Origin of the sequence: Tropicimonas aquimaris (assembly GCF_042676185.1) — a bacterium.
Classification (GTDB): domain Bacteria; phylum Pseudomonadota; class Alphaproteobacteria; order Rhodobacterales; family Rhodobacteraceae; genus Tropicimonas; species Tropicimonas aquimaris.
Genome location: NZ_JBHTJT010000046.1, coordinates 1 through 57277, shown reverse-complemented (window position 1 = coordinate 57277; position 57277 = coordinate 1). Strand labels below are relative to the sequence as shown.

General features: G+C 66.4%; 48 protein-coding genes (1 of these 48 cut by a window edge). 22 read left to right on the top strand and 26 right to left on the bottom strand.

The window, feature by feature from the left end; all coding sequences use genetic code 11:
- From ACFQ2S_RS18650 to dctP, 7 genes are all read right to left on the bottom strand, one after another.
- Positions 1-416 carry the beginning of a ferredoxin reductase family protein gene (locus ACFQ2S_RS18650; protein WP_386076798.1) on the bottom strand. Its footprint begins 940 nt before the window's first position, so 416 of the gene's 1356 nt are visible here — the first part of the coding sequence; its start codon is at positions 414-416; its stop codon lies beyond the left edge, outside the window.
- A 14-nt stretch (positions 417-430) separates the two neighbouring features.
- Positions 431-646 (bottom strand): 4Fe-4S dicluster domain-containing protein, encoded by a 216-nt coding sequence (locus ACFQ2S_RS18645; protein WP_386076796.1) that lies wholly within the window; start codon positions 644-646, stop codon positions 431-433.
- A 14-nt stretch (positions 647-660) separates the two neighbouring features.
- Complete coding sequence (locus ACFQ2S_RS18640) at positions 661-2547, bottom strand: FAD-binding protein (protein ID WP_386076794.1); 1887 nt, start codon at positions 2545-2547, stop codon at positions 661-663.
- A 207-nt stretch (positions 2548-2754) separates the two neighbouring features.
- Positions 2755-3921: a helix-turn-helix domain-containing protein gene (locus ACFQ2S_RS18635; RefSeq protein WP_386076792.1), complete on the bottom strand. Its 1167-nt coding sequence runs from the start codon at positions 3919-3921 to the stop codon at positions 2755-2757.
- A gap of 109 nt (positions 3922-4030) precedes the next feature.
- Complete coding sequence (locus ACFQ2S_RS18630; RefSeq protein ID WP_386076791.1) at positions 4031-4900, bottom strand: DMT family transporter; 870 nt, start codon at positions 4898-4900, stop codon at positions 4031-4033.
- A 106-nt stretch (positions 4901-5006) separates the two neighbouring features.
- A complete protein-coding gene (locus ACFQ2S_RS18625; RefSeq protein ID WP_386076789.1) occupies positions 5007-6935 on the bottom strand; it encodes a TRAP transporter large permease in 1929 nt (642 codons plus the stop codon).
- Between the two features lie 97 nt (positions 6936-7032).
- The gene (gene dctP, locus ACFQ2S_RS18620) at positions 7033-8028 is read right to left on the bottom strand and encodes a TRAP transporter substrate-binding protein DctP (protein WP_386076787.1); all 996 of its coding nucleotides are present in this window, start codon (positions 8026-8028) and stop codon (positions 7033-7035) included.
- Between the two features lie 235 nt (positions 8029-8263).
- Here dctP and ACFQ2S_RS18615 point away from each other — a divergent pair, with 235 nt between their 5' ends.
- The 3 genes from ACFQ2S_RS18615 (at position 8264) to ACFQ2S_RS18605 (ending at position 12582) form a co-directional block, all read left to right on the top strand.
- The gene (locus ACFQ2S_RS18615) at positions 8264-9451 is read left to right on the top strand and encodes a glycoside hydrolase family 88 protein (protein WP_386076786.1); all 1188 of its coding nucleotides are present in this window, start codon (positions 8264-8266) and stop codon (positions 9449-9451) included.
- A 107-nt stretch (positions 9452-9558) separates the two neighbouring features.
- Entirely contained in the window at positions 9559-10590 is a 1032-nt protein-coding gene (locus ACFQ2S_RS18610; RefSeq protein ID WP_386076784.1) for a LacI family DNA-binding transcriptional regulator, read from the top strand.
- A 159-nt stretch (positions 10591-10749) separates the two neighbouring features.
- The gene (locus tag ACFQ2S_RS18605) at positions 10750-12582 is read left to right on the top strand and encodes a DUF2264 domain-containing protein (protein ID WP_386076783.1); all 1833 of its coding nucleotides are present in this window, start codon (positions 10750-10752) and stop codon (positions 12580-12582) included.
- A gap of 24 nt (positions 12583-12606) precedes the next feature.
- On the opposite strand, the gene ACFQ2S_RS18600 is transcribed toward ACFQ2S_RS18605, so the two are convergent.
- The 6 genes from ACFQ2S_RS18600 to ACFQ2S_RS18575 form a co-directional block, all read right to left on the bottom strand.
- On the bottom strand, positions 12607-13290 hold the full coding sequence (locus tag ACFQ2S_RS18600; RefSeq protein WP_386076781.1) for a cysteine hydrolase family protein: 684 nt from the start codon (positions 13288-13290) through the stop codon (positions 12607-12609).
- A 2-nt stretch (positions 13291-13292) separates the two neighbouring features.
- Positions 13293-14072, bottom strand: coding sequence for a 3-oxoacyl-ACP reductase FabG (fabG, locus tag ACFQ2S_RS18595; protein ID WP_386076780.1), 780 nt, complete (start codon positions 14070-14072; stop codon positions 13293-13295).
- A 25-nt stretch (positions 14073-14097) separates the two neighbouring features.
- Positions 14098-14898 (bottom strand): ABC transporter permease, encoded by an 801-nt coding sequence (locus tag ACFQ2S_RS18590; protein WP_386076778.1) that lies wholly within the window; start codon positions 14896-14898, stop codon positions 14098-14100.
- Entirely contained in the window at positions 14895-15749 is an 855-nt protein-coding gene (locus ACFQ2S_RS18585; protein WP_386076776.1) for an ABC transporter permease, read from the bottom strand. The genes ACFQ2S_RS18590 and ACFQ2S_RS18585 overlap by 4 nt, the downstream gene beginning before the upstream one ends.
- A complete protein-coding gene (locus ACFQ2S_RS18580) occupies positions 15736-16809 on the bottom strand; it encodes an ABC transporter ATP-binding protein (protein WP_386076774.1) in 1074 nt (357 codons plus the stop codon). Before ACFQ2S_RS18580 ends, ACFQ2S_RS18585 begins: the two co-directional genes overlap by 14 nt.
- Positions 16810-16882: 73 nt before the next feature.
- A complete protein-coding gene (locus tag ACFQ2S_RS18575; protein ID WP_386076773.1) occupies positions 16883-18016 on the bottom strand; it encodes an ABC transporter substrate-binding protein in 1134 nt (377 codons plus the stop codon).
- Positions 18017-18251: 235 nt separating this feature from the next.
- Between ACFQ2S_RS18575 and ACFQ2S_RS18570 the strand changes: the two genes are divergently transcribed.
- Positions 18252-19244, top strand: coding sequence for a phosphotransferase enzyme family protein (locus tag ACFQ2S_RS18570; RefSeq protein ID WP_386076771.1), 993 nt, complete (start codon positions 18252-18254; stop codon positions 19242-19244).
- A complete protein-coding gene (locus ACFQ2S_RS18565) occupies positions 19241-20563 on the top strand; it encodes an aspartate aminotransferase family protein (RefSeq protein ID WP_386076769.1) in 1323 nt (440 codons plus the stop codon). Before ACFQ2S_RS18570 ends, ACFQ2S_RS18565 begins: the two co-directional genes overlap by 4 nt.
- Here ACFQ2S_RS18565 and ACFQ2S_RS18560 read toward each other — a convergent pair whose 3' ends face one another.
- Complete coding sequence (locus ACFQ2S_RS18560) at positions 20564-21352, bottom strand: DeoR/GlpR family DNA-binding transcription regulator (protein ID WP_386076768.1); 789 nt, start codon at positions 21350-21352, stop codon at positions 20564-20566. It abuts the gene before it with no gap.
- A 258-nt stretch (positions 21353-21610) separates the two neighbouring features.
- Between ACFQ2S_RS18560 and ACFQ2S_RS18555 the strand changes: the two genes are divergently transcribed.
- The gene (locus ACFQ2S_RS18555) at positions 21611-22783 is read left to right on the top strand and encodes an osmoprotectant NAGGN system M42 family peptidase (RefSeq protein WP_386076766.1); all 1173 of its coding nucleotides are present in this window, start codon (positions 21611-21613) and stop codon (positions 22781-22783) included.
- Between the two features lie 20 nt (positions 22784-22803).
- Here the strand turns inward: ACFQ2S_RS18555 and ACFQ2S_RS18550 are convergent, their stop codons facing one another.
- The 5 genes from ACFQ2S_RS18550 to ACFQ2S_RS18530 are packed head-to-tail and all read right to left on the bottom strand — an operon-like array spanning position 22804 to position 28987.
- Positions 22804-23595, bottom strand: a complete 792-nt coding sequence (locus tag ACFQ2S_RS18550) for a FadR/GntR family transcriptional regulator (protein WP_386076764.1) — start codon at positions 23593-23595, stop codon at positions 22804-22806.
- Positions 23552-24523, bottom strand: coding sequence for an ABC transporter ATP-binding protein (locus ACFQ2S_RS18545; RefSeq protein WP_386076762.1), 972 nt, complete (start codon positions 24521-24523; stop codon positions 23552-23554). The genes ACFQ2S_RS18550 and ACFQ2S_RS18545 overlap by 44 nt, the downstream gene beginning before the upstream one ends.
- Complete coding sequence (locus ACFQ2S_RS18540; RefSeq protein ID WP_386076760.1) at positions 24520-26412, bottom strand: dipeptide/oligopeptide/nickel ABC transporter permease/ATP-binding protein; 1893 nt, start codon at positions 26410-26412, stop codon at positions 24520-24522. The genes ACFQ2S_RS18545 and ACFQ2S_RS18540 overlap by 4 nt, the downstream gene beginning before the upstream one ends.
- A complete protein-coding gene (locus ACFQ2S_RS18535; RefSeq protein WP_386076759.1) occupies positions 26409-27356 on the bottom strand; it encodes an ABC transporter permease in 948 nt (315 codons plus the stop codon). The genes ACFQ2S_RS18540 and ACFQ2S_RS18535 overlap by 4 nt, the downstream gene beginning before the upstream one ends.
- A gap of 56 nt (positions 27357-27412) precedes the next feature.
- The gene (locus tag ACFQ2S_RS18530; RefSeq protein ID WP_386076757.1) at positions 27413-28987 is read right to left on the bottom strand and encodes an ABC transporter substrate-binding protein; all 1575 of its coding nucleotides are present in this window, start codon (positions 28985-28987) and stop codon (positions 27413-27415) included.
- Positions 28988-29079: 92 nt separating this feature from the next.
- Between ACFQ2S_RS18530 and ACFQ2S_RS18525 the strand changes: the two genes are divergently transcribed.
- The 9 genes from ACFQ2S_RS18525 (at position 29080) to ACFQ2S_RS18485 (ending at position 39305) form a co-directional block, all read left to right on the top strand.
- Complete coding sequence (locus ACFQ2S_RS18525; protein ID WP_386076756.1) at positions 29080-29736, top strand: DUF1028 domain-containing protein; 657 nt, start codon at positions 29080-29082, stop codon at positions 29734-29736.
- A complete protein-coding gene (locus ACFQ2S_RS18520; protein WP_386076754.1) occupies positions 29733-30962 on the top strand; it encodes an allantoate amidohydrolase in 1230 nt (409 codons plus the stop codon). Before ACFQ2S_RS18525 ends, ACFQ2S_RS18520 begins: the two co-directional genes overlap by 4 nt.
- Positions 30959-31912: an acetamidase/formamidase family protein gene (locus ACFQ2S_RS18515; RefSeq protein ID WP_386076753.1), complete on the top strand. Its 954-nt coding sequence runs from the start codon at positions 30959-30961 to the stop codon at positions 31910-31912. Before ACFQ2S_RS18520 ends, ACFQ2S_RS18515 begins: the two co-directional genes overlap by 4 nt.
- A 60-nt stretch (positions 31913-31972) precedes the next feature.
- The gene (locus tag ACFQ2S_RS18510) at positions 31973-33757 is read left to right on the top strand and encodes an N-acetylglutaminylglutamine amidotransferase (RefSeq protein WP_386076751.1); all 1785 of its coding nucleotides are present in this window, start codon (positions 31973-31975) and stop codon (positions 33755-33757) included.
- Entirely contained in the window at positions 33754-35454 is a 1701-nt protein-coding gene (ngg, locus tag ACFQ2S_RS18505) for an N-acetylglutaminylglutamine synthetase (protein ID WP_386076749.1), read from the top strand. Before ACFQ2S_RS18510 ends, ngg begins: the two co-directional genes overlap by 4 nt.
- A 126-nt stretch (positions 35455-35580) precedes the next feature.
- A complete protein-coding gene (locus tag ACFQ2S_RS18500) occupies positions 35581-36555 on the top strand; it encodes an NAD(P)/FAD-dependent oxidoreductase (protein WP_386076747.1) in 975 nt (324 codons plus the stop codon).
- Positions 36556-36578: 23 nt separating this feature from the next.
- Positions 36579-38135 (top strand): FAD-binding domain-containing protein, encoded by a 1557-nt coding sequence (locus tag ACFQ2S_RS18495; protein WP_386076746.1) that lies wholly within the window; start codon positions 36579-36581, stop codon positions 38133-38135.
- Complete coding sequence (locus tag ACFQ2S_RS18490; protein ID WP_386076744.1) at positions 38132-38278, top strand: DUF2256 domain-containing protein; 147 nt, start codon at positions 38132-38134, stop codon at positions 38276-38278. The genes ACFQ2S_RS18495 and ACFQ2S_RS18490 overlap by 4 nt, the downstream gene beginning before the upstream one ends.
- A gap of 214 nt (positions 38279-38492) precedes the next feature.
- Positions 38493-39305, top strand: a complete 813-nt coding sequence (locus tag ACFQ2S_RS18485; RefSeq protein WP_386076742.1) for a transporter — start codon at positions 38493-38495, stop codon at positions 39303-39305.
- Positions 39306-39339: 34 nt separating this feature from the next.
- Here ACFQ2S_RS18485 and ACFQ2S_RS18480 read toward each other — a convergent pair whose 3' ends face one another.
- Positions 39340-44163 carry an NAD-glutamate dehydrogenase gene (locus ACFQ2S_RS18480; protein WP_386076741.1) on the bottom strand — a complete coding sequence of 1608 codons (4824 nt, stop codon included), beginning with the start codon at positions 44161-44163 and terminating at the stop codon, positions 39340-39342.
- A 223-nt stretch (positions 44164-44386) separates the two neighbouring features.
- Positions 44387-45661, bottom strand: coding sequence for a histidinol dehydrogenase (gene hisD, locus ACFQ2S_RS18475; protein ID WP_386076739.1), 1275 nt, complete (start codon positions 45659-45661; stop codon positions 44387-44389).
- 424 nt (positions 45662-46085) lie between these two features.
- On the opposite strand from hisD, the gene ACFQ2S_RS18470 reads away from it, so the two are divergent.
- The gene (locus tag ACFQ2S_RS18470; protein WP_386076737.1) at positions 46086-47687 is read left to right on the top strand and encodes an MFS transporter; all 1602 of its coding nucleotides are present in this window, start codon (positions 46086-46088) and stop codon (positions 47685-47687) included.
- Positions 47688-47742: 55 nt separating this feature from the next.
- Here the strand turns inward: ACFQ2S_RS18470 and ACFQ2S_RS18465 are convergent, their stop codons facing one another.
- Positions 47743-49524, bottom strand: coding sequence for an ABC transporter ATP-binding protein (locus ACFQ2S_RS18465; RefSeq protein WP_386076736.1), 1782 nt, complete (start codon positions 49522-49524; stop codon positions 47743-47745).
- A 277-nt stretch (positions 49525-49801) separates the two neighbouring features.
- Between ACFQ2S_RS18465 and ACFQ2S_RS18460 the strand changes: the two genes are divergently transcribed.
- From ACFQ2S_RS18460 to ACFQ2S_RS18450, 3 genes are read left to right on the top strand one after another with little or no spacing between them, the layout of a single operon-like run.
- Positions 49802-51004, top strand: a complete 1203-nt coding sequence (locus ACFQ2S_RS18460) for a glycosyltransferase family 2 protein (protein WP_386076734.1) — start codon at positions 49802-49804, stop codon at positions 51002-51004.
- Positions 51005-51009: 5 nt separating this feature from the next.
- Positions 51010-51918: a glycosyltransferase family 2 protein gene (locus ACFQ2S_RS18455; protein ID WP_386076733.1), complete on the top strand. Its 909-nt coding sequence runs from the start codon at positions 51010-51012 to the stop codon at positions 51916-51918.
- Positions 51915-53024, top strand: coding sequence for an acyltransferase family protein (locus ACFQ2S_RS18450; RefSeq protein WP_386076731.1), 1110 nt, complete (start codon positions 51915-51917; stop codon positions 53022-53024). Before ACFQ2S_RS18455 ends, ACFQ2S_RS18450 begins: the two co-directional genes overlap by 4 nt.
- Before the next feature lie 292 nt (positions 53025-53316).
- On the opposite strand, the gene ACFQ2S_RS18445 is transcribed toward ACFQ2S_RS18450, so the two are convergent.
- From ACFQ2S_RS18445 to ACFQ2S_RS18430, 4 genes are all read right to left on the bottom strand, one after another.
- Positions 53317-54348 (bottom strand): tyrosine-type recombinase/integrase, encoded by a 1032-nt coding sequence (locus ACFQ2S_RS18445; RefSeq protein WP_386076729.1) that lies wholly within the window; start codon positions 54346-54348, stop codon positions 53317-53319.
- A 164-nt stretch (positions 54349-54512) separates the two neighbouring features.
- Positions 54513-54734 (bottom strand): hypothetical protein, encoded by a 222-nt coding sequence (locus ACFQ2S_RS18440; protein ID WP_386076728.1) that lies wholly within the window; start codon positions 54732-54734, stop codon positions 54513-54515.
- A gap of 1 nt (position 54735) precedes the next feature.
- Positions 54736-54945, bottom strand: coding sequence for a hypothetical protein (locus ACFQ2S_RS18435; RefSeq protein WP_386076727.1), 210 nt, complete (start codon positions 54943-54945; stop codon positions 54736-54738).
- Positions 54942-55091 (bottom strand): Arc family DNA-binding protein, encoded by a 150-nt coding sequence (locus ACFQ2S_RS18430; protein ID WP_386076726.1) that lies wholly within the window; start codon positions 55089-55091, stop codon positions 54942-54944. Before ACFQ2S_RS18430 ends, ACFQ2S_RS18435 begins: the two co-directional genes overlap by 4 nt.
- 127 nt (positions 55092-55218) lie before the next feature.
- Between ACFQ2S_RS18430 and ACFQ2S_RS18425 the strand changes: the two genes are divergently transcribed.
- From ACFQ2S_RS18425 to ACFQ2S_RS18415, 3 genes are all read left to right on the top strand, one after another.
- Positions 55219-55485, top strand: coding sequence for an Arc family DNA-binding protein (locus ACFQ2S_RS18425; protein WP_386076725.1), 267 nt, complete (start codon positions 55219-55221; stop codon positions 55483-55485).
- 512 nt (positions 55486-55997) lie between these two features.
- Complete coding sequence (locus tag ACFQ2S_RS18420; RefSeq protein WP_386077038.1) at positions 55998-56285, top strand: DUF3987 domain-containing protein; 288 nt, start codon at positions 55998-56000, stop codon at positions 56283-56285.
- 122 nt (positions 56286-56407) lie between these two features.
- Entirely contained in the window at positions 56408-57232 is an 825-nt protein-coding gene (locus ACFQ2S_RS18415; RefSeq protein ID WP_386076724.1) for a hypothetical protein, read from the top strand.
- Positions 57233-57277 lie beyond the last annotated feature (45 nt).

The following is a 57277-nucleotide window of genomic DNA, read 5'->3' as shown; positions in this document are numbered from 1 at the left end:
ATCAACGCCATCGCGTAGACGCCCGTGGCGGTCTCGGGCGCGGTGAAGGTCAGCCAGATGTCCGAGGCCGCAAGCTGCGGCGCCACGATGAAGCGCGGCAACACGATCAGGAACGGGTGCAGGACGAACAGCGCCGCGATCCATTGTCCGGCCTTGCGGTGCAGCAGCATGGACTGGTCCAGCCCCGCGCGGCGCACGAACCAGCCGATCCGGCCCGCCAGCACGAATTGCAGTAACATGGCCGCCAGCCCCGCGACGGAGAGCGCGGTGACAAGCTCGGTGTAGACGTTGCGGATCTCCAGACCCTGGCTGAGCGCGAGGCCGTAGGGCAGCAGCACCAGCGCAGCGAGCCACACCAGCAGGCGGGGGAGGGTGACGGCGCCAGAGCGGGGCGTGGCGATGGAAATGTCAGTCATGTCGATATGCTCCCTCAGGCCCAGGAAACCAGGGGCGGGATAAATTTGTCGGGTGTGAGCGTGATGGCGTCCACCGGGCAGGCGAGCCGGCAGAGGTGGCAGATCTGGCAGGCCTCCTGGTGCGCGATGAAGGCCAGGCCCGTGTCCGGGTCCATCCTGAGCACGTCGGTCGGGCAGGCCTTCACGCCGTTCTCGCACCCGGTGCAGCCGTGGATACGTTCGATTGGCATCTCTGGTGTCTCCCTCAGCCGGCCTGACCCGTGGCGCGGAATGCGTCCTCGCCGGGATAGGATCGGGGGTAGTTATCGCGGTAGCTGGCGGATGCGTCGGGCTTCCACTCTTCGGGCAGCATATGCTTGGCGGTCTGCATGGTGCCGTCCGAGCCCTTGCGCATCAGCACCCAGCAATGCCAGTCGTCGTCGTTGCGGGCCGGGTAGTCCTCGCGGAAGTGCGTGCCGCGGCTTTCGGTGCGGAAGAGGCCCGCGCGCAGCTTCATCTCGGCATTGAGCAGCATGTTGGCCGTCTCGTGGGCCAGCCGAAGCTCGTGCCCGGAGTTTGCGATCAGGTTCGGCACCACATGACGGCGCAGGTACTCGATCGACGACAGCGCACCCGCCAGCCGGCGTTCCTCCTTGATGTAGAGGATGTGGAAGGGCGTCATCGCGCCCTGCAGCACCTGCGTGACCCAGTCGGGCGAATAGCCCTGCTGGCGTTCGCGCGGTGCCCACATGGCGGCGATCTTCGTGTCGATCTCCGATTGCGGAACCTCGGAGGTCGACATCGCGGCCACGGCCTCGCTGGCAAAGCGGGCCGCGCGCCGCCCCTGGATGGCGGAGCCGTAGGAGGAGAAACCTCGCCCCGGATAGGACGCGCCGCAGAGCATCGAGCCGAGTGCGTCGCCCGCGGCGTAGAGCCCTTCGACCCCGTCGGCCTTGCAGGTGTAGTCCGCGCAGAAGACCCCTTCGGACTTGTGCACGCCCATCCCGGCAGTAGAGCCGCCGACGGAATAGCCCTTGTCCAGCCCGCTGCCGGGGGGCGGCCCTTCCGGCGGCAGGCCGAAATCGAGGATCAGGTCCTTCCGCGCGAGGAACCCCTTGCCCTTGTAGACCAGGTTCTGTTCGGCGGATTTGGCCATGGCTTCGAATTCGGGGGGCATGCCGCCGATTTCGCCCGGACCACCCGCCGCGCCGCCCGGCGGGCCGCCACGGCGGGAGACGCCGCTCTCCGCGGCCTGAAGCGCGCTGTCGATGGTCAGACCGCCGGATTCCCGGCCCGGCGGACCCACCATGATGAAGGCGCCGGTCACATCCTGCGCCCAGCTCCAGTTCTGGTACGAGGCCGCGGAATAGGTCGAGAAGGTGCCGTGGGTGTCGTGGAATTCCTTGCCGGTGATCGCCGCACCGGCCTCGTATGCCATCGCGTCGCCGTCGAAGGTCTGGCCCCAGTTGGGGAAGCCCGGGCTCTTGTAGGCGCCCGCGCCGGTGCACAGGATCGTGGCCTTTGCCGTCACGGTCACCGCGCAGCATTCCTGAGACGTATCGTCGAAGGTGAAACCCACCGCGCCGGCGACACGGCCGGCCGCATCCTTGAGCAGGCTTGTCACCATCACCCGCTCGACGATCTCGACGCCATTCTCCTCCAGAACCCGGCGGAACACCCTTGAGCGTTCGAAGGGCTTGCACCGGCTCGCGCCCCAAGCGTCGAGCGTGTCGAGGATCGAGAGCGACTCGTCCATGAAGATGTCGAACCAGCCGCGGTCGTTGATCCATTCGCAATTGGTGGACATGTTCTCCATCCACTCGTCGCGGTCATAGATCGCCGGGTCAAAGGGCCGGCTGTCGGAGGCCCAGGGCGAGAGGCCGGACCAGCCGACCGACCCCTTGTCGAGCATCAGGACGCGCTGGCCCTTCTGGCTGGCCTCGACGGCGGCGAAGGTGCCGGCAAATCCGCTGCCGATCACCAGCACGTCGGTGTCGTAGCTCTCCTTCACCGACTGGCCCATCGGACGGGCGCCGAGGTTGCGGATGACTACGGGTGCGGCGAGGGCGGTGGCGCCGACCGCGCCGATGGTCAGCAGGTCGCGCCGCGAAAGGGTCGAGAAGGGCGTGCGCCCCGGGGGATTCCTGGTCATGTGGTGTTCCTTGGGCTGGGACACGGGCCGCATGGGGCCCGCCGCGCGTCGTGGCTCGCGGGAAGCTCAAGGGTCAGATACGCAACGCTGGAGCGCAGGTCGTTCGGCCCGCTGATCCCGAACCGTAGTCGGGGCCGGACGCAGGTTCGAATTTGGTGGTTGTGCAGAAAAAGTCTTTGGATTCAGGTGTCTGATCGAGCCGCTGAATCAGGACGCCCGCTCTCGATATTGCGAGGGCGTCATGCCGGTCAGGCGCTTGAATGCCGTGTTGAAGGTCGACTTGGAGTTGAACCCGCAGTCGTAGGCGATCTCCAGCAGCGTCCGGTCGGCGGCTTCGGGGGCACGCAACGCCTGCTTCACCGTTTCGATCCGGTATTCATTGACGAAGAGGTAGAAGTTCTTGCCGTAGCGTTCGCTGATGACCTGCGTCAGGTGGTGGCGCGGCACGGCCATGCGCTTGGCGAGTTTCTCGATGGTCAGTTCGGCGTCCAGATAAGGTTGCTCGCCATGCATGTAACTTTCCAGCCGCTGAGCGATCTTCTCCGCACGCTCCTCGGTCAGGCCGGACCGGCTGTAGCGGGCATGGGATCCGTCGTCGGGCGTGTTTACGCGCGGTTCGGTCGGCTCGGGCATGAAGGCGGTTTGCTGTGCGGCGGTCCGTTTCGGGTGGGTTAACTGTGCCGAGGCGGCCTCGGAATGGCGGTCGAACACCTGTATCTGCCGCAGGCCAAAGAAGCTCAGCACGAGGATGAAGGCGACGAGCGCGGCGATGTGGATGTCGAGCAGGGTAGGCATCGACAGGGCCGAGCCGAGGAAGAGCAGCAGGAACACGCAGAACACGCCGAGCGTGATCCAGTAGAGCCAGACCAGCGTGATCCGGCTCGACAACTCGGAGAAGTGATCGACAACTTCCTTCCCGTGCTGGTGCAGGCGCCGGACCACCCCCCCGGTATAGACGAGGAGCAGCAGGAGGTTCACCGCACCGATGATCCGCACGGTGGCGCCGAAGGCCGCGGCGTCCGGGTTCGGCAGCGCGGGCTTCCAGCCGGAAATCAGCTGCACCACGCTCACCGCGCTGAAGGGCAGGAAATGCAGGAGGTGCGCTCGCTTCAGCCGCCCGATATCGCCCGTGAGGGTCTCGACATAGAGCCAAAGGAACGGCCCGTAGGTGAGCGGGTAGATCAGGTTGGATTGCAAAACCGGGATCGATATGCCTTCCAGCCGCCGGCCGGCAATCCCGGACAGCAGCGGCAGCGCCATGAAAACCATCCAGACGGCGAGAACCTTGTCGTTCAGCGTCCGGTCGCGCTTGGTGGCGAGGAAGATCGCGGTGAAGGACGCGTGCACGGCCCCGATGTAGATGAGTTCTTCCATCCTGTTCAGCCGCCGGCTTGAAAGGTAACGCGCCCGGTGATCCCACAGATCCCCCTGTGCCGCAATCGGCATTCCCCCGCACCCTCGCGGCCCGGCAGCAATTCGAGCGTCACCGGGCGTTGACCGAGCGCTCGCGCATGAAGGTATAGAGGCCGCTGCCCACGATGATCAGCGCGCCAAGCAGCATGATCGGCTGCGGCACTTCGCCAAAGAACAGGAAGCCGTAAAGAATGCCGAAGACCAGCGAGACATAGCGGAACGGAGAGATCACCGCGATCTCGCCGAAGCGCATGGCCAGCACCATGGCCAGGTAGCCGACGAGCAGGAAGCAGGCGCCGGCAAAGATCAGGCCGAGCTGTGTTGGCGTCACCGGCGTCCAGGTGCCTTGGATCAGCAAGATCGCGCCGCTCAGAACCAGCAGCGCCGCCGACCCAAGGGCAGCGAGCACGGAAGCGGGGACGCTCGCGCCCAACATGCGGGTCACGATGTCTCTGACGCAGATGCAGGCCACGGCCAGCAAAACGAAGGCAGAGCCCGGCCCGAAGGCCTCCGACCCCGGCCGGGCGATCAGCAGGACACCGGCAAAGCCCGTGGCGATGGCGATCAGGCGGCGCGGCCCGATCGGCTGGGCGAGAAAGACCGCGGCGGCCAGTGTCACGGCGAGCGGCTGTAGCTGGAAGATCGCGGTGCCGGTGCCGAGCGGCATCATTGTCAGGGCGATCATGTAGAAACAGACGATGCCGCATTCGCCGAGCGTGCGCAGGGTGATCAGCCGGGTCTCGCGCGGGGACGGGCGCGCGCGAAATGCGCCGTCGTGCAGCGCGAGCGCCACGAGTCCGATGGTCATGAAGATGTGGCGAATGAAGATGACCTGAAACAGTGGCATCTCCTGCGCGAGGCTCTTCACCACCGTATCCGAGGTCAGCATGGTGGCCATCGCGAGAACCATGAACAGGATACCGCGGGTATTTTCGTTCATCTTGAGCGCTTTCCGAGCTGGCGCCGGCCAAGCCGGTCGGCTGCGTTATGCGGTCGCCCGGCGGGATCGGCAACGGTCGATCGGTCGCTTTCCGAAAGCGCGGCGCTCACATCAGCCCGAGCATGCGCGGCAGCGCCAGCGAGATCGCCGGCACGAAGGTGACCAGCAGGAGACCCACGACCTGCACTGCGAAGATCGGCAGCAGGGGGCGGATGACGCTGGTGATCTTCTCGCCGGTGATGGAGCAGGAGACGAAGAGCACCGTGCCCACCGGTGGCGTAACGATGCCGAGCGCGAGGTTGTAGACGAGGATGATGCCGAAATGCACCGGGTCGATCCCCATCTCGGTCACCACCGGGTAGAGGATCGGGGTGAAGATCAGCATCGCAGGCGACATGTCCATGAAGACGCCGACGATCAGCAGGACGAGGTTGATCAGGAGCAGCAGCAGGATCTTGTTCTGCGTGATGGTTGTCAGCAGCTCGCCCACCGTGGCGGGGATCGAGGCAAAGGTCATCGACCAGCTCATCATCGCAGAGCAGGCGATCAGGAACAGGATCACGCCCGAGACCGCGGCGGTTTCCGCAAGGACGTCGAGCAGAGCCCGCGGTGACAGGCTGCGATAGAGCAGCGCAAGGACGAAGCTGTAGAGCACCGCGATGCCCGAGCCTTCGATCGCCGTGAAGGCCCCGCCGAGGATGCCGCCGATGACGATCAGAACGAGCAGCAGGCTGGGTGCCGCGCGCAGGAAGACGCGCAACACCTCGGCCGCGCTGTGCCGGGCATTCTCGCTCTCGTAACCGAGCCGACGAGCGTGCCACCAGGCCACCAGCATGACAGCGCCGCCCATGATGATGCCGGGCAGGTAGCCTGCGATGAACAGCGCGATGATCGAGGCGGAGCCGCCGGTGATCAGCGAATAGACGATGAGCGCGCCGGAGGGCGGGATCAGCATGCCCGCCGGGGCGGAGGCTGCGTTGACGGCGGTGCTGACCGCCATGTCGTAACTCTTTTCGCGCGCGACCGGCGTGATGATCCCGCCGATTGCCGTGGATGCCGCGATGCCGGAGCCGGAGAGCGTGCCGAAGAGCATGTTGGCCAGCACGTTGGACTGCCACAGGCTTCCCGGGATCCGCCCGCCGAGGATCATGGCGAGGTCGATCAGCCGCCGCGCGAGGCCGGTCCGGTTCATTATGTTGCCGGCGAGGATGAAGAAGGGCAGGGCGAGAAAGCCGAAGCTGTCGATCCCGTTGAAGACGGTCTCGCCCACGGTGGGAAAGACCAGGTCGGGCGGCAGTTGCAACGAGAGGGTGAAGACCCCGGCAAAGGCCAGTCCGATGGCGATGGGCGCGCCGATCAGCAGGAAGACCGTGAAGGTGACAAAGAGCACGACCAGAGAGCTGAACTCCAGCCGCTCCGCGATCATCGTCTGCGCCCAGCCGCTCGCCAGAAGCGCCGCCAGCGCGACGCTCAGAGCGGCAATGACCGCGGCGGCGGAAAGCAGTGCCGCGAGGTGCGCCTCGCCGCTGCGCAGTTTTCGTGCGATGAGCGCGACCTGGGAGACCTCCATCAGTACGCCGCAGATCAGCACGACCAGCTGCAAAGTGCCCATCGGGATCTGCAGGATCGGCGTCTTCATGAAGGTGTTGTTGAAATAGCTCTGCCAGCCGCCCCAGATCAGGATCGCGCCGAACACCATGATCAGCAGCGCATTGAGCACGCCGAACCAGTTCGCAGCCCGCTCCGGCAGGAGGTCGAGCACGAGCGTGAGGCTCAGGTGCTGCCCGCGCATGAAGCAGTATCCGGCGGCGAGGAAGCCCATCCAGATGAGCGAGAAGCGCAGCACCTCCTCGGTGACAACGCTGGGGGAGTTGAACAGGTAGCGGGAGAAGACCTGGTAGCAGATCGCCGTCGCCATGACCGCGAGCAGCGCCGCGACGACGACGGACAATGTCCGGCCGAGCACGGCATATGCACCGCCGATATGCCGGATGACGCCGCTTTCAGTGTGGACGCCAAGTTCGCTGCTTTCCATGGTCTCCCCCTTCAACCGGGGTGCGGCCTCAGGTCGCCTCCCCGAATGCGGCACCGGGCGACTCCTGCCGCCCGATGCCAGATCTGGCCAGATGGCTTCAGAACTCGCGGTTCTCGATTTCGAAGATCGTTTCGATCAGCGGCTTCTTGGCCTCGTCGGCGCGCGCGGCCTCGTACATTGGGCCGACGGCCTCGATGAAGGGGGCGGTGTCCACCTTGATGACCTCGACGCCCATCTCGTCGACCGCCTGCTGGAGCTGCTTGGCCTCGGTCGCGTCGGCAAAGGCGATGGATTCGAGGCTGACCTTCTCGAATTCCTCGACCACGGCGGCGAGATCCTCGTCGGAGAGGTCTTCGCGGAAGCGGACGGAGGTCACCACGAAGTCGGTGAGCCGGGTCTGATTGGTTTCCAGCGCGTATTTCGCGACCTCGCCGAAATTGGCGACATAAAGGCCGGCAAGCCCGCCTTCGGCACCATCGACGATGCCCTGCTGCAGGCCGGAATAGAGCTCGCCGAAGGGCAGCGGCGTCGGCACTGCGCCAAAGAGGTTCAGCATCTCGATGTAGGTCGGGCTCGACATCGTGCGCAGCTTCATGCCCTTGATGTCGTCGATGCTCTCGACCGGCTTGGTGGTGTAGATGCTGCGGAAGCCTGAGGAGAGGAAGCCGAGCGGCCAGAAATTGTGCTGTTCCGCGGCGGCGAAGAGCGCGCCACGCACCTCCGGGTTGGTCATCACGGCGCCGTATTCCTCTGAAGTGCGGAAGACGTAGGGCAGGTTCACCACGCCGAAGGCGGGGATCACGTTCTCAAGGGCGGCGGAGTTGATCAGGCCCGCATCCACCACGCCCCGCTGGATCTGCTGGAAATACTGCAGCTGGTCGCCAAGCTGTCCGTTCATGAACAGCTCGAACTCGACGCGCCCCTCGGTGCGCTCGGCCACGGCGTCGGCGAACTGCTTGATCAGCTGGCCGGCGGTGCTGTCATCGGAGACGTTGGTGGCCAGCCGATAGCTCTTGGCGGCGGCAGGCACCGCCATGGCCGAGATCATCAGCGCGGCAATCAATGGTTTCTTCGCAATCTTCAGGATGTCCATGGGTTCCTCCATCTGCTTCGTGGGCCCGTGCGGTTCCTCCGCCCATCGGAAGGCTTTCGTTCTTGCGAAACTTTCGGCGTTGGCTGTGGCCGCGGCTGGTCGATCCAGGTCTGGAATCAGGCTTCACTTCACGAGCTGCCGAAAACTAGGCCGAAAACGAAGTTATCGTCAATAAATATTTCGTAATTGACGAAAGTTTCGTGTTATGCGAAAGATGGCGTCAGAGGAGGCCGTCATGGACAGCAAGTCATCAAGCTATTTCGCGTCGGACGAGATTGCCGCGGGGAATGCCGCCTATGCGGACGCTCTGGGCAGGGTGGTTAAACGGACGCGGGAACTGCTGCAGGTGGCCGGTCTGCGCAACCCGCGGATCGGTGAGGCGACGGGCGGCACCCGGTGGGTCTGGTGCGACGGCTACGACTGGGTCATGGGCTTCTTTTCCGGCCAGCTGTGGCTGAGCTTCCAGCTCAGTGGCGATCCGGTGTTCTCCGGTGCGGCCCGTGCGCGGCGCGCGCAGTTCCAGTGGGTTCTGGACAATCGCCGGGCCCAGGACCACGACCTCGGATTCCTGTTTTCCCTGCATTCAATCGCGGACTGGCGGATGACCGGTGACCCCGCCGCGCGCGAGATGGCGCTCGCGGCGGCGCGCATCCTGATGTCCCGTTTCCGCGAGGAGGGCGGCTACATCCAGGCCTGGTCGCCGTCCGACCCCGAAGATCGCACCCGGTCGAAATTCGCCAACGGCCGGATGATCGCCGACACGATGCAGAACCTCGCCCTGCTGCACTGGGCGCATCGGGAGACCGGGCGGCAGGATTTCCGGGAAGTGGCTGACGGCCACGCCGCCACCACCGCCCGCTACCTCCTGCGGGAGGACGGCACGAGTTTTCACACATACATCTTCGATCCGGCGACGGGAGAGCCGATGCGGGGCGAAACGCACCAGGGATATGCAGACGAGTCCTGCTGGTCCCGGGGGCAGGCCTGGCTGCTGCACGGTTTCGCCCAATGCCATGCGGCGACAGGCGCGGCGGAATGGCTGGACGCCGCGCGCAAGGTGGCGCACCGGACCGAGGCCTTGATGGGCGAGAGCGCCGTGCCGGTCTGGGACTTCGCGCTGCCGGCAGACGGCACCCACCCGGTGGACAGCTCCGCTGGCGCCGTCATGGCGGCAGGCCTGCTGCTGCTCGCCAGCCTGACCGAGGGCGAGGAGGCCGCGCGATGGCGCGCCTTCGGCGAGCGCTGCCTCGACGGCCTGCTGGCGAGTTGCGACCTGACCGGGGATCCGACGGCGCAGGGGCTGCTCGCGCATGGGGCGGCCTTCGTCCATTCCGGGCGCAGCGACACGATGCTGCCCTATGGCGATTACTATTTCATGGAGGCGCTGATGCGCGCCCAGGGCCATGCAGACTTCTTCTGGTGAGCCCAGGCCGGGCGGCCACCCCGGAGCTTGCGGCCGCGGCGGCGGGCGGGTTAAGTTTCGCGAGGCCCGAAACCCTTTCACCGACCTGACCAGTGGAGCCAGCGCCCGTGGATGCAGAAACCCCGGAAGAACCGACGCTGAAAGACATCGCCCGCGAGGCGGGCGTCTCGGTCGCGGCGGTCTCCAAGGTGCTGAACAACCGCGAGGGCGTCGGCGCGGAGACGCGGGAGCGGATCTCCCGCATCGCCCGGGATCTCGGCTATCGCGGTCGGGGCGGGCGCGGCGCGGCGCGGGGGCTTGCGCGGGCGACGCTGGTCACGCTCGACCGTTACGTGATGAACGATGCGTTCTACGGCGCCATCATCGCGGGGATCCTCTCGCATGGGAAGGCGGCGGATATCGACATAAGCGTCTCGGTGGTCGCCGGGACGGAGCCGCGCTGCCTGCAGCAGCGGTTCCGGGACGAACCGCCGACGGCGCTGGTGCTTGTCGGGATCGACCAGCTGGAGCTCGTGTCGGAGGCGGTGGCATTCGGCTGCCCTGCGGTCATCGTCAACGGAATGGACCGGACGATGCGGCTGCCCAGCGTCTCGCCGGATTATCACTTCGGGGCCTGGACGGCGACGCGGCACCTGCTCTCGCTCGGCCATCGCGACATCGTCCATGTGACCCATCCCTACCGCGAATCCATCGTCCGGCGCGTGGACGGCTTCCGCAATGCGCTGGAGGAGGCGGGCATCGGCTTCAGTGCCGAGCGCAACCTGCTCGACCTCGGGTCGCCGGAGATGATGACGCTGGCGGCCGGAGGGGCGATCGGCGCCTACCTGGACCGTCGCGACCGGCTGCCCGATGCGCTGTTCTGCGTGAACGATATCGTGGCGCTCGGCGCGATCCAGGAATTGCAGGCGCGGGGCCTGTCGGTGCCCGGCGATATCTCGATCATGGGGTTCGACGGTCTGCCGATCGGCGCCCATTCGACACCGGCGCTGACCTCGATGGAGACCGACCGCGAGGCGCTTGGCCGGATCGCGATCCAGCTTCTGGCCGAGCGCGCCGAGTTCCCGCAGCGGGCGGTGCAGCGCGTCACGGTCGGGGTGCACCTCGAAGATCGTCAATCGACCGGGCCGCGCCGGGGCTGAGGCCAAGGCGCGCCATTCCGTATCGCCAATTCCGTTTGGACGACGCCTATGCCGCCGCGTGCGGTGCAGGCTGCGTTCACGCCCGGCGGGTGCCCCCTCCCGCACCCGCCGGCCCCGTTTGCCGCCCGCGGCAAAAGCGTCGAGACGACTGAACCGGCCATGCCCCATCCATTTTCCCCGACAAATTCGCCGACCGACCGCGCCGCCCTCGCCGACTGGGCCGGGAACCTGATCCGCCCCGCGGCGGCGCTGGTGCCAGAGGGCGGCGCCCGTCTCCGGCTCGGTGTCTGGGGGGCGGATTACGATGCCGTACCCGCCGAGATGGAGGCCTTCGTCCGGCCGCTCTGGGGGCTCGCTCCGCTTGTCGCGGGCGGCTTCGATGCGCCCGAGGCCACGACGTTTGTCCGCGGCATTGCCGCCGGCACCGACCCGGCGCATCCGGACTACTGGGGCGAAGTCGGGCCGAGCGATCAGCGCATGGTCGAGATGGCGGGGATCGCAATGGCTTGGCTCCTCGCGCCGCAGGCGTTCTGGGAGCCGCTGGACCGCGAGGCGCAGGTCCGCGCCGCGGCATGGATGCGCCAGATCAACGACCAGCCACCCTCGGACAACAACTGGCTGTATTTTCGCGTCTTGGTCAATCTCGCGCTTGCCCGGCTGGGTGAGGATTGGTCCCGACCTTCGGTCGAGGCGGCGCTGGACCGTCTGGACGCGTTCTACCTGGGCGAAGGCTGGTATCGGGACGGGGAAAAGAGGCAGATCGATTATTACGTGCCGATGGCCTTCCATTTCTACGGGCTGGTCCTTGCGCAGCTGGGGGGCGATCAGTTCCCCGAGCGGGCGCGTGTTCTGCGGTCGCGGGCGCGCGCCTTTGCCGAGAGCTTCCAGGTTTTCTTCGCGTCCGACGGCGCGGCCATCCCCTTCGGCCGGTCCATGACCTACCGCATGGCGCAGTCGGCCTTCTGGGCGGCCTGCGCCTTTGCGGGCGAGGAGGCGCTGCCCTGGCCCCGGATCAAGGGGCTGCTGATGCGCAACCTGCGCTGGTGGTCCTGCCAGCCGATCACCGACCGCGATGGCGTGCTCTCCATCGGCTATGCCTATCCCAACCCGCTGATGTCCGAAGGCTACAACGGGATCGGCGCACCGAACTGGGCGCTCAAGGCGTTTCTCGTCCTGGCGCTCGACCGCGACCACCCGTTCTGGCGCGCCGAGGAGGAACCGCCGGAGCATCTGCCCGAAGTGCAGACAGCCGTGCCGGCCGCGGGGTTCCTGCTGCGGCGGGAGCGCGGACAGGCGATCCTGCTCACTGGCGGGCAGGACGCGCGCGCCTTCCGTGGCTGCGACGCGAAATACGGCGGTTTCGCCTATTCCTCCGCCTTCGGTTTCTCCGTGCCCAGCGATGCGACCGCGCCCGAGCGGCCGGAGATGTCGGCGATGGATTCGGGGCTGGCGGTCAGCCGGGATGGCCTCGCCTGGCTCCGGCGGGGCAGGGTCACCGACGCGGGGCTTCAGGACGGGATGGCATGGGGGCGATGGGCGCCCGACGGCTGGCTCGAGGTCGAGACCTGGTGCGACTTCGCGGGCGAGGGATGGCATCTGCGCCTCCACCGCATCCGCAGCGCCGATCCGCTGGAGATTGCAGAGTCCGGCTTCGCGATCGACCGGACCGGCATGGCGGAACCGGTGGAACCCAATGAAAGCGGGTCGGTCTTCCTGCGCAATGCCTCGCTTGTCTCGGGACTCCGTGATCTGAACGGGACGCGGAAGGCAGAGGTCATACGCGCCGCCCCCAACACCAACATCCTGCACCCCCGAACCGCTATTCCGCGCCTTGTGGGCAGGCTACCGGCCGGCGAAAGCCTGCTCGTCACCGGCGCGCTCGGGTGTCCGGTTGGAGCGTGGAGCGGGGCTGAGCCGCAGATTTCCGAGGCGTTCCTGCAACTCTGCTCCCGTATGGGAGCCGACCCGCGGCAGGTGCCTTCGGCAAGCTGAACCCGCGCAAGGGTTGAGGACGGTCTAGGACACCGCGGCGCCGATGGGCAGGCCGCGAAGCTCGGCGCTGCTCATGACATGGCAATGGATCATGTTGATCACCCGCAGCTCGTGCTCGTGCAGTTCCATGGTGGCCGCCGCGCAGCAATCCTCGATCACCAGCACCTCGAAGCTCTCGTCGGCGAGGCTGCGGACGGTGGAGGACACGCATTGATCGGTGAAGATGCCGGCGCAGATCACCCGTTCGATGCCCATGTTGTGCAGGATCATCCGCAGGTTGGTGCCGGTCAGCGCGGAATCGGTCGTCTTGGTTACGACAATCTCGTCGCCCTGCGGCCCGACCTGTTCGACGATCTGGCTGTCCTCGCGATCCTTGGGCAGCAGCAGGTAGTTGAACCCCGGTTTCTTCTGCGAGAGCGACCGGTCCCGGCCGTCTTCCCGCAGGCAGGCGATCCGGGCATGCATCACCTCGATCCCCTCGCTGCGGGCCCAATCCTGAAGCGCGCGGGTGTTTGGAATGACCGTCTGGTTCATGCGCTCGAGAAAAGACGCCCAGCGGGCGGCCTCCTCGGGATCTTCCGGCGTCTCCAGGTAGGTGTTCTGGATGTCGATGACCAGCAACGCGGTTTTCGCCGCGTCGAGCGCGATGTCCTCGGGCTCCTCTGCCCCTGCGTAGTAGAAGGAGCGCCAGTCGGTCTTCCAGCCCATGCTCAGATCTCCGCGATCGCTTCGAGGCTTTCGGGCAGGATTTGCCCGCCATCCACGACGATCTGCTGGCCGGTGATGTAGGCAGCCTCGTCCGAGGCGAAGAAGAGCGCGGCATTGCCGATATCCTCGACCGCGCCGAGGCGCTTCAGTGGGATCGACGCGGACATGGTGGCAAGGTAGTCCTCGCCCAGGTCCTGCAGCCCCTCGGTATAGATATTGCCCGGCATGACGGCGTTGATTGTCGTGTTGTAGCGCGACAGTTCCATCGCCGCCGTCTTGAGAAAACCGAGCTGGCCGGCCTTCGAGGCGCCGTAATGCGACCAGCCGGGAAAGCCCGTCACCGGCCCGGTGATCGAGGAAGTCACGATCACGCGCCCCTTGCCGGCGGCTTCGAACTCAGGGATGCAGGCCTTGACGCAGAGGAAGGTCGACTTGAGGTTCGTCGCCATGACGCCGTCCCAATCCTCGGGCGACATCTCGACCATCTTCATCTGCGGAAAAATCCCGGCATTGGCGCAGAGGATATCCACCGCGCCGAACGCCTCCTTCGTCGCCGCCACGAGGCCCTGCACATCGTCCCAGTCGGCCACGTCGCAGAGGTGATAGGCGGCGGAGCCGCCGGCAGCCTCGATCTCGGCCACGGTCGCCTGCGCAGCCTCTTCTCCGCGCGCAGCAATCATGACCTTGGCCCCTTGGGCGGCGAATACCCTGGCGATGCCCTTGCCGATGCCCTTGGAGCCACCCGTGACGATGACGGCCTTTCCGGCGATGGAGGTGAGCATGATGAATCCTTTCCGATGGGGAGTGTCAGGTGGCCGGGCGGAGTTTCCGGATCGCCCAGGCCAGCAGGAGTGCGAGGATCACGAGGATCGCCGAGGTCGCAACGGTGAGCATTCCGACCGTCGGCACCAGCGGCGAGTATCCGGAGACCATCTTGGCGAAGAGCCATTCGGGCAGCGTGCTGTCGGCGCCGGTGGAGAAGAGCGAGAGCGGGAAATTGCCCCAGCTCAGCAGGAAGGCGAAGAGCCCGGCGGAAGTCACGCCCGGCATCAAGAGCGGGATGGTCACCTCGCGCAGCGTCTGCCACTGGTTGGCGCCCATGTCCCGCGCGGCCTCTTCCAGCGCGGCATCGAAGGAGAAGGCGCGGATCGAGACCACGAGCGTCGCGATGGGCGCAATCCAGACCAGGTGCGCCACGATTGCCGTCTTCCAGCTCGGGATGATGCCGAGCGCGTTGAACCACATCAAGAGCGCCAGCCCGAGAACTGTCTGCGGGAAGAAGATCGGCAGCAGGATCAGCTTCTGGTACGTCTTGCGGAAGCGCCAGTTATAACGGGCAAAGGCGAGCGCGCCGAAGAAGCCGATGATCATCGACAGGATCGTGACGACGCCGGCCACCTTGAGCGACACGACCAGCAGGTCGCGCACGGTGTCGGAGGTCAGGGCCTCTTCGTACCAGCCGTATGCGTATTTCCGGATCGGGAAGGAGAGGTAGCGCGCCTTGGAGATCGAGGCGAGCCCGACCGAGACCAGCGGCAGGTAGAGAAAGCCGAGGATCAGCAGGCCGTAAAGGACGAGCAGGAAGGTGGTGAAGCGGGAGGTCTTCATGATTTTCCGCCCATCATCTTGTCGAGGTCGGCCTTGGAGATCGCCCAGATGGCGACGGTTCCGATGATGGCGATCAGCACCATTGCCAGCGCCGCGCCAAGCGGCCAGTTCTGGCCATAGGTAAAGGCCGTCTGCACCTCGTCGGCGATGGTGATGATCGCACGCCCGCCGAGCAGCTTGGATTCGGCCATGGCGCCCGCCGCCAGCACGAAGGTCAGGAGCGAGCCGACCATGATCCCCGGCATCGCCAGCGGGAGGTCGATCTCCCTGAGGATCTGCCAGCGGGTTGCGCCGAGGTCGTAGGCCGCCTGCCGCGCGTCGTCCGGCACCATCGAGATGCCCTGCGCCAGCGGGAATAGCATGAAGGGCAGGTAGACGTAGACGAGACCGAAGACGATGATCGGCCCGTTGTAGAGCGGCGCGTCGAAACCGGTGCCGGTCCAGTGCCGCCAGTAGCCCTCGATCAGCCCGCCCTTCATCAGCGTCAGAACCCAGCCGAACAGGCGGATGTTCTCGGAGACGAAGAGCGTCATCACCACGCCGATGGTCAGCACCAGCGTGAAGCGCTTGAAGACCTTGGCCATGCCAAAAGCCAGCGGCCAGCAGACGACGAGCAGGATCAGCGTCGCCGCCAGCGCCATGAAGAGCGACCAGGCGACCGATTTCCAGTACCCCTGCGCGAGCACCGTGCGATAGGCGGAGAAATCTGGCGCCTGGGAGAGGTTGAACACCTTCTCCGGCATGGTGGAGAAGGCCGCCACCAGCAAGATGGGGGCCAGGAAGGTCATGAGAAGAAAGAGCGAGAGCGGGGCCGAATAGAGCAGCCCCAGCCGGGCGTCACGCCGCTGCATCCCGAGCCTCCTCGATCAGGTGCGCGGCGCTCAGGTCGCAACCGACGCGCAGGGGCGCGCCGATGCCGCCTGCGACGCTGTTCTCGCGCAGAACCTCGACGATCATCTCCTGCCCGGTGGCGAGCATCATGCGGTACTGCATCCGGGAGCCGAGGAGGTATTCGGCCACGATCTCGCCCTCGAAGGTCAAATCCGCGGCATGTCCCTCCGGCAAGGTCCGCAGGCTTTCCGGGCGGATCGTCAGCGTGCCGGAGCGGCCAGCCAGCGCGGCCGCGGTCTCCGGCGTCATCAGCAGGCCCTCTGCCTGCCCGTTGCGGAGGTCGAAGAAGTTCACCTCGCCCATGAACTCGGCGACGAATTTCGACACCGGCCGGGCGTAGATCTCCTCCGCCGGGGCGATCTGCTCGAAGCGGCCGACCTTCATGATGGCGATGCGGTCGGACATGACCATCGCCTCCTCGAGGGAATGGGTGATGTAGATGAAGGTCTTGCCGGTGCGGCGGTGCAGATCCTTCAGCTCCTTTTCCAGTGTCTTGCGCAGCCGGTAGTCGAGCGCCGACAGCGGCTCGTCGAAGAACAGGATCTCGGGGTCGAAGGCGAGGGCACGGGCCAGCGCGACGCGCTGCTTTTCCCCGCCCGAGCATTGCTGGATGCGCTTGTCATAATAATCCCGGGGCAGGCGCAGCGTATCGAGCAGTTCCAGCGCGCGGGCCTTGCGCTCGGCCGGCGGCACTTTGCGCAGCTTGAGCGGGAACTCGATGTTCTGCCCGACCGTGCGGTGCGGGAACAGGGCCAGAGACTGGAACACCATGCAGGTCGGCCGCTTGTTGGCCGGCACCACGTCGATCCGGGTGTTGCGCAGCCAGACCGCGCCGTCGCTCAGCTCGTCCATGCCGACGAGGATTCGGATGAGGGTTGTCTTGCCGGAGCCGGACGGGCCGACGATGGCGAGAAACTCCCCTTCGGCAACGTTCAGGTCGACGCCATGCAGCGCGGTGAAGTCGTCGAACCGCTTGGTCAGGGCATTGATGCGGAGGATCGGTTGGGAGGCGTCGGTCATGTGCGATGTGTGATCCGGAAGTAGCGCCGCCCCCGGCGAACCGGCGGCGGGCGCATGGGGATGGTGCTGTGGATTAGCCGCGGCGGGCGGCGGTGTAGATTTCCATCAGCTTGTCGTAGTCGGCGACGCTGTCGTACTCGACCGAGCGCGCATTCTCCTCTTCGAGGCTGTCCCACTGGATCGCGTCGAGTTCGTCCTCGTCGTAGAGCGCGAAGACCTCCGGATCGCCCATCTGTGCGACCGGGTTGTAGGTGCCTTCGGCAAAGCCCACGGCCTTGGCGATCTCCGGCTTCTGGACGAACTCCAGGAAGTCGGAAGTCAGCGGGCTCGGGTTCGGGTTGTTGACGAGCGAGGTCAGTTCGGCCCAGACCACGCCGCCCTTGCCATCGATCGGCCCGGTCTTGGGCGTGATGCCGCGGATCTGGGTCATGCCGTCGAGACGCGCTGGCGAGGCCGTGTAGGTGCCGCCGGTGAAATAGGCGTCGATCTCGCCGTTGATCAGGGCAGTGTTCATGGCGACCAGGTCGTCGGTCATCATCTTGGCACCGGCGAAGATCGTCTTGGCGGTGTCCTCGAAGGTGGTGAAGCCGGCCTCGTCCAGCGGCTGGAACGGGTTCAGGTCGCCCGTCAGGCACATGTGGATGAGGTTCCAGTTGTCATAGGTCAGGATGCCGAAGCGCCCGGCCATGTCCGGCTCCAGGAACAGCTTCCAGCCCATGTCCTCGGCCATCTCGCGGCTGATCTTGTCGGTGTTCACGACAAAGGAAAACGGGCCGTAGCGCTGCGGCATGCCGATCAGCTCGGCATCCTCGGCGAAGGCGAGCGGGTAGGGAGGCGTGCCGTATTCCGGCGTCATCTTCTCGAAGAAAGGCAGGAAGCGCTCCTTGTCGAGCGGCTTGATCAGACCCTCGGGGTAGAGCATGCCGCGCGCCCAGGGCTGGTTGAGGTTGATCAGGTCCCAGACATTCACCTCGCCGGCGCGCAGCTTGTTGATCATGTCGGGGTCCGAGGTGCCGGATTCGGCGCGGACCGTGGCAGAGGAGAACATGTCGCGGAAGGGGCCGAGCACGTCATCGGTGTTGTAGCCCTCCCAGCAGAGGATGTTCAGCTCGCCGCTTCGGTCGGCGAGCGACATCGACGGGCGCAGCAGCGACGCGGCGCCTGCGGCACCGAGAGCGGCGGTAAGGGACCGGCGGGTGAGGTTCATCGGGCTCTCCAATTCTGTCGGATGCGCGGGCCGGCAGCCTGCGCGTTCAGTGGCGCCATGCGGCGGATCGGGCCGCGCGGCATGCGGAACTGCATGTGGTTCGTCCGGCGAACGTGCCGTCGCCTTGGCAGGACGCTCCCAAAGAATTTCTGCACTTGCAACACAAATGTTGCAAGTGGCAGAAAAAATGTTTTACAGACCAATCATGCGATCCCGAAGCGAGGAAATTTTCACCATGCTCTATCAAGATGATTTCATCGCGGGCTTGCAGGAGAGCCTTAAGGGCCTTCTTTGCAAGTGGAATCTTTCGGATGAGTCGGATCTGCGGCTGCTCACGGTCTCCGAAAATGCGACCTTCATCGCCCGGGATCCTGCGCGGCAGAATCCCGTAATTCTGCGACTTCACAGACAAAACTACCACAAAGTGGAAGAAATCCGCTCCGAGCTCGCGTGGATTTCTGCGCTGCGGCAATCGGGGGCGGTGGACACGCCAGCGCTGGTGCCGGCCGAGGACGGTGCGCTGGTCGTCTCGTTCGAGGATGGCGCGGACATCCGCCACGTCGTCGCCTTCGAATTCATGGAAGGCACGGAGCCGGATGCCGACGCGGCCTTGGTCGACGGGTTCCGCCTGCTGGGAGAGATCTCGGCGCGGCTGCACCGCCATGTGGAAAGCTGGGACGCGCCCGAGGGGTTCGCGCGCAAGACCTGGGATTTCGACAGCGCCTTCGGCGATGCCCCGCTCTGGGGAGACTGGCGCGCCGCTCTCGGCCTTACGCCCGAGGGCGAGGCTCTGCTGGAGCAGGCGCTGGAGCGTCTGAAGGCGCGCCTGGCCAGCTACGGAAAGGGGCGCGACCGGTTTGGCCTCGTTCACGCGGATCTGCGACTCGCCAACCTGCTCCGGAGCGACACCGGCCTCGGCGTGATCGACTTCGACGATTGCGGGTATTCCTGGTTCGTCTACGACTTCGCGGCGGCCATCTCCTTTCACGAACTCAATCCGATCGTGCCGGACCTCACCGCCGCCTGGCTCGAAGGCTACCGGACGGTTCGGGAGCTCTCGGCGGAGGACGTCGCGATGATTCCCGACTTCATCATTTTCCGCCGCCTGCTGCTGACCGCTTGGATCGCCAGCCATTCCGAGACCGAGACGGCCCGCGATGCCGGGCTGGCCGACTATACCGACGGCACCCTGACGATCGCGCGCGCCTATCTGGAGGGGCGGGCATGAGTGCCCCAACGGCTCAGGGGCAGGCCCGGCAGATCCTCGACATGAACGCCTATCGGCCCGGCAACGGCCAGAGCCGCCCGGTCGAACGGCGGCTCGCCAACCTCGGCGCCGCCTCGGTGCTGTTCTACCGGCAGCCGATCGAGATGGTCGGGGCGGAAGGCGCGTGGATGATCGCGAAGGACGGCACGCGTTATCTCGACTTCTACAACAACGTGCCCAGCGTCGGGCATTCCCATCCGAAGGTCGTCGAGGCGGTGAGCCGGCAGATCGCGCAGCTCAACACCAACACGCGCTACATCGTGTCGGTGGTCGATGACTACCTCGAGGCGCTCAAGGCCCTTCTGCCGCCGGAACTGTCCAATGTGATGATGACCTGTTCGGGCAGCGAGGCGAACGACCTCGCCATTCGCGTCGCGCGGGCGGCAACCGGGGGCACCGGGATCATCGTTACGGAGACGGCCTATCACGGCAACACGGCGCTGGTGACCGAGGTGTCTCCTTCCGCGCTCAAGCGTGGCAGCCTCCCGGAGAAGGTCATCGCGATTCCACCACCCGGCGCGGCGCATTTCGGCGAGGACATCGCCGGCGGCTTCCGCGCCAGTGTCGAGGCCGCGCTGGCCGAGTTCGGACGCCGCGGGATCCGGCCCGCCGCGTTCCTCGCGGATTCCATTTTCTCCTCCGACGGCATCCTCGCGGACCCTCCGGGCTTCCTGGCGCCCGCGGTGGAGGCGGTCCGGGCCGCAGGCGGGCTCTTCATCGCTGACGAGGTGCAGCCGGGTTTCGGCCGCACCGGCGACGCCTTCTGGGGCTACGCACGCCACGGGGTGACGCCGGATATCGTCACCATGGGGAAGCCGATGGGCAACGGTTTCCCGATGGCGGCGATGGTTGCCAGGCCCGATCACCTGGAGCAGTTCTGCGCGGACGTGGGGTATTTCAACACGTTCGGGGGCAACCCGGTGGCCGCTGCCGCCGGCCACGCGGTGCTGGACGTGATCTGCGAGGAAGGCCTGCAGGAGAATGCGCGCGAGACCGGCGCGCACCTGCTGGCCGGGCTGCGGCAGGTCGCTGCGGGTGATGCGCGGGTCACGGATGTCCGTGGGGCGGGGCTGTTCATCGGGGTCGATCTGGCCGACGAGGCGGGCCGCCCCGACCCGGCCTTCACGGTGCAGGTGATCGACGCGATGCGGGCCCACAACGTGCTGATCGGCGCGGCCGGACGATATGGCGCGACGCTCAAGGTCCGCCCGCCGCTCTGCCTGACCCGAGAGGAAGCCGAGCGCTTCATCGAGGCGTTCCGCGCCGCGCTCGCCGGATGATCAGGCCTTGGCGGCCACCATCACCCTGACCTCGTTGCGGTCGAGCGCGCGGGCAAGCGGGCCGTCGGGCGTCCTGTCCGTCACCAGGCACTCGATCTGGCTCCATTCGGCGTAGCGCGCGGTCGACATGCGGTCGAACTTCGAATGGTCGGCAACGATCATGCTGCGGCTGGATTGCCGGAGCATGGTCGCATAGACCTCCGCCGCCTCGATCAGCGCGTCGCTGGGGCCGTCGGGCGACAGGGCGGAGGCGCCAAGAATCGCCCAGTCGGCAGTGTAGTCTTGAAGGAACCGGATCGCCTGCGCCCCGTGCATCGCGCCTTCCGCGGCATGGTACTCGCCCGGCACCATGATGGTGCGGATCGTCGGGTTCTGGGCCAGCGCTGTCGCCACGGCAAAGCTGTGGGCGATGACGGTGACGTTGCGCAGCTCGAAAGCGAGCCGTTTGGCAAGGATCGCGGTCGTTGCACCGGAGCCGATCAGGAAGGTCTTGCCTTTCGCCAGCTCGACGAAGGCCCGCCGGGCGATCGCCTCCCGCTCGCGCACCAGCTGCCGTTCGCGCTGCGACAGCACCGGCTCGTTGCCCGCGCGCAGCATCGCGCCGCCGTAGGTGCGGCTTATCAGGCCCTGTTCCGCAAGCTCCTCGAGATCGCGCCGGATCGTCTCGGTCGTCACGTCGAGCCGGCTCGCGAGCGCCTTGACCCGCATCGTCGGTTCATCGGCGAGGATGGCCAGGATCTCGTTCCGCCGCCGGCCTTTCTTCGAGAGATTTCCTGCACCTGTCGGCAATGAACCTGTCTCCCGCTCCTATCCCCAAGACCTCCGCGGCTCGCCCGCATCCCTGAAGCTATTGCGCACCGGCGCGGGAAAGCCAAGTCCCGCGGGTGGGCGGGGCGGCGTCCCGGCAGCAGGCCGTGCTGCGTCATGCGGGGGATTTTCTGGCGCCGCTCCATGTGCAGCCGGCGAAATCATGGTATGCCCCGACCAATGCCCCGGGCCATGGCTCACAGAGGGCGCATCGTCAGACAGCAGGGGACCCGACCGTACATGTCCGAAACACCCACACGCCTCGACATCGACGTCGACTATCTTCAGCGCTGCCTCGCGGGCCTGTTGGAGATCCCGAGCCCGACCGGCTACACCGACGAGATCGTCCGTTCCATCTGTACGGAGCTGGAAAGCCTCGGGATCGAATACCAGCTGACCCGCCGCGGCGCGATTCGGGCCCGCCTGCCGGGACGACGCTCGGCCGGTGCACGCGCCATCGTCTCGCACCTCGATACCCTCGGCGCGCAGGTCAAGGCGCTCAAGCCCAACGGGCGGCTGGAGCTGGTGCCAATCGGGACCTGGTCGGCGCGCTTCGCCGAAGGCGCGCGGGTGACGATCTTTACCGAGAAGGGGGCCTATCGGGGCACGATCCTGCCGCTGAAAGCCTCCGGTCACACTTACGGCGACGAGATCGACAAGATGCCCATCGGCTGGGACCACGTGGAACTGCGCGTCGATGCACGGGCGGATTCCGCCGAGCAGCTCGGCATGCTCGGGATCGATATCGGCGACATCGTGGCCGTCGATCCGCAACCGGAATTCTCCGATACCGGCTACATCATCTCCCGCCACCTGGACAACAAGGCCGGCGTTGCGGTCATGCTGGCCTCCATGCGTGCCCTGATGGCCGCGCCGCAGCCGCCGGTGGACGTCTACTGGCTCTTCACCATCGCCGAAGAGGTCGGGCACGGCGCGGCTGCGATCCTGCCGCCCGAGGTCGCCTCGATGGTGGCGGTGGACAACGGCACATCGGCGCCGGGGCAGAACTCGTCGGAATTCGGCGTCACCCTGTCGATGGCCGACATGGGCGGACCCTTCGATTATCACCTCACCCGCAAGCTCGCCAAGCTGTGCCAGGAAAACGACATCCGGATGCGCAAGGACATCTTCCGCTACTACCGGTCCGACAGCGCCTCGGCGCTCGAGGCTGGCGCGGATGTGCGCACCGCGCTGGTGACTTTCGGGGTCGATGCCAGCCACGGCTACGAGCGCATCCACATGCACGCGCTGCGCTCGCTCTCCGAACTGCTCACGGCCTACACGCTCAGCCCCGTAGCGATCCCGCGCGACGAGAAGGACATTGGCGATCTGTCGGGTTTTACTCGCCAGCCCACCGCCGCGGCAAGCTCACCGGCACCGGCGCCGTCGGAGCGGACGGCCGACCCTGCGTGACGCGGCCGGGCAGGCAGGGGTCACTGCCTGTCCGTCTCGCGCAGGAACTGGCGGAGCACGACGCTTTCCTGTTGCTCCATGATGTCCTGCGCGGTGTTCAGATGCGCGCGCATGATCGCCTTGGCCGCGCCGGCGTCGCCCGCCCGCAGCGCCTGCAGCAGGCGCGACTGGTAGTCCCGCCCGGATTCCCGGAAGCCCGGAATCTCGCGGCTGTAGATCTTGCGGCAGATCGTGAGCTCCTTGAGCAGGCTGATGAGGAACCGGCACTGGAAGCGCAGCAAGGCGTTCGTGGAGTAGTCTGCCAGCAGGGCGTGGAAATCGAGCTCCGCCATGCGCTGCCGTTCGGCCTCTTCGATGGTCTCGGGCGGTGTCTCGTAGGCCGTCATCACCTGCTCGAGTTCGCCGATCTGGGCCTCGGTGAGCTGCCCGGCGAGCTGGGTGACAAGCACCGGCTCCAGCGCGCGCCGCAGCGCGTAGATGTCGGCGATCCCGATCTCGTTGAAGTAGAAGTAATTTCCCAAGAGCGCCCTCGCCCGCGCCTCGGAGACCTCGTTGACGAACGCCCCGCCGCCGGGTCCGGTGCGCGTCCGTATCAGGCCTTGTGCCTCCAGCACACGCAACGCCTCTCGGATCGTGCCCTTGGCCATGCCGAAATGGGCCATCAGCTCCGCCTCGCCCGGCAGCCGGTCGCCGGGGCGCATGCCGCGTTCGACGACCCAGTCCTTGATGGCGGCCGCGGCGCGTTGCGGCCGGCTCATCCGGGGCGTGTCAGCGGGCAGGGTGGTGGCAGGCGGCGTGATGTCCCGTTCCATGGTCCTCCAGGGGCGGCTTGGTGCAATGGCAGATCTCGGTGGCGGCCGGGCAACGCCGGGCAAAGGCGCAGCCGGGCGGCGGGTTCAGCGGGTCGGGCAGCTCCGCATCCACGGCCTCGGGGGCGGCGAGCGGGCGCCCGACGACGGGGGCGGAGCGCGCGAGCAACGCGGTGTAGTGGTGGCGCGGCCGGGCAAAGATCTCCCGCGCCGGGGCCAACTCGACGATCGCGCCGAAATACATCACCGCAACGCGGTCCGCCACGGCCTCGACCACGGCGAGGTCGTGGCTGATGAACAGGTAGGTGAGGTCGAATTCCTCCCGCAACTGTGACAGCAGGTTCAGGACCTGCGCCTGCACCGAGACATCGAGCGCCGAGACCGGCTCGTCCAGAACCAGGATGCGCGGGGCGGCAGCGAGCGCGCGGGCGATGCCGATCCGCTGGGCCTGCCCGCCGGAGAACTCGTGCGGGTAGCGATCCAGGAACTCCGGGCGCAGGTTCACCGCGTCGAGGATCTCGGCGATCCGCGCCGCACGCTTCTCGGCTGGCATGCGATGCAGGCGCTTCAGCGGCGCCTCGAGGATCTGCCGGATCGTCTTGCGCGGGTTCAGCGAGGACAGCGGGTCCTGGAAGACGTACTGGATGACCTTGCCGAAGGCAGCCGGGTCGCGGCCCGCCCGCTCGGCATAGTTCACGCCCTCGATCTCGATCGTTCCGGCCGAGGGCGGCAGCAGGCCCACGATCATCCGCGCAAGCGTCGATTTCCCGCAGCCGGATTCGCCGACGATGCCCAGCGTCTGGCCCCGCGCGACATCGAGCGAGGCCGATTGAACCGCATGGACCGATGGTTTCTCCTTGCCGAAGCCAAGCAGGCCGCGCCCACCGCCAAAGCGCTTGTCGAGGTCACGGATGCGCAGGGTGGCGGTCATGCGCGGGCCTCCTCGGGGGCGATCTCCGGATGGAGGCAGCGCAGCGCCCGCGAAGGCCCGAAGCCCTCCAAAGCGATCTCGCCGCTGCGGCAGACCTCGGTGGCCTTGTCGCAGCGCGGGGCAAAGGCGCAGCCGTCGGGAAGGTCGTCGACCGCGGGCGGCAGACCGGGGATCGCGTGCAGCTCCCGCCGGCCGCCGCCCAGTTCCGGCACACAGGCGATGAGCCGGCGGGTATAGGGATGCGCGGGCGCCGCGAGGATCTCGGCGGTCGGCCCGGTTTCCACGATCCGCCCGGCATACATCACCGCGATCCGGTCGCAGAGCTGCGCCACGACGCCGAAATCATGGGTGATGAACAGGATCGCCACGTTCCGTTCGCGGCGCAGGTCGTCGAGCAGGGCAAGGATCTGTGCCTGCACGGTGACGTCGAGCGCGGTGGTGGGCTCGTCGGCGATGATCAGGTCGGGTTCGTTCACGAGGGCCATGGCGATGCCGACGCGCTGGCGCATGCCGCCCGAAAGCTCGTGCGGAAAATCGTCCATCCGCCGGTCCGCGTTCGGGATTCGCACGGCTTCCAGCAATGCCAGCGCCCGGGCCCGGGCCTCGGCCCGCGGCACTGCGTGGTGCGACTTAATCGCCTCGACGATCTGGTCGCCCACGGTGAAGAGCGGGTGCAGCGTCGCCAGCGGGTCCTGGAAGATGTAGGAGATGCGGTCGCCCCTGAGCTTGCGCAGCTCGGAAAACGGCGCGCCGAGCACTTCCTGCCCGGCATAGCGAACCGCGCCGCCGGCAATGACCCCGGGCGGCGATGCGACGAGCCCCATGACTGACAACGCGGTTACGGACTTGCCGGAGCCGGATTCCCCGATCAGCCCGAGGCACTCGCCCGCCCGCACCTGAAGCGTCACGCCCGAGAGCGCCTTGAGCGTCCGCTTTCCCACCCGGAATTCGGTGCGCAGGTCTTGCAGGTCGAGCAGGGCGGGATCGGCGGGAGGTTCCGGCACGCTGTCGCGGTCGACCGTCGTGCGTGCCATCGGCCGGGTCAGCGCGCCGGAGCGCAGCCGCGGGTCGAGCGCGTCCCGGATGCCGTCGCCCATCAGGTTCACGCTCATCACGATGACGAAGATCATGAGGCCGGGGATGATCGAGGCATGCGGATCGGTGATCAGCGCATTGCGCCCTTCGCCGAGCATCGAGCCGAGATCTGCCACCGGCGGCTGCGAGCCGAGCCCGAGGAAGGAGAGCCCCGCTGTCTCGAGGATCATCCAGCCGACAGTCGTGGACATGGCGATGACGATGACCGGCAGCACGTTTGGCAGGATCTCGGACGTCATGATCCGCAGGTCCGTCATCCCGGCCAGCCGCGCGGCATCGACGAATTCCTTGTGCGCGAGCGTCACCGTCACGCCGCGGATGTTGCGGGCGAAGAAGGGGATGTTGACCACCGAGACCGCGATCAGCGCGTTCACCAGGCCCGGGCCAAGTGCCGCGACGATGGCGAGGGCGAGCAGGATGTAGGGAAAGGCCATCAGCATGTCGATCCCGCGCATCAGCCAGTTGTCGACCCGCCCGCCGAAGTAGCCCGCGACAATGCCGATGGTCGAGCCGAAGAAGGCCGCGCCGAAGGAGGCGACGAGCCCGACGACGAGGCTCAGCCGCGTGCCCCAGATCAGCCGCGAGAGGATGTCCCGGCCGAGGTGGTCCGTGCCAAGCAGGTGGCCGTCGGAGAACGGCCGGAGGAACTTGTTGGCCGTGTCCTGGGCATAGGGATCCGCCAGCGGCAAGACCGGCGCGAGCAGCGCGATCACGACGACGACGACAAGCAGGACGCCGCCCGCCGCGGCGAGCCGGTTGCGGGCGAAGAGCCTGAGCGAGGCGCCGACGCTCATGTCTTCACCCGCGGGTCGAGCAGGCTTTGGGCCACGTCGACGGCAAGGTTGAAGAGCACGTAGCAGGCGGCGACGATCACCACGCCGCCCTGCACCAGCAGGATGTCGCGGGTCAGGATCGCTGTGACCAGCATCCGCCCGACGCCAGGCCACTGGAAGACCGTCTCGATATAGACCGCCCCCGACAGCACGAACCCCGCCTGCACACCGATCACCGGGATGATCGAGACCATCGCCGCCTTCAGAGCGTGCCGCCAGACGACCCGGCTTTCCCGCACGCCCTTTGCGCGGGCGGTGCGGATGAAATCCTGCCGCAGCACTTCGAGCATGGCAGAGCGTGAGAGCCGGGCGATGACGCCGGTGGCGACGACCGCCAGTGCCGTCGCGGGCATGATCAGGTGGCGGATCAGGTCCGGCAGGTCGCCGCCACCATAGATCGCGTACATGCCCGAAACGGGCAGCCAGCGCAGGTTCACCGCGAAGACGAGGATCATCATCATGCCGAGGAAGAAGGAGGGTATCGAGATGCCGATGAGCACGACGAAGGTGATCGCCTTGTCCGCGGCGCCATATTGCCGTGCCGCGGAGATGACACCGGCAAGGATGCCGAGAATCGAGCAGAGGACCAGCGACGTGCCGGCGAGGATCAGCGTCGCACCGAACCGTTCGAGCACCTCGTCGAGCACGGGCCGGTTGAGCGAGAACGACCGCCCGAAGTCGCCCTGCACCATGTTGCCGAGCCAGATGAAATATTGCTGGAACAGGGGTTTGTCGAGGCCGAGGTCGCGGTTGAGCTTCTCGACGTTCTCGGGTGTCGCATAGCTGCCGAGGATCGCCGTCGCCGGGTCGCCCGGAATGAGCGACATGATCAGGAAGACGATCACCGTGATGCCCAGGATCACCGGGATGGCGGCGAGAAGCCGCCGGAGGATGTAGCCGCCCATTTGGCTCGCTTCCGGCTGGGGCGGCGGGCCGGATCACCGGCCCGTCGCGGCTTGGGTCAGTTCTTGGTCACACCGTCAAGCAGCAGGAAGAAGGAGGGCTGAAGCTCGAAGCCCGCGACGCCGGCGGCCGTCACCGCGTTCTGCTTCCAGTTGGCCACGAAGACCCAGGGCGCATCCTCCTGCACGATCTCCTGCATCTCCTTGTAGAGCGCGGCACGCTCGTCCTGGGCGGTGGAGACGCGGGCGGCTTCAAGCAATTCGTCGACCTTCGGGTTGGAGTAATAGCCGGAGTTGAACCCGCCCTTGTCCGGCCAGGCTTCCGTGCGCAGCGCGAGGAAGGGCAGGGTGTCCGGATCGTTGGTCATCCATGCCATCTCGGCCATGTCGGCCTTGCCTTCGAGGCCAGGGTTCACCTCGCCGAGGAAGGTGTTCCACTCGTAGGTCTCGATCTTCACGTCGAAACCCACCGCTTCCAGGTCGGCCTGAATGGCGGTGCCCATCGGGACCGGATCGAGCATCCCCGAGCCGCCTTCGGTGACGTAAAACGTCAGCTCGGCTCCTTCGGCCCCGGCTTCGGCGATCAGGGCCTTGGCCTTTTCTGGGTCGTAGGGATAGGGCTCGAGCGCCTCGTTGTAGGCCCAGGCAAAGGCCGGCGGGGTCGGGCCGGCGGCGACTTCGGCGGTGCCTTCGAGGACATTCTCGACGATGGCCTGCTTGTTGATCGCGTAATTCGCGGCCTGGCGGACCTTCACGTCCGCGAAGGGGCCTTCCTTGGCGTTCAGGATCAGGAACCAGAGGTGCGGGCCGGCCTGCTCGTGCAGCGTGTAGGCGTCGCCCTCGAACTCGGAGAGCGCGTTGGGTGGCACCTCGACCATCAGGTCGATGCCACCGGCCAGCATCTCGGCGGTGCGGGTGTTGGCATCGGTGATCGGGCGGTAGACGACCGCTTCGAGCCCGGCCGCACCATCCCAGTAATCCGGGTTCTTCTCGATCACGACCGCCTCGTTGGACCGCCACTCGGCGAACTTGAACGGCCCGGTGCCGGCGGGGTTGCGGCCGAAATCGGCGCCATGCTGCTCGACGGCAGCGGGCGAGACGATCAACCCGGTCGGGTAGGCGAGGTTCGACAGGAAGGGCGCATAGGGCGCGTTCAGCGTGAACTTCACGGTGCGTTCATCCACAGCTTCCGTCGCCTCGATGGCGGAGAAGAAGAAGGAGAGCGGGAAGGGGCCGGTGTCGTGGAACGGGTGGTTCTCGTCCAGCATCCGGTCGAAGTTGAACTTCACCGCCTCGGCGGTCAGCGGCGTGCCGTCGTGGAAGGAGATGCCTTCGCGCAGGGTGAAGGTGTATTCGGTGCCGTCCTCGCTGATCTCCCAGCTTTCAGCCAGTGCAGGCTCCACTTCCAGCGTGCCGGACTTGTAGCGCACCAGCCCGTCATAGACGTTCATCAGGATGCGGAAGTCGTTGACCGCCGTGACGGCGTGCGGGTCGAGCGATTTCGGCTCGGCGATCTGGCCGACCACCAGCACGCCGGGGGGCGTCTGGGCGGCGGCGGGAAGGCCCACAGAGGCGATACATGCGGCCAGCGCGAGCGCGCTGACAGCGCGGCGCGTCATCGGAAGGATCGTCATCGTTTTCTCTCCTGTTGGTTGATGTCTATTTATCATGAAAAATTATGCGCCCAAAGGATTTTTCATGATAAACCCGGGCAAGGAGGACGCGCATGACCTTTTCCCTGCTGGCATTCGACCGTGAAACCGGCGCCATCGGCGCCGCTGCGGCGACGGGAAACCTGTGTGTCGGTGGCTGGGTGCTGCGAGGAGACCCGCGATTCGGGATCACCGCCTCGCAGGGGCATACGCCTTCGACGATCTGGGGCGAGGATGCCCTTGGCCTGCTGGCGCAGGGCGCCACGACGCAGGAGGCGCTGGACACCGTGATCGCGCCGGATCCCGGGCGCGATATGCGGCAGCTTGCGATACTGGAACGGGGCGGGCGCACGGCGGTCCATGACGGCGCGCGAAACCGCCCCTACACCGGCCATCTCGAGGGCGACGGCTGGATCGCGGCCGGCAACTGGCTGGCCTCCGGCGAGGTGCTTGCGCAGGCTGCGGAGGCGCTCGCGCGCCCCGGCCCCGCGCTCGCCGACCGGCTGGTCGCAGGGCTCCGTGCCGGCATCGCGGCCGGCAGCGACAGGCGCGGCACCCTGTCCGCGGCGCTGCTGGTTCTGGCGGGGACCCGGCCGCCGCTCGACCTGCGCGTCGACCTCGACCCATCCCCGGTGGACCGCCTGGAGGCGCTGCTGGAGCGCACACGCGCACCGGAATACAGCGCCTGGCTCGACACCCTTCCCACACGACAGGACCCGCACAGGACATGACGACAGATATCGGACAACGTGCCGCCGCGATGCTCGCGGAGGCGGCGGAAATCTCTGAGCCGGGCCCGGGCGTGACCCGTCTGCCCTTTACCCCCGAACACACTGACGCCAACGAGTTGGTCGCGGGATGGATGCAAGCGGCGGGGCTGGAGACCTCCCGCGATGCCGCCGGAACGCTGATCGGCCGTCGGGAGGGCGTGGACCCCGGCGCGCCGGTCTTCCTGCTCGGCTCCCACCAGGATTCGGTGCGCGGCGGTGGCGCGTATGACGGGATCATGGGTGTGCTGCTGCCTATCCTTGCGCTGCAGGGGCTGCGCGACGAGCGGTTGCCCTTCGCCGTGGAGGTGCTCTGCTTTGCCGACGAGGAGGGCGTGCGGTTCCCGACCGCCCTGATCGGACCTCGGGCGCTGGCGGGCACGCTCGACAGCGCCGTGCTCGACATGACGGACCGTGCGGGCATCAGCCTGCGTGCGGCGCTGGAGGGCTTTGGCGATGCAGCGCGGATCGGCGGCATCGCGCGCGCGCCGCAGGGCGTCCTTGGCTACCTCGAAACCCATATCGAACAGGGTCCGGTGCTGGAGGCGGAGGATTTGCCGGTCGGCATCGTGACGGCGATTGCCGGGATCGAACGCCATGCCGTGACCATCACCGGACGGGCCGCGCATGCCGGCACTGCGCCTATGGGGCTCCGGCAGGACGCGCTCTGCGCGGCGGCGGAGCTGGTTGCAGGTGTCGAGCGGATCTGCCGGGAGACCGAGAACGCGGTTGGCACGGTCGGCCAGCTCGACGTGGTGCCCAATGTCGTCAACGCTGTGCCGGCGGAGGTGACCGCGACGGTCGAGCTGAGGTCGGCGGAGGATGACGTCCGTGCCGAGGTGGCGGAGCGAATTGGGCGTGTCGCGCGGGAGGCGGCGGAGGCGCGTGGCTGCACGCTGCGGATGGAGCGGACCTACCAGCAGCCCGCCAAGGCCTGCGCGCCCGACCTGCAGGAGGCGCTCGCAGCCGCGGTCGAGGCCGCGGGTATACGGCCGCTGCGGCTGATGTCGGGGGCGACGCATGACGCGTCCGCGATGGCCGATCTCTGTCCGATGGCGATGCTCTTCGTGCGCTGCCGCGACGGCGTCAGCCATCACCCGGACGAACACGCCGCGCCCGAGGACATGGGGCATGCAGTTGCCGTCCTGCAAGGCTTCCTGCAGGGGCTGGCCAAGGACGCGCGCCCATGAGCCTTCCGAAGATCAGGACCCTGCATTCCTGTCACGCCCATTTCGGCTGGGACAGCGCCATCACGTCGGTGATGACGGTGGCGCCCGGCGAGCGGGTCACCATCGCCTGCCGCGATGCCGGCGACGGGCAGGTGGACGGGGCGTCGACGCACGAGCTGATGGCTCGGCTCGATCCGCACAGGGCCAATCCGCTCACTGGGCCGATCCATGTGGACGGCGCGAAGCCCGGCGATGCGCTTGTCATCACGATCGAGGAATTCGCGCCCTCCGGCTTCGGCTGGACCGGGCTGATTCCCGGTTTCGGGCTGCTGACCGACCAGTTCGTGGAGCCGCGCCTGCACCTCTGGAACTACGACACGACCGGTCGCCGCCCGCTCGCCTTCAACGGCATCGCCGAGATCCCGCTTGCGCCTTTCGTCGGCACCATTGGTACAGCGCCCGCCGCTCCGGGTCGGCATTCAGTGATCCCGCCGCGCCGGGTCGGCGGCAACATGGACATCCGCGACATGCGGGCGGGCACGGTGCTTTGGCTGCCGGTCGAAGTGGAGGGGGCGCTGCTCTCCGTTGGCGATACCCATGCCGCGCAGGGAGACGGCGAGGTCTGCGGCACCGCCATCGAGAGCGCGATGGACATATCGCTCAAGGTCGACCTGCTGCCCGGCGGCGCGCCCCGCTTCCCGCGCTACCAGACATCCGGCCCCAGGCCGGGTGCGCTGGAGCGCGACGGCGTGGTGGCGACGACCGGAATCGGGCCGGACCTGATGGTTGCCTGCCGCGACGCGGTCTCCGGCATGATCGACCATCTTTCCCGCGGCATGCCGGCGGAGGATGCCTACATGCTGTGCTCCGTCGCTGCGGATTTGCGTGTCAGCGAGATCGTGGACGCACCCAATTGGGTGGTTTCCTGCGTAATTCCGCGCGTCTTGTTCGTCGACCGTGCATCCGTTTGACCTGCACAGGGAGGCTCTTTAGGTTCCGCCTCACCAGCAAGGACATGGAAGGAATTCATTGTGTGCGGCATTTGCGGCGAGATTACCTTTGACGGAAGCCCGGCGAGGGTCGATGCCGTGGCCACGATGGCCGATTGCATGGCGCCCCGCGGCCCGGACAGTGCCGGCGTGGTGGCCCGCGGAGACTGGGCCTTTGGCCACCGCCGCCTGCGTATCATCGATCTGAGCGAGGCCGGAGCGCAGCCGCTGGTCGACACCCATCTCGGCCTGACCATCGTGTTCAACGGCTGCATCTACAACTATCCCGAACTGCGCGCCGAGCTGGAAGGCAAGGGCCACAGCTTCGCCTCCCACTCCGACACCGAGGTCATCCTGAAGGCCTGGGCGCAATGGGGCGCCGATGCGATCCCGCGCTTCAACGGCATGTTCGCTTTTGCGATCCGCGAGCGCGAGAGCGGGCGGACGATCTTCGTGCGCGATCGGTTCGGGATCAAGCCGCTCTACTACGCCGAGACCGGCAAGGGCCTGCGCTTTGCCTCGACCCTGCCGGCGCTGGTGCGTGCGGGCGGCATCGACACGTCGATCGACCGGGTGGCGCTGCACCACTACATGACCTGGCACGCGGTTGTGCCGGCCCCGCGGACCATCCTCGCCGGGGTGCGCAAGCTGCCGCCGGCGACGATCCGGATCCTCGAGGCCGACGGCCGCGTTGTCTCCGAGCAGCGTTACTGGACCCCGAGTTTCGAGCGCAGCCCCGAGGATGCGTCCCGGAGCGACGAGGATTGGGAAGAGATGCTGCTGGAGCAACTCCGCACGTCCGTCCGCCGCCGCATGGTGGCCGACGTCCCGGTGGGCGTGCTGCTCTCCGGCGGGGTCGACAGCTCGCTGATCGTGGGCCTCCTGGCCGAGGAAGGGCAGAAGGATCTCGCCACCTACTCGATCGGCTTCGAGGAAGCCCACGGCGAGAAGGGCGACGAGTTCAAGTACTCTGACCTGATCGCCGAGCACTACGGGACCAATCACCACAAGCTGATGATCCCATCGACGGAGATGAGGGAAAACCTGCCCCACGCCATCGCGGCGATGTCCGAGCCGATGGTCTCCTACGACAACATTGGCTTCTACCTGTTGTCCCGCGAGGTCTCCAAGACGATCAAGGTTGTGCAATCCGGGCAGGGGGCCGACGAGGTGTTCGGCGGCTATCACTGGTATCCGCCGCTCGCCGACGCCAACGACCCGGTGTTGGCCTATGCGGAGGCCTTTTTCGACCGTACCCACGCCCGGCTCGCGACGCATCTCGCGCCCGAGTACATGGCCGACAAGGACGAGAGCCTCGCCTTCGTCGAGGCGCATTTCGCCCAGCCCGGAGCCGACGATCCGGTCGACAAGGCGCTGCGGCAGGATACCAACGTGATGCTGGTCGACGATCCGGTGAAGCGGGTCGACAACATGACCATGGCCTGGGGCCTGGAAGCGCGGGTGCCGTTTCTCGATCACGAAGTCGTCGAACTGGCCGGGCGGATGCCGGCGTCGCTGAAACTGGCACACGGCGGCAAGGGCGTTCTGAAACAGACCGCGCGCAAGGTGATCCCGAGTGCGGTCATCGACCGGCCGAAAGGGTATTTCCCGGTGCCGGCGCTGAAATACATCGAAGGCCCCTATCTCGACATGGTGCGCGGCGCGCTCACCAACGAGGCGGCGCGCAGCCGCGGGATTTTCCGTCAGGATTACCTCGAGAAGCTTTTCGCCAGCCCCAAGGAGCACATCACCCGCCTGCGCGGGTCCGAGCTCTGGCAGGTGGCGATGCTGGAGCTGTGGCTGCAAGCGCAGGGGATCGGAGAATGAGCGACAGCGCCGTGACCGGCCCAACGCCGGAGTCGAGTATCGATTGCGGCTGGGGCCGGCTGATCTTCGGCAACACCTTTGCCGATCCCAAGGTCCTGGCCGAGACCCTGTCGGCGGAGCGGCACACCCGCCGCGACATCGCCTTTTACGTCCGCGATCCGCAGGTCGTGCTCGCAGAGGCGCCGCAGGAGCTGTTCCTCGATCCGTCCATCTCCTTCCGGCTGGACCTGAAGGGCCAGGACACGGACGGCCCGCGGCTCGCCAATGTCTCGATCCGGCGGCTGACCACCGAGATGGACGCGGACGCGATCAACACGATCTACGCCGCCCATGGCATGGTGGAGGTGCCGTCGCATTTCTTCTGGTCGAACCGCGATGCGCGGGCGATCACCGTTCTGGTCGCCGAGGAGGACGACACCGGGGCCATCCTCGGCACGGTGATGGGCGTCGACCACAAGCTGGCCTGCAACGACCCCGACCATGGCTCCTCGCTGTGGTGCCTCGCGGTTTCGCCCCACGCGCGCTATCCCGGGATCGGCCAGGCGCTGGTGCTGCGGCTCGCCGAGGAGTTCCGCGCGCGCGGCGCCACGACGATGGATCTCTCGGTGCTGCACGACAACAACGAGGCGATGAAGCTCTATGAAAAGCTGGGGTTCCGGCGATTTCAGGCCTTCACCGTCAAGCGCAAGAACCCGATCAACGAGCCGCTGTTCGTGGGCGAGACCGAGGCCGAGGGGCTCAATCCCTACGCCAAGATCATCGTCAAGGAAGCGCGCCGCCGCGGCATTTTCGTCGAGGTGATCGACGCGGAGGCCGGGCTGTTCGAGCTGCAGATGGGCGGCCGGCGGATCCGCTGCCGCGAGGCGCTGAGCGAGCTGACGACCGCGGTCGCGATGTCGATCTGCGACGACAAGCGCGTTACCCGGCGGATCGTCTCGGAGGCCGGGGTCAAGGTCGCCGAGCAGGCGAAGGAGGACAGCCCCGAGGCGCGCGCCGCTTTCCTGAAGCAGCACGGCGCCCTGGTGGTCAAGCCGGCCCGGGGCGAGATGGGCGAGGGCGTTTCCGTCGACCTGCGCACGTCCGAGGAGGTGGAGGCCGCGGTGGAGCGGGCCCGTGGCGTCTGCAGCGACATCATCGTCGAAAGCTATCTCGAGGGCGACGACCTGCGCCTCGTGGTGATCGACTACAAGGTCGTCGCGGCCGCCATTCGCCGCCGGCCGAGGATCACCGGCGACGGCAAGCACACCGCACGTGACCTGATCGAGGCCCAGAGCCGCCGTCGCGCGGCCCAGACCGGCGGAGAAAGCACGATCCCGCTGGATGCGGAAACCGAGCGCTGTCTGGCGATGGCGGGCTACGGCTTCGATGACGTGGTGCCGGCCGGCACCGAGGTGACCGTCCGCAAGACGGCCAACCTGCACACCGGCGGCGTGATCATCGACGTGACCGGCGAAACCCATCCGCAGGTGATCGACGCCGCGATCCGCTGCGCGCGCGCCATCGGCATCCCGGTGACCGGCATCGACTTCATCGTCAAGAGCCCGCGGCGGCCCGAGTATATCTTCATCGAGGCCAATGAACGCCCGGGCCTGGCCAACCACGAGCCCCAGCCGACGGCGCAGCGCTTCGTCGACCTGCTCTTCCCGATGACCGTCGCAACCGAAGCCTCCCAACTCGCCCAGACGCAACCGGAATGACGATAGCGTGCCGCGCCATCCGAGGGGCGGCACATCGGGATTTGAGCCGGTCCCGCCGGATTTTTTCGCGGCGCGATTGGACAGACGGAAAAACGGCCCCAATTCCTCCGCGAAGGAGGATTTGTGATGCCCGACATCGACATTGCGATCATCGGCGCCGGGCTGGCGGGGCTGGCCTGCGCGCGTGCGCTCACGGATGCTGGCGCGGCGGTTGTGGTGCTGGACAAGTCACGCGGCGTTGGCGGCCGGCTTGCGACGCGGCGCGCCGAGGGCGGCCTGCAGTTCGATCACGGCGCCCAGTTCGTCACCAGCCGGCAGCCTGGGTTTGCCTCCATCCTGCACGAGACCGGCTGCGCCGAACGGGCGGCCGAATGGGAGGACGGATCCGGTGCCGGCCATGTCGTCGGCGTGCCCGGCATGAACGCGCTCGCCAAGCACCTGGCGAGCGGGCTCGACATCTGGACCGGGGTCCATGCGCGCCGGGTGGAGCCCGCCCGGGTGGGCTGGTCCATCGTGACCGAAACGGGCGAGTGGCGCTGCAACAAGCTGGTCCTGACAGCACCGGCCCCGCAAGCGATGGCGCTGCTCGGTAAGGCCCACCCTTTGGCAGAGGAACTGGCGGCCGTCCGCATGGCGCCCTGCCTCGCGCTCATGGCGGCCTTCGAGCCTGGCGCCCCGCGCCCGTTTCTCGCCCGCCGCGACCCGGAAGACGCGCTCGCGTGGATCGCGCGGGACGGGTCCAAGCCCGGTCGCGGCGATGCCGAGACCTGGGTCGCCCATGCCTCTCCCGTGTGGAGCGCGGAGCATCTGGAGCGCAGCTTCGAGGACATCGCGGAGCGGATGCTGCCGATGCTGTGCGAGCGGATCGGTGCCGATCCCGGCACGGCCATCCACGCGGTGGCGCATCGCTGGCGCTACGCGTTGGTGACCACACCGCTAGGCCGCAGCTTCGCCCGCGACGCCTCCGGCACGCTTTTCGCGGGCGGTGACTGGTGCCTCGGCCCTCGGGCGGAAGCAGCCTGGGAAAGCGGGACGGCCATCGCGGAGGATATCCTCGGCGCGGCCGCGCTGCGGGAGTCGGCAGGCGGCTGGTCGCTCTGAAGGCAGGCCCTATCTCTGCGCGCATGAAGAACCGCGACAGGAAATTAGGCTCCGCCGGGCTGCAGGTCATGTGGTTCAAGCGCGACCTCCGCGTGCAGGACAATGCCGCGCTGTCGGCGGCCGCTGCAGCCGGACCGGTGCTGCCGCTCTATGTCGTCGAGCCTGAGCTCTGGGGGCAGCCGGAGGCGTCCGGGCGGCATTGGGCGTTCCTGGCCGAGTGCCTTGATGGGCTGTCGGAGGATCTTGCGCGGCTGGGCCAGCCTCTGGTTGTTCGCACCGGGGACATCGTGGACGTACTTGCGGCGATCGATGCCCGTCACGGCATCGCCGCGCTGTATTCCCACGAGGAGACCGGGGGCGCCTGGACCTTCGCCCGCGACCGACGCGTCGCGGTCTGGTGCAGGGCGCAGGGGGTCGCCTGGAACGAGTTTCGGCAACACGGTGTCGAGCGCGGGCGGAGCACGCGCGATGGCTGGGCGGCGAGGTGGGACGCCCAGATGCGCGGCCCGCTGGTCCCGGCAGTCTCGATTGCGCCTTTGGACGGCATCGACCCTGGCGGCGTCCCGCGCGCCTCCGATCTGGACCTCGCCGCCGATCCCTGTCCGGGGCGGCAGGCGGGCGGGCGCGCTGCGGGCGTGGAGCGGCTCGACAGTTTCCTGACCCGCCGTGGCGTCGGCTATCGTCGCGAGATGTCCGGCCCGGCGACCGGGGCACGCGCCTGCTCCCGCCTCTCACCGCATATCGCCCTGGGCACCCTGTCGATGCGCGAGATCACGCAGGCCACCTGGGCACGTCAGCGCGACGTCGCATCCGCCGGTCCGGAGGGGCGCGACTGGCGGCAATCGCTCAGCTCCTTCTCCGGTCGGCTGCACTGGCATTGCCATTTCATCCAGAAGCTGGAGGATCGTCCGACGCTCGAAACGGTCAACATGCACCGCGCCTACGACGATCTGCGCCCCTCCGAGCCTGATAGCGCTCGTCTGGAGGCTTGGAGTAATGGCGAAACCGGGTTGCCGTTCGTCGACGCCTGCATGCGGGCGCTGGTGGCCACGGGTTGGCTGAACTTTCGGATGCGGGCGATGCTGATGGCGGTGGCGAGCTATCACCTGTGGCTCGACTGGCGCGCGCCGGGGCTGCATCTGGCGCGGTGCTTCACCGATTACGAGCCTGGCATCCACTGGCCGCAGGTGCAGATGCAGTCCGGCACAACGGGGATCAACACGCACCGGATCTACAACCCGGTCAAGCAGGGCAAGGATCAGGATCCGCAAGGAAAATTCGTGCGAAAATGGGTGCCGGAACTTCGCGACATTCCCGACCGCCACATCCAGGAGCCCTGGCTGGCGGAGAATGCGGGGGCGGTGCTCGGGCGACGCTATCCGTTCCCGATCCTCGATCACCTAGAGGCGGCGCGTCTCGCTCGCCAGAAGGTCTGGTCGGTGCGCAAGGTGCCCGGCTTCCGAGAAGAGGCAGCGGGACTGGCGGCGAAACATGGCAGTCGCAAGCGGCCTCGACGCCGCGCCAGCAGCCCGGCGCCCGCCCAGATGTCGCTGCCCTTCGCGGGGCCCGACGGACCATGAAGGCGAAACGCGACCTGCCCAGCAAGATCTGCGCGCACTGCGGACGCCCGTTTACCTGGCGCAAGAAGTGGCGTCGGGATTGGGAGGTAGTGCGCTATTGCTCCGAGCGATGCCGAAACGAAACAAGGAGGGCCCGCAATTGAGGAACTCGGGGCACTTGTTCTCGCCGATCGCAGAAAGCAGCGTAGACTGATTGGGGGATGGTCGGCTCATTCCTATCGAGTCGGCCTGCTCCGTGGCCCCATTTGAAATGGGGGAGCTTAACGGGAGGATAGGCAAATGATCACCATCCATCGTGGAAACTCAGACCCTTCCAGGTCACACGGTTCATCCTCCCTGGGAGGGATGGCGCTCGGTGTGGCACTCTTTGCCCTTGCGCTGCCCGCCGCCTCGTTGGCGCAGGATGCCGCCGGCACCGACGCGCCTGCGCCCGCGGGCGGCGAAGGGAATGCCTCGGATCTCGCCCAGCAATTGTCGAACCCGGTCGCCGAACTGATCAGCGTGCCGCTGCAATACAACTTCGACACCGGCATCGGGCCGAATGACGCCGACCGCAGCTTGCTCAACGTCCAGCCAGTCATTCCAATCTCGCTGAACGATCGCTGGAACCTCATCTCCAGGACGATCATTCCGCTGTTGGACGTGGAGGCGGCCGCGCCGGGGCTCGACGATGTCTCTGGTATCGGCGACATCACGCAATCGCTGTTCTTCTCTCCCAAGCAGCCTGTAAATGGATGGATCCTCGGCGCGGGGCCGGTATTTCTGTTGCCAACCGCCACTGACGATGCGCTTGGCAGCGATCAGTTCGGCATCGGTCCCACCGCCGTCGCGCTGCGCCAGTCGAACGGTTGGACGGTGGGGGCTCTGGTCAACCACATCTGGGGTTTCGACGCGCCCGACGACCGGGACGAGGTAAACAGCAGCTTCATCCAGCCGTTTCTCACCTACACGACGCCGGATGCCTGGACCTTCTCGCTGAACACGGAATCCTCTTACGACTGGAACTCGGAGCAATGGACCGTGCCGGTGAACCTGGGCGTGGCCAAGCTGGTGCAGTTCGGGCAGCAGCCGGTCAGCTTCCAGCTCGGCTATCGCGAATACCTCGAAGCCCCGGAGGGCGGGCCGGAGCGCGGGCTCCGCTTCGGGGTCACCTTCCTGTTCCCGAAGTGAGCCCGACCTGACGGATGCCCGGCCGGGCGCTGGCTCAGCGCCCCGCCAGGGTCAGGTGAGACGACGCCACGGCGAGCTTCGAAACGGTGAGCGGACCGCCGGCGCGCAACTCGTTGATCAGCTTGTCCGCCCGCTGGGCAAGCTGGCTGTTCTTTTCGACCCACTTCCCGATGCAATCCGCGCCGGGCTCGGCCTCGTCGAGGCTCAGGGCGGCGGCCGCGATGTTGGATTGGTGGACACGCATGTCCGCCATCAGCCGGCCAAGCGCCATCCGTTCCCAGTGGTCGGCCACCACGACGCTGCGGGCCGAGGAGCGCAGCCAGTCCAGCGAGAACCGCGCACCGGCGGCGTAGTAGCTGGCGGCCACATCGGCCACGTTCCGCCCAAGCCGGTCGGCCACGTCGAAGACGTCGATCGCCCCGCCAAGCAGCTCCGCAAGCGCCACCCGCGACGCGAGATGTTCCGGAGCGCCTTGGCCGAGCAGCTCCGCAGTCCGCGCGGCGAGCCTTTCGCGGGAAAAGGCGCTGACCGTTGCCTCCGCGATCGTCGCGATTTCTTCGATGCCGGGGCGATACCGTGCGATCGCCTCGCCGATCCCCTTGCAATCCTCCTTGATCAACCGCTCGCATTGCGCGGCCAGCATGTCGGAGAGCGCGCGGTGGATCTCGATCTGCACCGACGCGGCGATCTTGTTGTCGAGCGCGTTGACCTCGTCGGCCACGTCCGCCAGCCCGAAGATCTCGCGCACGATGATGAACGCCTTGACGATCTCGCCCACCGAGGCGCCGCTGTCCTCCCGCAGCCGCGCGCACATCGCCGGCCCGCCCTCATTGACCAGCATGTTGGACACGACGGTCGCGATGATCTCGCGCCGCAGGCGGTGCTCCTTGAGCGCCGCGGCGTGCTCCTTGCGCAGTGGCGTTGGCATGTATTCGAAGAGGAACCGCTCCATGTAGGGATCGTCCAGCACGTCGGACTGCACGAGATCGGCGAAGATATCGATCTTGGCATAGGCCACCAGCACGGCGATCTCCGGCCTGGTCAGGCCCTGTCCGGCCTCGCGCCGCTCGGCGATCTCCTCCTCGCCGGGAAGGAATTCGACCTCGCGGTTGAGTTTCCCCTCCGCCTCCAGGCCCTGCATGAACCGCGAATGGCTGTCGAGCAGCGCCGGCGCCGCCGCCTCGATCAGGGAGATCGCGAGGGTCTGGTGATAGTTGGTCTGCAGCACCAGCTCGCCGACCTCGTCGGTCATACGCGCGAGCAGGGCGTTGCGCTGCTTCTCGGTCATGTCGCCGGCATCGACGACCGATCCGAGCGCGATCTTGATGTTGACCTCGTGGTCCGAGCAATCGACCCCGGCGGAGTTGTCGACGGCGTCGCTGTTGACCTTGACCCCCGCCTTGGCGAGCGCGATCCGGCCGCGCTGGCTGATGCCGAGGTTGGCGCCTTCGCCGATCACCCGCACCCGGACCTCGCCGGCATTGATGCGCACCGCGTCGTTGGCCCGGTCTCCGGTGTCGGCGTGGCTCTCCGCCTCGCTCTTGATGTAGGTGCCGATGCCGCCGAACCACATGAGGTCGGCCTGGCTCTTGAGGATGGCCTTGATCAGCTCGAAGGGCGTCACCCGGCTCTCCGTCAGCCCGGTCAGCGCCTGGATCTCCGGCGTCAGCGCGATCGACTTGGACGAGCGGGAGAACACCCCGCCGCCCTTCGAGATCAGCGACTCGTCATAGGATTTCCAGCTCGACCGGGGCAGGGTGAAGAGCCGCTTGCGCTCGGCAAAGCTGACCGCCGGGTCCGGGTCCGGATCGATGAAGATGTCGCGGTGGTCGAAGGCCGCGATCAGCTTGATCTGGTCGGAGAGCAACATGCCGTTGCCGAACACGTCGCCCGACATGTCGCCGCATCCGATCACGGTGAAGGGCTGGGTCTGGGTGTCGTGGCCAAGCTCTCGGAAATGCCGCTTCACCGCCTCCCAGGCACCCCGGGCGGTGATGCCCATGCCCTTGTGATCATAGCCGTTCGAGCCGCCGGAGGCGAAGGCATCGCCCAACCAGAAGCCGTATTCCGTCGCCAGTGCGTTGGCAAAGTCCGAGAAGGTCGCGGTGCCCTTGTCGGCCGCCACCACGAGGTAGGGATCGTCGGCATCGCGACGGACCACCGCGTTGGGCGGGACGACATCGGCACCGATGATGTTGTCGGTGACATCCAGCAGGCCCGACAGAAAGATCCGGTAGCAGCGCACCGCTTCGGCAACCACCTCGTCCCGCGTGCCGTCTGCCGGCAGCGTCTTTGGCAGGAAGCCGCCCTTGGAGCCCACCGGAACGATCACGGCGTTCTTGACCTGCTGCGCCTTCACCAGGCCCAGGACCTCGGTGCGGTAGTCCTCCTTGCGGTCCGACCAGCGCAGCCCGCCGCGGGCGACCGGCCCGAACCGCAGGTGCACGCCCTCGACCGAGGAGGAATAGACGTAGATCTCCCGCCAGGGGCGCGGGAGGGGTAGGGCGTCGAGCTCCGCGCAGTCGAACTTGAACGAGATGTAGGGCTTCGGCGCGCCCGCCGCGTCGGGCTGGAAGTAATTGGTCCGCAGGGTGGCCAGGATCGCGTTGCGGAACCGGCGGAGGATCTGGTCGAAGTCGAGGCTGTCAACCGCTTCCAGCGCCGTCTCGATCTCGGCCGCGATCCGGTCGCCGGCCTTGGTGCGTTCGGCGTCGTCGGCGTGGGCCGCGGGGTCGAACAGCGCGGCGAACAGGGCGACGAGCTGCCGCGCGATCTCCGGGTTGCCGTTCAGCGCATCCTGCATGTAGGGCATCGAATAGGGGATCCGCGCCTGCCAGAGATAGCCGCCATAGGCCCGCAGGAGTGCGGTCTCGCGCGCGGTCAGGCCGGCCTTGAGGACCAGTCGGTTCAGCGGATCATCGTCCACCTTGCCGTTCCACAGCAGCGAGAAGGCCTCTTCCAGCTCGTCCCGCACGGCCGGCAGGTCGATGTCGCTGCCATCGGCCGATTGCATGTAGAAATCGTGCAGCCAGATCTCCTCGTTCTCGCGGTCGATGCGGGAGGGGTGCTCCTCCAGAATCCGGAAGCCCATGTTCTCGAGGATCGGCAGGCAATCCGAAAGCGGCACCGAACGGCCGAGCCGGAACAGCTTGAAGCGAACGTTGCGCTCGGGGTCCTCGAGCCGGCGGTAGAACTTCAGCTCCAGCTGGTTGTCAGCGCTGATCCGTTCCATCTTGTCGATGTCGGAGATCGCCGAAACGGCGCGGAACTGCTCGCGGTAGGAGGGGCTGAAGCCATTGCCATAGAGCATGTGCAGCCGGTTGCCCTCGAATTCACCCTTCCGCTCGATCAGCGCGTCGCGCAGGTGGTCGCCCCAGCTCCGCACGGCCTCGACGATCCGTTGCTCGATGGCCGTGGTCTCGTGCTGGGAGGCCACCTCGCCGTTGAGCGCAATCACGAAATGCACGCGGGTCAGCGCCTCGTCGCCGAAGGAGGGGGTCCAGGTGGCGACCCGGCCATCGAACTCCTCGGCAAGGATGTCTCCGACCCGCTGGCGCAGCTCGGTGTTGTAGCGTTCGCGCGGCACATAGACGAGGCAGGAGACGAAACGACCGAAACGGTCCGGGCGGATGAACAGCCGGGTGCGTGGCCGGATGGTCAGGTGAAGCGCGCCCATCGCGTTTTCGAAGAGCTGGTTGTCCGAGCTCTGGAACAGCTCGTCGCGCGGATAGGTCCCGAGGACATGGGCCAACGCCTTGGCGTCATGGCTCGACGGTGCAAAACCGGCGCGGGTGACAAGGCGCTCGACCTTCTGGCGCAACAGCGGGATCGATCCGGGGCTGCGGTTGTAGGCGGTCGCCGTGAAATGCCCGATGAACACATGGGCGCCCGTCACGGTTCCCTTGGTGTCGAAACGCTTGATCCCGACGAGGTCGAAATGGGTCGAGCGATGGACCGTGGAGCGCCGGTTGGCCTTGATGATCATCAGCGGCGAAACATCGGTGATGAAGGCGTCCATCTCCGGCGACCAGTCGGAGACATTGCCCTGCAGGTCGCGCAGCACGGTGTAGTCCGGGTCGCGCATCAGGCCGAGCGCGGTGCCCTTGACGCTGCGCACCGAAGGCTCGCCCTTGGTGGTCTCGTATTCGCGGTAGCCGAGGAAAGTGAAATGGTTCTGAGCCAGCCATTCGAGGAACTCGACCACCTCGTCGGAGCCGCCGCCGTCCAGCTTCGGCGCGGTCGCCTTGAGCGTCTCGGTCACCTCGGTCAGGCGGTGGAGCATCGGCTGCCAGTTCCCGACGGCGGCGCGCACGTTGCGGACGACCTGCTCGATTTCCGCCTCGTATTGGCCGAGTTTCTCCTCGTCGCCGATCTGGTCGATCTGCACCTGGATCAGCGACTCGCGGATGCCACCGTCGGCGCCGGGCTCGAGCAGGTCCGTCAGCGCGCCGTTCTCGTCGCGGCGGACGGTCAGCAGCGGGTGGATCAGGGAATGGATCGCCATGCCGTGATCGGTCAGGTAGGCGGTGAGCGAGCCCACGAGGAACGGCATGTCGTCGTTGACGATCTCCAGCACCGTGTGGGAGCACTCCCAGCCGTGCTCGGACATGCGCGGGTTGTACATCCGCACCCTTGCCGTTCCGACCTTGCGCCGCGAGGCGAACTTCCACAGCGCCAGCGCAGAGCCGTAGATCTCCTCGATCTCACGTCCTTCGAGATCCTCCAGCGAGGCCCGGGAGAACAATTGACCGACTGCCTCGACGAAGCCCTCGCGCTCGGCCCTGTCCAGACGTTCGGCGCCCAAGGCGCGGATTTCATCCAGTTTTTCGCCGAAGATCTCTTCTTCCGTCTTGGTCATCGCGTCCTCCCGGCGTTGCCGCCAATTCCCGCCACTGGTGCGACTCGCAGCCGGATCCCGCACCGTCTCGTCCAGGTCCGACGATGTTCAGAACGGTCCCGAAAGTCGAGGCTTTTGAGGGAGGGAATCCGGAAAACCCGGGGAAATTCCATGGGAAACCGGCCCTCCGTCGCGTCATCCGAAGGAGCAGGGCGGCGCGGCGCCGGGCAGGTGCGTCAGCGGCTCAGGGCGCGATCTTGCGCCGCAGTTCGGCGGCGCGGGCGTGGCCTTCCATGCCCTCCATGCGGCTGATCCGGGCGGTTCTCCGCGCCAGTTCGTCGGCGGCCTCGGCGGTGCAGCGCTGCCAGGTCACCGTCTTGGTGAACTTGTGCACCGACAGCCCGCCGGTGTAGCGGGCCGCGCCGCCCGTGGGCAGAACGTGGTTGGGGCCGGAGGTCTTGTCGCCGAAGGGCACGGTGGTTTCGCGGCCGAGGAAGAGCGAGCCATAGGAGCCGAGGTTCTCCAACCACCAGTCGAGGTCCTCCGCCTGGACCTGCAGATGCTCGGGCGCGTAACGGTCCGAGACCTCGACCGCCTCCTCCCGCGTGTCGCACAGGATCACCTCCGCCCGCTCCGCCCAGGAGATCCGCGCCGTGGAGGCGTTCGGCTCGGGCAGGCTGGAGATCAGCGCGTCGGCATGGGCCAGCACCTCTTCGGCCAGCGCCCTGTCGGTCGCGATCAGCCAGACTGGGCTGTCGGCGCCGTGCTCGGCCTGGCTGACCAGATCCCAGGCAACGGTTTCGGCGGCCGCCGTGTGATCGGCGATCACCAGCGAATCCGTCGGGCCGGCGAACATGTCTATCCCGACCGGGCCGAAGAGCATCCGCTTGGCCTCGGCGACAAAGGCGTTGCCCGGCCCGACGAGGATGTCGGCGGGCCTTGCGCCGAACAGCCCCTGCGCCATCGCGGCGATCCCCTGCACGCCGCCGAGGTTCAGGATCAGGTCCGCCCCGGCAAGATCCATCGCAAAGATGATCGCATCGGGAATGCCGGTCTCGGGCCGCGTCGGCGAGACGGCGGTGATGTGGCGCACACCTGCGACCTTGGCGGTGGTGATCGTCATCAAGGCGCTCGCGATATGGCTATAGCGCCCGCCAGGCACGTAGCATCCTGCGGCCGAGACGGGGATCTGTTTCTGGCCGGCGATCAGGCCGGGGATCACCTCGACCTCGCAATCCGTGATCGTGGCCTTCTGGGCTTCGGCGAAGCGGCGGATGTTGGCATGGGCGAAGCGGATGTCGTCCTGCACCTCCTCGGGCACCCTCTCACAGGCGGCCCGGCGCTCGGCGTCGGAGAGGACGATCTCGCCCGTCCAGCCGTCGAGCCGCCGGGCATAGTCGCGCACCGCTTCCTCGCCGCCCCGCGCGATATTGGCCAGCATGACCTGCACGGTGTCGCGGATGTCGTTGCTCTCCGACGCCGGCCGTGGGGCCGCCTGCTTGAGATAGGTGATCGTCATGTCTGCCAGAGATCCTGTTCGTGCATCGGGAAGGGTGCGGCGGTCGTGGAGCGGTTTCCGTTATGACGGCCGGGGCGTGCGGAAAGCGGAGTGTTCGCAGCCTGGACCACCTCGGAACCTGTCCTGTTCATCCGCTCCCTGCGACCCCTTTTCCGGGACTCTATCTGATGTGTCCACCCAGCGCCAAGCCACCGTCTCGATCCGCCTTGCGCCATTCTTCGCCAGCGGGGTCACATGGTGACGGCGACCCCGATCTTCGCGTCGATCAAGCCGCACAGCGGAGAAGAGGGCCATTGCAAGGATCTTCATCCCCTTGATACGGCGACATCGCAACAGCAAGCGCGACGCTATGGATGGACCTTCGCAGTCTGATTGGTCCATGGTCGCCACAGCCCGACCTCGCCCGTTTCTCAGAGTCTCCATCATGCCCGGCAGCACATTTGCGCCTTTCCGGTACAATACCTACCGAAATCTGTGGTTCGCCTCGCTGGTGACCAACCTGGGCGGAATGATCCAGAACGTGGGCGCCGGCTGGTTGATGACCTCGCTGACGGACAACCCGGCGATGGTTGCGCTGGTGCAGGGGTCGGTGACGCTGCCGATGGCGGTGCTGTCGCTGCTGGGCGGGGTCTTTGCAGACAATTATCACCGCCGCTCTGTCATGATCGCCGCGCAGGCCTTCATGCTGGTGATGTCGGCGCTGCTCGCGGTACTCAGCTGGACGGGGCTGATCGGACCGTGGAGCCTGCTCGCCTTCACCTTCGCCATTGGCTGCGGCGCGGCGATGCACATGCCGTCCTGGCAGGCTTCGGTGGGCGATCTGGTGCCGCGCGAGCACCTGGCGCAGGCGGTTATGCTCAACGGCATGGGCTTCAACCTGATGCGCAGCACCGGGCCGGCGGTCGGTGGGATGATCGTGGCCGTCTTCGGCTCGGCCATGGCCTTCGCAATCAACGCGCTGACCTATCTGCCGGTGCTGTTCGCGCTATATGCCTGGCGCCCCGAGCGCATCCCCGACCCGCTGCCGCGTGAGCCGTTGGGCGGCGCGCTCCGGGCCGGCTTGCGTTACGTGTCGCTCTCGGCCGATCACCTGAAGATCCTCGTCCGTGCCGGGGTGTTCGGCTTCTCGGCGGTCGCCGTGCTGGCGCTGATGCCACTGGTGGCCAGCGACCTGCTGAAGGGCAGCGCCGCGACCTTTGGCGCCCTGCTCGCCGCCTTCGGCCTGGGGGCGGTGGTGGTCGCGCTCACGCTCCGCCAGTTGCGCGAAAGGATGGAGACCGAAACCATCGTCCGCATCGGCGCGATCCTCCTTGCGCTCGGCCTGCTGGGGATCGGCCATGCCCCGACCGTCTGGCTCACCAGCCTATCCGCCGCGCTCTGCGGCATGGCCTGGCAATCCTCGATGGCGCTCTTCAATGTCGCGACCCAGCTGTCGACCCCGCGGTGGGTGCTGGGCCGGGTGATGTCGGTGCTCCAGGTCTGCACCTTCGGCGGCATGACCATCGGCAGCTACGTCTGGGGGCGTGTGGCCGGCGCGGCCGGGGTGCAGACCGCGCTGACGGCGGCGGCGGTCGTCTGCCTGGTCGGGGCCGCGCTCGGGATGCTGTTCCGGCTGCCGGGCGAGGGGCGGAGCAACCTCGACCCCCATGGCGGTTTCTCGCCCGTCAAGCCCGCGCTCGACATCGACATGCACAGCGGGCCGATCAAGGTCTCGGTGGAGTTCCAGGTGCCGGAAGAGCGTACGTCGGAATTCCTTGCGCTGATGGAGCAGCGCCGGGTGATCCGCCTGCGCGACGGCGCGCACAGCTGGTCACTCTATCGCGACCTGACCGCGCCGGACCTCTGGCATGAAAGCTACCGCGTGCCGACCTGGGCGGCCTACCTGCGCCACATGGCCCGACGAACCACCACCGACGCCGAGAACTTCCGGCACCTGAGCGCGCTCCACGCGGGTGCCGAACCGCCAAGGGCCCGCCGCTGGATCGAGCGCCCCGCCGACCCGGATCACCTGCACGACAGGCGTTAAATGGAAGCGCGACGCGGTTACACGGTCTCTCGGGAATGCCGGGTGCCAGTTCGGTTCAGGCGCGGGTCGTGCGCAGCATTCGGGCGAGCTGTTCCTCGTTGAAATCCTGCGTCGTGCCCGATTCGACGATCCGTCCCCTGTCGAGACGGATGAACCGGTCGCAGCGCTTGATCGACGACAGGTGGTGGCTGATGACAAGGGTGGTTCCCTTGCCGCGCCGGTGTTCTAGGATCCGCAGCGCCGCCCGCTCGGACAGGAGGTCCATTGCGTTCGTCGCCTCATCCATGATCAGGAGCCGCGGCTCACGGACCAGGGCACGGGCCAGCGCGATGCGCTGTCGCTGCCCCGCCGAGAGGCTCAGGCCCCGATCCCCTACGCCCGTGTCGTAGCCCTTGGGCAGCGTACGAATGAACTCGTCCGCGTCCGCCTGCCGGGCCGCCTCGAGCACGCGGTCCTCTCCGGCTTCCGGGGCGCCGTATCGGATGTTGTCGGTCACCGAGCCGTCGAACAGTTCCAGTTCCTGGCTGGCGACGGCCATGTGCGCAAGCCAGTCGGCGCCGTCGATTTCCGACAACGGTATGCCGTCCACCACGATCTGGCCACTGGTCGGCTCCAGCAGGCGGCACAACAGGTGCGCCATGGTCGACTTACCTGAGCCGGATCGGCCAATGATCGCCAGCGAGGTGCCCGCCGGCACCTCGAATGTCGCGTCGTGCAGCGCCGGTCGGTCCGAGGCCGCGCCGGCGTAGTGAAAACTGACGGACTCGAAGGCCAGCCCCTGGGTCAGCGCGGGAGCGGGCAGATCTCCGCTCGGCGTCGATCCCGCCGGAGCGGCCGTCATCAGCCACTGCACCTCGTCCAGTGATCCGGTCCAGCCCCGCAGCGCCGCCAGCCGGGCCTGGATCTGCCGCACCTGCGGCTGCAGGCGGTAGAGCAGGATGATGAACGCCGCCGCCGTGCCGAAGGTGATGCCGAGGCTCCACGCGAAGAAGATGACCGCCATGAACAGGGTCGCATGGGCGATTTCCGTGATAGGCGCCACGGCCATCTGGCGCTTCTGCAGATCCAGCGCGGCCAGTCGGACCGAATCGGAGGCCTGGGCGAACCGTTCTTTCTCGAAACCTTCGCGGCCGAACAGCCGGATCAGCCGCCACGCAGCCACCAGATGCAACATGCGCCCGGCCAGCCCGCGGTTCTGATCGGTGATGATTGTGCTGAGCCCGGCGAAGTGCTGAGACATCCGCTCATGCGCGTACTGGATGACCGTAATTCCCAGCAGCACGACCAGCGTAAGTTGCCATGACATCGCCATCAGGAACGCGAGCAGGATCAGCGCCGCCGTCGCATTGACCATGATCCCCATCACCGCCGCGACCGCATCGGCCGAGCGCCAGCTCTCGTTCGAGATGATGTTGAGCATCCGTGACGGCGGCTCGGAGAGCAGGTCGGAAGCGTCCATCGCGGTCAGCTTCTGCGCGAGGGCCGTGCGCAGCCTGTGGCCGGCCTGCCCATAAATCCAGGCCTGCAGCAGCCCGTTGGCGTAGACCACGATGTTCTTTACGGAGAGGAGCGCGAGGATGGCGCCGCCGATCAGCAGGCCGCGGGTCTCGCGAGGAACGGTTTCGCCGAAGGAGACCAGCAGCCCGGGCAGAAAGCCCTGCGCATTCGAATCCCCCGAGACGACGACATCGAGCAACGGGATCACCAGTCCGATCCCGATCCCCTCCAGCGCGGTTGCCAGAAGCCCGAGCAGGACCACCGCAGGCAAATAGCGACGGAAAGGGCCCAGCACCGCGGAAATGCTGCCATGAACGTAAGTCTCGTAAAGCGATCGCAACGTATGCTGCCCCGTTAATGGCCGGGACGGTCGGGACAAACACCCGGCAATACCCGATAAATCAATACGAGCGCCGGGGGAGGGGCGAACAGTCCCTTGCCTTTGGCGCCGCCCGAGCGCTTCGGAATGTTGCTACCTGATCACTGGGCTTGTGCCTAGTAGATACCACCTTGACCATGAAAAACATATGCTGAAAGATGCATCTTTAGACGCCGATCAACATCGCTCCTCCGGTAACCGTGGTTCCGTTGCTACGAGCCGGTTCCGGAGATAAACTGTGCATCGGCTATTTCGGCCGAAGCTTAATTGTGGCTTTCCTGAAGTGCTCGTTTCAATCCTGTTGCCTGTTTTCAATGCCTCGCGGCATCTGCCTCTCGCCCTGGGCAGCTTGCAGCTGCAATCTCACGACGAGCTCGAAATCATCGCCATCGACGACGGATCGACGGACGGGTCCGCCGGGATCCTTCGGCGGGCGGCGGCGTCCGATACGCGGATTCGCGTCGTCGAGCGCGAGAATCGTGGTCTGATCCATACCCTTAACGAGGGGCTGGACCTCGCGCGCGGTGACTTCATTGCCCGAATGGACGCGGACGACATCGCCTATCGGGAGCGGATCAGCACCCAGCTCGCCGCCTTCGCCGCCGAACCCGGTCTTGCGATGTGTGGCACGCATTTCGATACCATCGTCCCGCGGGGAGCGGCGCTTCCGCAGAGCAAACCCGACGTGACCGAGAGCCGGGAACTGCGGGTGCTCTCGCGGTTCTGCACGATCCTGCGCCATCCGACGGTGATGTTCCGCCGCAGCGCGATCCCGGACGGTGAACTGCGCTACGACCCGGCCTACCCCTGCGCCGAGGATTTCGAGCTGTTCAACCGCATCGCCGAGATTTGCCCGGTCCGCCAGCTCGAGGCGCCGCTGCTGGCCTACCGGCTGCATCCCGACAGCGTCAGCGTCACTCGCGCCGCCACCCTCCGGGCGACCCATGTCCGTTTCCTCGAGGAGAACCTCGCCCGGCACTATCCGGAGGCGGCCGGCACCGGCTTCACCGCGCTGGCCGCGCAGGTCACTCCGGACGCTATCTCCGCCGCAGCCGATCTGTTGCGACGCCTGGATGCGCTCCTGCCGCATCAGCCGCCGGAAGACCGCCGCGCCTTTACTATCGGACAACGCGTAACGCTCTACTTCCTCTATGCGTGGCTGGTGGATCTGCAGGAATTCTCCGCCGCGCGCCACTTCGTCGAAGCGTCGGGCAAACAGGGCATGTTCCGCCGGTCGGAGCGCGCCGTGCTTGGACTTGTCGGCAGCCAGCCAGCGCTGGCGCGCGGCCTCTGGTCCGCACTGGTCGCCCGTGGCGAAATCATCGGCGCTCTGCAGAATCGGAAATTGACTTCCGTCGTGCCCGACATCGGCGCAATAGAGCGCCAGGCCGCAACCCTGACGATGGGCGCACCGCCGGCTGTCTCGTCCGAAGGGGCATAGCGGCAATGGATATGCCCGACGTCAGCTTCATCGTCTGCACCCGGTCGCGGCCGCGCCGGTTGCTGCGGGCGGTCGGCTCGATCGCGCGGACCATCGAGACCTGTCCCGACTTGCGCTGCGAGATCGTCGTCATGGAGAACGGCAGCCAGCCCGAGCTTCGGCTCGACGCGGAGGAAATCCAGTCCGTCAGCCGTCCCGCGGAATGCCGCTTGCTGTGGCTCGATGGCGGTGGGCTTTCGGTCGCGCGCAACGCAGCCATGGCCGCTGCAAGGGGGCAGCTCTTCATTTTCACGGATGACGATTGCACCGTGTCGCTGTCTTACCTCTCCGAGCTCCGGAAGCACCTTGAAGACGAAGGTCAGGACGCGATCATTGGCGGCAGCGTGATCGTGCCCGACCCCGAAGACCAGCACTTCACGATGAAGGACGCTGAGGAGCCTCAGGTCTATGACCCTTCCTGGCATCCGGGCGGGTTCGTGCAGGGCTGCAACTTCGCCATGACCCGCGAGGTGAGTCTCCGGATCGGCCCGTTCGACCGGCGGTTCGGAGCGGGCACCCCCATGCGCGCGGGCGAGGACACGGATTACCTGATCAGGGCGCACGGTGTCGGTGTGCCGATCCTCTACTTCCCCGATATGCGCGTGAACCACTATCACGGACGCACGACCCGGGACGAGGTAAAGCGCCTCCACCGCGACTATTCCTTCGCCAACGGGGCGCTCTACGCCAAGCATCTGGTCCAGCATCCCTGGCTGATGCGGCACTTTTACTATGCCGCCCGCAACGCGGCGAAGGAACCGATGGGCGGCGCGCTCTTCGACCGGAACCACGACCTGTCTTGGTCGTCGGTCGTGAAGCAGAATATCGCCGGTGCGGTGGCCTTCGCCGTCCGAGGGGGGAAAAAGCGTCCATGAGCGGCGACAATCCGGCGACCCGGTCGCTGCCCTGGTATCCGAGGCTTGACGGTCTGCGCGGCGTCGCCGTGCTGCTCGTCTTCGTCGAGCATTTCACCTACAACGAGGTCATCCGGAGCTTCAGCCCCGGGATGATCGGGGTCAAATTCTTCTTCGTCCTCTCCGGATTTCTGATCACGTCGATCCTGCTGTCGGAACGTGGAACCGCACCGGCGTCATTGCTCGCCCGGCGCTTCTACTGGCGGCGCGCGCTTCGGCTGCTGCCGGCCTTCTGGGTGGCCATCGCGCTCTCGGCTGCGCTCGGCATCGCGAACATGCGGTCCGATGCCTGGGTGCATCTCCTCTATCTATCCAACGTTCAGATTGCGATCCGGGAGTTCTGGTCCGGGGGAGGCCACCTCTGGACGCTCTCCGTGGAGGAGCACTTCTACCTGTTCTGGTTCCCGATCATCATTCTTGCGCCCCGCCGCTGTCTCCTGCCGGCGGTGCTGGCCGCGCTCGCAGCCGCGCCGCTGTTCCGCACTGCCATTCCGCTTGGCGCCAGCCCATTCATCGAGGTGCTTTTGCCCGGACAGCTCGACAGCCTAGCCGCAGGAGCGCTGCTCGCCTTCACGGTCCGCGAACCGGCCCTCGCCTGGCTGGATCGGTTGCTGCTTCGGCCGGCGGTGATGTGGGGATCTGTGCTCGTCATGCTGGTCATGACCTGGGCGCCCGCCGTCGGCTTCGAGGACATCGCCTTCATCCGATGGGTGCTCGTGCCGATGCTCATCAGCGCCGCTGGCGTCTGCATCGTTCGAAGCTGCATCGCCGGGCAGGATCCAATCCTGGCCTGGCTGGCCGACCCGCGCCTGGTGCATATCGGCAAGATTTCCTACGGCCTTTACGTCTTTCATTACTTCGTGCCACAGGCCATGTTCCTGGTGCTGCCGCCAATGCCGGAAGGCGCCCTCGGAATGGCATTCAAGATCGCCCGGCTCCTGCTCTGGATTGCCGTCACCTTCGCCCTGGCCGAATTGTCCTGGCGGCTGGTCGAACGCCCGGCACTCAGGCTCAAGAACCGCGCCACGCCACGTCCGCCAGCTTCCGGAGCCGATGTCGCGGGCTGACCTCGAACCACATCTGACGCGGCCGAATTTCGGAACCGCGAGCGTCGGGCGCGGACGAGGAGCGGGCAATGGCCACGGGACGCTCGGCGGACAGCACAACGATCAACGTCCAAACGGGCGCTGTCCTGAGGCTGTGCGATGTTCTTGAAGTATTGGTCGGAGTGAGAGGATTCGAACCTCCGACCCCTGCCTCCCGAAGACAATTCCACGGGGTTGTTTCTGCTCTGTTCATCGTTGGTTACCTGTATTGTTCTGCTTTCTGGCCGTTTGGTTTGGTTGAAGCTGTGCGACATCACAGTTTCGCCTCCATCGCGCGCAGCACCGACTCTTGGAAATCGGGGTGGTGATGCCAGTAGACGCGCTGGAGGGTTTCGAGGCTCAGGCCGAAGTAGCTACACACGTCGGCCGGCTTTGCGCCGTGCTGCATTGCCCAGGTGATCGCCGTATGGCGCAGCGTGTGAGGCGTCACGTCGTTAAAATCCGCAGCGTCGGTGGCGGTCTTCCATGCCGTCTTGATGGAGCCGACGCGGTTGCCTTCGATCTCTACAACGTAGCGAGCCCCGTTCCGCTCCCAGCGGCGCAGGTGTGCGAGTAGCTGGCGAGGGATTGGGGCTTTCGGGGTCCGCTTCTTGGTCTCCGCTTGCCCTTCGCCGCGGCGATGAAGAATGCCGCGGTCGGTATCGACCCAGCCTCCATAGGTATTGGGCATGAAGCGCAGATTCAGGATCACAGACTTTCGGGAGCCGGTATAGGCGGCAACCAGCATGAAGCGGGCGAGGTGCTTCGCCTTCGGGTTGCGCCACGCAGCCCAAAGCAAACGAGCGAACTCGGAGCGGGTAAGCCAGCGGTCTTTCGCTTCGGGCTTCTCCGGCAGTTCCACCGTCGGCGGGTTCACCAAATAGCCCTTGTCAGCGCAGTAGCGCAGGGCCGCTTTCAGGACGCCCAGCTCCTTGCGGATGGTGCCCGGAGCCCGGTTTCTCGCAGTAGTGTAGTGCCCGACGGTCGCGTCTCGGATCGCGGATACAGGCAACTCACCCCAGAAAGGAACTAGCGCCTGGATCGCGTAGGCGATCCGCTGCGGGTCCTTCACCTTCGGCGCCCGCTCGGTGCCGTAGATCACCAGCACCTCCGAAACCGTCATTTGGTCCGGTGTGGCTGGCCCACGGGGGCGGTCCCTTTCGGCGAGGTAGCGCGCGAGGGCCGTTTCAGCTTCTCGACAATCTCTAGTGCCTGTTGACTGGTCGCCCCGGCCGGTGTCGCGGATGATGTAGATGCCGGTGTCCTTGCGGCGGTAGAGGCGCGGGCCTTTGGCGTGCTGCGGCATGCTTCGATTATCTCCGGGTAGTGGCGCGGATCGATCCGCACTCGGCGGTCTCCGAACCAGATCAGAAAACCGAGATCCTCGGCGATCTGGCGGAGCGTTGCCACCGGGGCGCCGAGGTCTTGGGCTGCCTGTTTGATTGAGACTGTTAGCTGCTCCGCCATGCGTTACACCTCGCGGACCAACTTGCGCTCGGCGTCCAGGCGTTCGCCATACTGCCGGGTATAGTCTTGCAGCGCCCGAATGACGGCCATCATTCCCGCGGCCTCCGGGTGGCGGTGGTCAATGGCGGGGCTCTCGATAGTCATGTCGTAGAGCGCTTGGGCCAGCCCTTCGGCCTGAATGCGGGCTTGATCGGTGTGGTCGGCTGCTTCGCGTTGGCTGGTCATGTCACGCCCCCTTGAGGTTGATGCTGTCGAGGTCGCTGGCGAGCTTGTTCGCCCGGTCCAGCGCCGCGATAGTCACGGCGGCAATCGCATTCCCGAAGCGCTCGCCTTCGTTCGCCATGAGGTCGATTGCCTCGACCATCCCGGCCAGGACAACGGCGTCGGACTGGCAGTCGGACACCTTCTGCTCAACGGTCTTCGCGGTCTTGGTCATTGGGTGGCCTCCTCAACTTTCTCCATGCGCTCGCGGACGGCGCGAATGATCTCGCTGTTCTGCGAGCTGGCGTTCTTGTCGGCCTGCGCCCGGAGCCAATCCTTGAGATCGGGCGGCAGGCGCAGGGCATACTGGATCTTGGTCATCTGCGGTCCTCTTCGGTGTGCGGATTCGAGGGTGTCATATCACCGTAATTTCAACATTACCGTGATTGCATTGACGCGCAAGAGGAAAAATTACAGTGATTGCACAGCAGAGGGAGAACGGCGGAAAATGGCCAACAGCAAGATGGGGCGAGGTGCGCCGCAGTTCGCCCTCCGACTGCCGGAGGAACTGCGAGAGAAGATCAAGGCCGCCGCGGAAAGGAACGGGCGGTCGATGAACTCCGAGATCCTTGAGCGCCTCGAGGCAACGTTCCTCGAAACGCGCGAGGATGCCCATAAGCAAGTCTACCAACTCCGGCTACAAGACTTGGAAACTCTGAAAGACGTGTTCGAAAGGCTTGAACAATTAGAACAGAAGGTCGGGGAACACGATTAGCGCCCCTCAGCGCCGCTTTAAGGGCTATCTCTGCTCTCCGCGTGGGTGAAAACGCCCAGAAATGCGAGATAACCCCTAAATCGGCCTTGCAGGGCGGCTGGCGGCAAAGCGGGGGCTGGCGGGGGCAAATGAAAATGCCCGACCTGCTGCCACTCAAACAGCGGGTCGGGCTTAGTTTCGAAAATTGGCTCTTCAATACCAGTCAAGCCTAGTGCTCGAAACGGTGGGGTCAAATCCCCCTCCCCACGGCCCCGGCGGCGCGCTATAGGGAACGCCCGCATTATGCCGCAGCGCAGCCTCCATGAATCCGATAGCAATCCTCACCTGCCTCTCCCTGACCGCCGTCGATGGCGACACCGTCAAATGCGACGGCGTGAACCTGCGGCCGATGGGCGACGGTGCATCGTACCCGAACTAGACGCCCGACCGGCATGGGGTCACGACTGGTGTGGAAACAGACTGCCACACTACCGGCACGCGACCCACGCACATGGCGGCATCGTTTCTAGTCGCTGTGGAAAGGTGAGCGCCACCGCACCCTAGCCGAGGCTAAGAAGGGCAAGGGCGAGAAGCGCGTGGCGGCGCAGGCCGATCTCGATGCCTTGAGATCGGAACCGCCACCGATCGCCTCTCCCGAACGCGTCGTGACCCAACCGACCTTCGAGGGCCTAACTCACGTCTTCGCGAAAGGCCAACCGCGCCTCGGTATCTTCTCTGTCGAGGCCGGGCAGTTCCCCCGGGGAAACGCGATGAACAGCGACGTCCGCCAAAAGACGCTCGCGGCACTGATTGACCTCTGACAAGGCAATCTGATCCGGCGCATGCGCAAGGGCGGCGGCACATTCACGCATTATTGTGTTATGCTTTATTGTGTTATGCTTTCTCAACTGCAGAAAGTGAGCATGCGCGGGTACCAAAGTTCTTGAGCGACGTTGCTTCGCCCCTAAGCCAAAGATGTGAGTGGCACAAGGCGCCAATCACTTGCATCGAGGATGCATCGAAAATCCGGTTCCTGTCGGGGCTAGAGGTGCTGAAGTTGCGACGAGGGCCAATAGTTGGCAGCATTTCCTTCGCCGAAATTAATGGACTCAAATTCAGCTATGGCGACATCGAAGGCAGTTTCGCTGTAAAGGGGCCACTGTCGGACTCAGATGTCACCATAGCCGTGGGTTTGCAGTTTCCACATGGCGCACGACATTGGTTTGAGGATATCGCCAACGGCTCCGTTGGGGTCTATCATCCCGGCGACGAACACACTGCCCACTACAACTTGGCTGCCAAGTATGGGACCGTTTCGCTTGGCTATGACCAGCTCGAGGAGGAGGCCGCAAAGGTGGGCCTTGTCCTTGACAGAAAAGGTCTTGGCGCCACTGGCATTCATTCTCGCAGACTTTCCCCGGGTGTGGTGGCGCACCTTTCAAAGGGATTTGGAGCGGTGAACGGCGCAGAATTTCCGGTATCCTTGCCAAAAAGTAAAGTCGCCGAGGACTTTCTCAGAGCCGCAATTGTTCATCTTGCGCGAGAACCGATTGCTGTCCCAGCAGGCGGGAGCCTGTCGCGAGGGCACAGCCGTGTTGTATCGCGTGCCTTGGAGTTCATCGACGCAAATCTCTGCGATCCGATCTTTGTTGCAGAAATTGCCTCTGCCGCCGGCACCTCGCAGCGAACCTTGCACCGTGCATTCAGGGATATCTTGGGCGCCACGCCCCAAGGCTATTTAAGGGCACTTCTGGGGAGCCTGATCTGACTGGTCCGGTTTGATTGTTAGTGCATGACCCGCCTTGGTTCCATC

Bases quoted from the DNA above. Each gene is read 5' to 3' on its own strand.
- ACFQ2S_RS18645 (WP_386076796.1), bottom strand. From the start codon at position 646: ATGCCAATCGAACGTATCCACGGCTGCACCGGGTGCGAGAACGGCGTG.
- ACFQ2S_RS18640 (WP_386076794.1), bottom strand. From the start codon at position 2,547: ATGACCAGGAATCCCCCGGGGCGCACGCCCTTCTCGACCCTTTCGCGG.
- ACFQ2S_RS18635 (WP_386076792.1), bottom strand. From the start codon at position 3,921: ATGGAAGAACTCATCTACATCGGGGCCGTGCACGCGTCCTTCACCGCG.
- ACFQ2S_RS18630 (WP_386076791.1), bottom strand. From the start codon at position 4,900: ATGAACGAAAATACCCGCGGTATCCTGTTCATGGTTCTCGCGATGGCC.
- ACFQ2S_RS18625 (WP_386076789.1), bottom strand. From the start codon at position 6,935: ATGGAAAGCAGCGAACTTGGCGTCCACACTGAAAGCGGCGTCATCCGG.
- dctP (WP_386076787.1), bottom strand. From the start codon at position 8,028: ATGGACATCCTGAAGATTGCGAAGAAACCATTGATTGCCGCGCTGATG.
- ACFQ2S_RS18615 (WP_386076786.1), top strand. From the start codon at position 8,264: ATGGACAGCAAGTCATCAAGCTATTTCGCGTCGGACGAGATTGCCGCG.
- ACFQ2S_RS18605 (WP_386076783.1), top strand. From the start codon at position 10,750: ATGCCCCATCCATTTTCCCCGACAAATTCGCCGACCGACCGCGCCGCC.
- ACFQ2S_RS18600 (WP_386076781.1), bottom strand. From the start codon at position 13,290: ATGGGCTGGAAGACCGACTGGCGCTCCTTCTACTACGCAGGGGCAGAG.
- fabG (WP_386076780.1), bottom strand. From the start codon at position 14,072: ATGCTCACCTCCATCGCCGGAAAGGCCGTCATCGTCACGGGTGGCTCC.
- ACFQ2S_RS18590 (WP_386076778.1), bottom strand. From the start codon at position 14,898: ATGAAGACCTCCCGCTTCACCACCTTCCTGCTCGTCCTTTACGGCCTG.
- ACFQ2S_RS18585 (WP_386076776.1), bottom strand. From the start codon at position 15,749: ATGCAGCGGCGTGACGCCCGGCTGGGGCTGCTCTATTCGGCCCCGCTC.
- ACFQ2S_RS18580 (WP_386076774.1), bottom strand. From the start codon at position 16,809: ATGACCGACGCCTCCCAACCGATCCTCCGCATCAATGCCCTGACCAAG.
- ACFQ2S_RS18575 (WP_386076773.1), bottom strand. From the start codon at position 18,016: ATGAACCTCACCCGCCGGTCCCTTACCGCCGCTCTCGGTGCCGCAGGC.
- ACFQ2S_RS18570 (WP_386076771.1), top strand. From the start codon at position 18,252: ATGCTCTATCAAGATGATTTCATCGCGGGCTTGCAGGAGAGCCTTAAG.
- ACFQ2S_RS18565 (WP_386076769.1), top strand. From the start codon at position 19,241: ATGAGTGCCCCAACGGCTCAGGGGCAGGCCCGGCAGATCCTCGACATG.
- ACFQ2S_RS18555 (WP_386076766.1), top strand. From the start codon at position 21,611: ATGTCCGAAACACCCACACGCCTCGACATCGACGTCGACTATCTTCAG.
- ACFQ2S_RS18550 (WP_386076764.1), bottom strand. From the start codon at position 23,595: ATGGAACGGGACATCACGCCGCCTGCCACCACCCTGCCCGCTGACACG.
- ACFQ2S_RS18545 (WP_386076762.1), bottom strand. From the start codon at position 24,523: ATGACCGCCACCCTGCGCATCCGTGACCTCGACAAGCGCTTTGGCGGT.
- ACFQ2S_RS18540 (WP_386076760.1), bottom strand. From the start codon at position 26,412: ATGAGCGTCGGCGCCTCGCTCAGGCTCTTCGCCCGCAACCGGCTCGCC.
- ACFQ2S_RS18535 (WP_386076759.1), bottom strand. From the start codon at position 27,356: ATGGGCGGCTACATCCTCCGGCGGCTTCTCGCCGCCATCCCGGTGATC.
- ACFQ2S_RS18530 (WP_386076757.1), bottom strand. From the start codon at position 28,987: ATGACGATCCTTCCGATGACGCGCCGCGCTGTCAGCGCGCTCGCGCTG.
- ACFQ2S_RS18525 (WP_386076756.1), top strand. From the start codon at position 29,080: ATGACCTTTTCCCTGCTGGCATTCGACCGTGAAACCGGCGCCATCGGC.
- ACFQ2S_RS18520 (WP_386076754.1), top strand. From the start codon at position 29,733: ATGACGACAGATATCGGACAACGTGCCGCCGCGATGCTCGCGGAGGCG.
- ACFQ2S_RS18515 (WP_386076753.1), top strand. From the start codon at position 30,959: ATGAGCCTTCCGAAGATCAGGACCCTGCATTCCTGTCACGCCCATTTC.
- ngg (WP_386076749.1), top strand. From the start codon at position 33,754: ATGAGCGACAGCGCCGTGACCGGCCCAACGCCGGAGTCGAGTATCGAT.
- ACFQ2S_RS18500 (WP_386076747.1), top strand. From the start codon at position 35,581: ATGCCCGACATCGACATTGCGATCATCGGCGCCGGGCTGGCGGGGCTG.
- ACFQ2S_RS18495 (WP_386076746.1), top strand. From the start codon at position 36,579: ATGAAGAACCGCGACAGGAAATTAGGCTCCGCCGGGCTGCAGGTCATG.
- ACFQ2S_RS18490 (WP_386076744.1), top strand. From the start codon at position 38,132: ATGAAGGCGAAACGCGACCTGCCCAGCAAGATCTGCGCGCACTGCGGA.
- ACFQ2S_RS18480 (WP_386076741.1), bottom strand. From the start codon at position 44,163: ATGACCAAGACGGAAGAAGAGATCTTCGGCGAAAAACTGGATGAAATC.
- hisD (WP_386076739.1), bottom strand. From the start codon at position 45,661: ATGACGATCACCTATCTCAAGCAGGCGGCCCCACGGCCGGCGTCGGAG.
- ACFQ2S_RS18470 (WP_386076737.1), top strand. From the start codon at position 46,086: ATGCCCGGCAGCACATTTGCGCCTTTCCGGTACAATACCTACCGAAAT.
- ACFQ2S_RS18455 (WP_386076733.1), top strand. From the start codon at position 51,010: ATGGATATGCCCGACGTCAGCTTCATCGTCTGCACCCGGTCGCGGCCG.
- ACFQ2S_RS18450 (WP_386076731.1), top strand. From the start codon at position 51,915: ATGAGCGGCGACAATCCGGCGACCCGGTCGCTGCCCTGGTATCCGAGG.
- ACFQ2S_RS18445 (WP_386076729.1), bottom strand. From the start codon at position 54,348: ATGCCGCAGCACGCCAAAGGCCCGCGCCTCTACCGCCGCAAGGACACC.
- ACFQ2S_RS18440 (WP_386076728.1), bottom strand. From the start codon at position 54,734: ATGACCAGCCAACGCGAAGCAGCCGACCACACCGATCAAGCCCGCATT.
- ACFQ2S_RS18435 (WP_386076727.1), bottom strand. From the start codon at position 54,945: ATGACCAAGACCGCGAAGACCGTTGAGCAGAAGGTGTCCGACTGCCAG.
- ACFQ2S_RS18430 (WP_386076726.1), bottom strand. From the start codon at position 55,091: ATGACCAAGATCCAGTATGCCCTGCGCCTGCCGCCCGATCTCAAGGAT.
- ACFQ2S_RS18425 (WP_386076725.1), top strand. From the start codon at position 55,219: ATGGCCAACAGCAAGATGGGGCGAGGTGCGCCGCAGTTCGCCCTCCGA.